At 63.0% G+C, this 51,454-nt stretch carries 50 protein-coding genes and 6 pseudogenes; 28 read left to right on the forward strand and 28 right to left on the reverse strand.

What is annotated here, in order from left to right; genetic code table 11:
* Together AB4Z10_RS27370 and AB4Z10_RS27375 are read left to right on the forward strand one after the other, a co-directional pair.
* Positions 1-611 (forward strand): annotated as a pseudogene (locus AB4Z10_RS27370) (AI-2E family transporter); the annotation flags it as partial.
* Positions 612-701: 90 nt separating this feature from the next.
* Positions 702-1,958, forward strand: a complete 1,257-nt coding sequence (locus AB4Z10_RS27375; protein WP_441473560.1) for a phospholipase D-like domain-containing protein — start codon at positions 702-704, stop codon at positions 1,956-1,958.
* A 143-nt stretch (positions 1,959-2,101) separates the two neighbouring features.
* Here AB4Z10_RS27375 and AB4Z10_RS27380 read toward each other — a convergent pair whose 3' ends face one another.
* Together AB4Z10_RS27380 and AB4Z10_RS27385 are read right to left on the reverse strand one after the other, a co-directional pair.
* Positions 2,102-2,437 (reverse strand): type II toxin-antitoxin system RelE/ParE family toxin, encoded by a 336-nt coding sequence (locus AB4Z10_RS27380; protein ID WP_441473561.1) that lies wholly within the window; start codon positions 2,435-2,437, stop codon positions 2,102-2,104.
* Positions 2,434-2,712 carry a type II toxin-antitoxin system Phd/YefM family antitoxin gene (locus tag AB4Z10_RS27385; RefSeq protein WP_441473605.1) on the reverse strand — a complete coding sequence of 93 codons (279 nt, stop codon included), beginning with the start codon at positions 2,710-2,712 and terminating at the stop codon, positions 2,434-2,436. The genes AB4Z10_RS27380 and AB4Z10_RS27385 overlap by 4 nt, the downstream gene beginning before the upstream one ends.
* A gap of 901 nt (positions 2,713-3,613) precedes the next feature.
* On the opposite strand from AB4Z10_RS27385, the gene AB4Z10_RS27390 reads away from it, so the two are divergent.
* Together AB4Z10_RS27390 and AB4Z10_RS27395 are read left to right on the forward strand one after the other, a co-directional pair.
* A complete protein-coding gene (locus AB4Z10_RS27390; protein WP_441473562.1) occupies positions 3,614-5,311 on the forward strand; it encodes an FAD-dependent oxidoreductase in 1,698 nt (565 codons plus the stop codon).
* Positions 5,311-5,610 (forward strand): annotated as a pseudogene (locus AB4Z10_RS27395) (UBP-type zinc finger domain-containing protein); the annotation flags it as partial. The gene AB4Z10_RS27390 and the pseudogene AB4Z10_RS27395, both read left to right, overlap by 1 nt.
* 260 nt (positions 5,611-5,870) lie before the next feature.
* Here AB4Z10_RS27395 and AB4Z10_RS27400 read toward each other — a convergent pair.
* A complete protein-coding gene (locus tag AB4Z10_RS27400) occupies positions 5,871-6,803 on the reverse strand; it encodes a helix-turn-helix domain-containing protein (protein ID WP_441473563.1) in 933 nt (310 codons plus the stop codon).
* A gap of 152 nt (positions 6,804-6,955) precedes the next feature.
* Here AB4Z10_RS27400 and glcF point away from each other — a divergent pair, with 152 nt between their 5' ends.
* The 3 genes from glcF to AB4Z10_RS27415 are packed head-to-tail and all read left to right on the forward strand — an operon-like array spanning position 6,956 to position 11,090.
* Positions 6,956-8,335 carry a glycolate oxidase subunit GlcF gene (glcF, locus tag AB4Z10_RS27405; protein ID WP_441473564.1) on the forward strand — a complete coding sequence of 460 codons (1,380 nt, stop codon included), beginning with the start codon at positions 6,956-6,958 and terminating at the stop codon, positions 8,333-8,335.
* Between the two features lie 38 nt (positions 8,336-8,373).
* Positions 8,374-9,882, forward strand: a complete 1,509-nt coding sequence (locus AB4Z10_RS27410) for an FAD-binding oxidoreductase (protein ID WP_441473565.1) — start codon at positions 8,374-8,376, stop codon at positions 9,880-9,882.
* Positions 9,883-9,911: 29 nt separating this feature from the next.
* Entirely contained in the window at positions 9,912-11,090 is a 1,179-nt protein-coding gene (locus AB4Z10_RS27415; RefSeq protein ID WP_441473566.1) for an ABC transporter substrate-binding protein, read from the forward strand.
* A gap of 65 nt (positions 11,091-11,155) precedes the next feature.
* Here AB4Z10_RS27415 and AB4Z10_RS27420 read toward each other — a convergent pair whose 3' ends face one another.
* The 3 genes from AB4Z10_RS27420 to AB4Z10_RS27430 are packed head-to-tail and all read right to left on the reverse strand — an operon-like array spanning position 11,156 to position 12,974.
* Positions 11,156-11,770: an NADPH-dependent F420 reductase gene (locus AB4Z10_RS27420; RefSeq protein WP_441473606.1), complete on the reverse strand. Its 615-nt coding sequence runs from the start codon at positions 11,768-11,770 to the stop codon at positions 11,156-11,158.
* A 53-nt stretch (positions 11,771-11,823) separates the two neighbouring features.
* Positions 11,824-12,255 (reverse strand): ester cyclase, encoded by a 432-nt coding sequence (locus AB4Z10_RS27425; protein ID WP_441473567.1) that lies wholly within the window; start codon positions 12,253-12,255, stop codon positions 11,824-11,826.
* 53 nt (positions 12,256-12,308) lie between these two features.
* Positions 12,309-12,974, reverse strand: coding sequence for a hydrolase (locus AB4Z10_RS27430; protein ID WP_441473568.1), 666 nt, complete (start codon positions 12,972-12,974; stop codon positions 12,309-12,311).
* 116 nt (positions 12,975-13,090) lie between these two features.
* Between AB4Z10_RS27430 and AB4Z10_RS27435 the strand changes: the two genes are divergently transcribed.
* Entirely contained in the window at positions 13,091-14,020 is a 930-nt protein-coding gene (locus AB4Z10_RS27435) for a LysR family transcriptional regulator (RefSeq protein ID WP_441473569.1), read from the forward strand.
* A gap of 133 nt (positions 14,021-14,153) precedes the next feature.
* Here the strand turns inward: AB4Z10_RS27435 and AB4Z10_RS27440 are convergent, their stop codons facing one another.
* Positions 14,154-14,669, reverse strand: coding sequence for a MarR family winged helix-turn-helix transcriptional regulator (locus tag AB4Z10_RS27440; protein ID WP_441473570.1), 516 nt, complete (start codon positions 14,667-14,669; stop codon positions 14,154-14,156).
* 146 nt (positions 14,670-14,815) lie between these two features.
* Between AB4Z10_RS27440 and AB4Z10_RS27445 the strand changes: the two genes are divergently transcribed.
* Positions 14,816-15,574: an alpha/beta hydrolase gene (locus tag AB4Z10_RS27445; protein ID WP_441473571.1), complete on the forward strand. Its 759-nt coding sequence runs from the start codon at positions 14,816-14,818 to the stop codon at positions 15,572-15,574.
* Between the two features lie 99 nt (positions 15,575-15,673).
* On the opposite strand, the gene AB4Z10_RS27450 is transcribed toward AB4Z10_RS27445, so the two are convergent.
* Together AB4Z10_RS27450 and AB4Z10_RS27455 are read right to left on the reverse strand one after the other, a co-directional pair.
* The gene (locus AB4Z10_RS27450; RefSeq protein ID WP_441473572.1) at positions 15,674-16,876 is read right to left on the reverse strand and encodes a CynX/NimT family MFS transporter; all 1,203 of its coding nucleotides are present in this window, start codon (positions 16,874-16,876) and stop codon (positions 15,674-15,676) included.
* The gene (locus tag AB4Z10_RS27455) at positions 16,873-17,550 is read right to left on the reverse strand and encodes a FadR/GntR family transcriptional regulator (protein WP_441473573.1); all 678 of its coding nucleotides are present in this window, start codon (positions 17,548-17,550) and stop codon (positions 16,873-16,875) included. The genes AB4Z10_RS27450 and AB4Z10_RS27455 overlap by 4 nt, the downstream gene beginning before the upstream one ends.
* Positions 17,551-18,012: 462 nt before the next feature.
* Between AB4Z10_RS27455 and AB4Z10_RS27460 the strand changes: the two genes are divergently transcribed.
* Both AB4Z10_RS27460 and AB4Z10_RS27465 read left to right on the forward strand, forming a co-directional pair.
* Positions 18,013-18,618, forward strand: a complete 606-nt coding sequence (locus AB4Z10_RS27460; protein ID WP_441473574.1) for a peptidase S14 — start codon at positions 18,013-18,015, stop codon at positions 18,616-18,618.
* Between the two features lie 403 nt (positions 18,619-19,021).
* Entirely contained in the window at positions 19,022-19,231 is a 210-nt protein-coding gene (locus AB4Z10_RS27465; protein WP_441473575.1) for a hypothetical protein, read from the forward strand.
* Between the two features lie 836 nt (positions 19,232-20,067).
* Here AB4Z10_RS27465 and AB4Z10_RS27470 read toward each other — a convergent pair.
* The 5 genes and pseudogenes from AB4Z10_RS27470 to AB4Z10_RS27490 form a co-directional block, all read right to left on the reverse strand.
* A complete protein-coding gene (locus AB4Z10_RS27470) occupies positions 20,068-20,274 on the reverse strand; it encodes a hypothetical protein (protein WP_441473576.1) in 207 nt (68 codons plus the stop codon).
* Between the two features lie 686 nt (positions 20,275-20,960).
* Entirely contained in the window at positions 20,961-22,442 is a 1,482-nt protein-coding gene (locus AB4Z10_RS27475) for a sensor histidine kinase (RefSeq protein WP_441473577.1), read from the reverse strand.
* Between the two features lie 668 nt (positions 22,443-23,110).
* Positions 23,111-23,308, reverse strand: a complete 198-nt coding sequence (locus AB4Z10_RS27480; protein WP_441473607.1) for a LuxR C-terminal-related transcriptional regulator — start codon at positions 23,306-23,308, stop codon at positions 23,111-23,113.
* A 2-nt stretch (positions 23,309-23,310) separates the two neighbouring features.
* Positions 23,311-23,583: pseudogene (locus AB4Z10_RS27485) on the reverse strand (integrase core domain-containing protein); the annotation flags it as partial.
* Between the two features lie 200 nt (positions 23,584-23,783).
* Positions 23,784-24,278, reverse strand: coding sequence for a YciE/YciF ferroxidase family protein (locus tag AB4Z10_RS27490; RefSeq protein ID WP_441473578.1), 495 nt, complete (start codon positions 24,276-24,278; stop codon positions 23,784-23,786).
* 178 nt (positions 24,279-24,456) lie between these two features.
* Here AB4Z10_RS27490 and AB4Z10_RS27495 point away from each other — a divergent pair.
* Positions 24,457-24,573: pseudogene (locus AB4Z10_RS27495) on the forward strand (IS3 family transposase); the annotation flags it as partial.
* Between the two features lie 391 nt (positions 24,574-24,964).
* On the opposite strand, the gene AB4Z10_RS27500 reads toward AB4Z10_RS27495, so the two are convergent.
* Complete coding sequence (locus AB4Z10_RS27500) at positions 24,965-26,278, reverse strand: NRAMP family divalent metal transporter (RefSeq protein WP_441473579.1); 1,314 nt, start codon at positions 26,276-26,278, stop codon at positions 24,965-24,967.
* Positions 26,279-26,437: 159 nt separating this feature from the next.
* Between AB4Z10_RS27500 and AB4Z10_RS27505 the strand changes: the two genes are divergently transcribed.
* The gene (locus tag AB4Z10_RS27505) at positions 26,438-26,725 is read left to right on the forward strand and encodes a PepSY domain-containing protein (protein WP_441473580.1); all 288 of its coding nucleotides are present in this window, start codon (positions 26,438-26,440) and stop codon (positions 26,723-26,725) included.
* A gap of 17 nt (positions 26,726-26,742) precedes the next feature.
* Positions 26,743-27,279: a hypothetical protein gene (locus AB4Z10_RS27510; protein ID WP_441473581.1), complete on the forward strand. Its 537-nt coding sequence runs from the start codon at positions 26,743-26,745 to the stop codon at positions 27,277-27,279.
* Positions 27,280-27,698: 419 nt separating this feature from the next.
* Here the strand turns inward: AB4Z10_RS27510 and AB4Z10_RS27515 are convergent, their stop codons facing one another.
* The 4 genes from AB4Z10_RS27515 to AB4Z10_RS27530 form a co-directional block, all read right to left on the reverse strand.
* Entirely contained in the window at positions 27,699-28,367 is a 669-nt protein-coding gene (locus AB4Z10_RS27515) for a trimeric intracellular cation channel family protein (protein ID WP_441473582.1), read from the reverse strand.
* A gap of 94 nt (positions 28,368-28,461) precedes the next feature.
* Positions 28,462-29,742: a M20 family metallopeptidase gene (locus tag AB4Z10_RS27520; protein ID WP_441473583.1), complete on the reverse strand. Its 1,281-nt coding sequence runs from the start codon at positions 29,740-29,742 to the stop codon at positions 28,462-28,464.
* 36 nt (positions 29,743-29,778) lie between these two features.
* Positions 29,779-30,384, reverse strand: coding sequence for a lipocalin-like domain-containing protein (locus AB4Z10_RS27525; RefSeq protein WP_441473584.1), 606 nt, complete (start codon positions 30,382-30,384; stop codon positions 29,779-29,781).
* Positions 30,385-30,458: 74 nt separating this feature from the next.
* Positions 30,459-31,214 carry an SDR family oxidoreductase gene (locus tag AB4Z10_RS27530; RefSeq protein WP_441473585.1) on the reverse strand — a complete coding sequence of 252 codons (756 nt, stop codon included), beginning with the start codon at positions 31,212-31,214 and terminating at the stop codon, positions 30,459-30,461.
* Between the two features lie 177 nt (positions 31,215-31,391).
* Between AB4Z10_RS27530 and AB4Z10_RS27535 the strand changes: the two genes are divergently transcribed.
* Both AB4Z10_RS27535 and AB4Z10_RS27540 read left to right on the forward strand, forming a co-directional pair.
* Positions 31,392-32,141, forward strand: a complete 750-nt coding sequence (locus tag AB4Z10_RS27535) for a helix-turn-helix transcriptional regulator (RefSeq protein ID WP_441473586.1) — start codon at positions 31,392-31,394, stop codon at positions 32,139-32,141.
* 330 nt (positions 32,142-32,471) lie between these two features.
* Positions 32,472-34,001 carry a PAS domain-containing protein gene (locus AB4Z10_RS27540; RefSeq protein WP_441473587.1) on the forward strand — a complete coding sequence of 510 codons (1,530 nt, stop codon included), beginning with the start codon at positions 32,472-32,474 and terminating at the stop codon, positions 33,999-34,001.
* Here AB4Z10_RS27540 and AB4Z10_RS27545 read toward each other — a convergent pair.
* Together AB4Z10_RS27545 and AB4Z10_RS27550 are read right to left on the reverse strand one after the other, a co-directional pair.
* A complete protein-coding gene (locus tag AB4Z10_RS27545; RefSeq protein WP_441473588.1) occupies positions 33,998-34,354 on the reverse strand; it encodes a response regulator in 357 nt (118 codons plus the stop codon). The genes AB4Z10_RS27540 and AB4Z10_RS27545 overlap by 4 nt on opposite strands.
* 20 nt (positions 34,355-34,374) lie before the next feature.
* Positions 34,375-34,725, reverse strand: coding sequence for a DUF6894 family protein (locus tag AB4Z10_RS27550; RefSeq protein ID WP_441473589.1), 351 nt, complete (start codon positions 34,723-34,725; stop codon positions 34,375-34,377).
* A gap of 823 nt (positions 34,726-35,548) precedes the next feature.
* Here AB4Z10_RS27550 and paoA point away from each other — a divergent pair.
* Genes paoA through paoC form a run of 3 tightly spaced genes read left to right on the forward strand, consistent with a single transcriptional unit; the run spans position 35,549 to position 39,343 of the window.
* A complete protein-coding gene (gene paoA / locus AB4Z10_RS27555; RefSeq protein WP_441473608.1) occupies positions 35,549-36,184 on the forward strand; it encodes an aldehyde dehydrogenase iron-sulfur subunit PaoA in 636 nt (211 codons plus the stop codon).
* Positions 36,181-37,131, forward strand: a complete 951-nt coding sequence (locus tag AB4Z10_RS27560; RefSeq protein ID WP_441473590.1) for an FAD binding domain-containing protein — start codon at positions 36,181-36,183, stop codon at positions 37,129-37,131. The genes paoA and AB4Z10_RS27560 overlap by 4 nt, the downstream gene beginning before the upstream one ends.
* A 4-nt stretch (positions 37,132-37,135) precedes the next feature.
* A complete protein-coding gene (gene paoC / locus AB4Z10_RS27565; RefSeq protein ID WP_441473591.1) occupies positions 37,136-39,343 on the forward strand; it encodes an aldehyde oxidoreductase molybdenum-binding subunit PaoC in 2,208 nt (735 codons plus the stop codon).
* Positions 39,344-39,510: 167 nt separating this feature from the next.
* Here the strand turns inward: paoC and AB4Z10_RS27570 are convergent, their stop codons facing one another.
* Both AB4Z10_RS27570 and AB4Z10_RS27575 read right to left on the reverse strand, forming a co-directional pair.
* Positions 39,511-40,056, reverse strand: coding sequence for a putative immunity protein (locus AB4Z10_RS27570; protein WP_441473592.1), 546 nt, complete (start codon positions 40,054-40,056; stop codon positions 39,511-39,513).
* Positions 40,057-40,181: 125 nt separating this feature from the next.
* Positions 40,182-41,108 carry a LysR family transcriptional regulator gene (locus AB4Z10_RS27575; protein ID WP_441473593.1) on the reverse strand — a complete coding sequence of 309 codons (927 nt, stop codon included), beginning with the start codon at positions 41,106-41,108 and terminating at the stop codon, positions 40,182-40,184.
* 131 nt (positions 41,109-41,239) lie between these two features.
* Between AB4Z10_RS27575 and AB4Z10_RS27580 the strand changes: the two genes are divergently transcribed.
* The 3 genes from AB4Z10_RS27580 (at position 41,240) to AB4Z10_RS27590 (ending at position 44,081) form a co-directional block, all read left to right on the forward strand.
* The gene (locus AB4Z10_RS27580) at positions 41,240-42,427 is read left to right on the forward strand and encodes an MFS transporter (RefSeq protein WP_441473594.1); all 1,188 of its coding nucleotides are present in this window, start codon (positions 41,240-41,242) and stop codon (positions 42,425-42,427) included.
* Between the two features lie 23 nt (positions 42,428-42,450).
* Complete coding sequence (locus tag AB4Z10_RS27585) at positions 42,451-43,542, forward strand: alpha/beta hydrolase (protein ID WP_441473595.1); 1,092 nt, start codon at positions 42,451-42,453, stop codon at positions 43,540-43,542.
* Between the two features lie 125 nt (positions 43,543-43,667).
* Positions 43,668-44,081, forward strand: coding sequence for a cyclophilin-like fold protein (locus tag AB4Z10_RS27590; protein ID WP_441473596.1), 414 nt, complete (start codon positions 43,668-43,670; stop codon positions 44,079-44,081).
* A 325-nt stretch (positions 44,082-44,406) separates the two neighbouring features.
* On the opposite strand, the gene AB4Z10_RS27595 is transcribed toward AB4Z10_RS27590, so the two are convergent.
* Positions 44,407-45,111: an IS6 family transposase gene (locus AB4Z10_RS27595; protein ID WP_441473597.1), complete on the reverse strand. Its 705-nt coding sequence runs from the start codon at positions 45,109-45,111 to the stop codon at positions 44,407-44,409.
* Positions 45,112-45,609: 498 nt separating this feature from the next.
* Here AB4Z10_RS27595 and AB4Z10_RS27600 point away from each other — a divergent pair.
* Positions 45,610-45,810 (forward strand): annotated as a pseudogene (locus AB4Z10_RS27600) (P-loop NTPase fold protein); the annotation flags it as partial.
* Positions 45,811-45,942: 132 nt separating this feature from the next.
* On the forward strand, positions 45,943-46,152 hold the full coding sequence (locus AB4Z10_RS27605) for a cold-shock protein (RefSeq protein WP_441473609.1): 210 nt from the start codon (positions 45,943-45,945) through the stop codon (positions 46,150-46,152).
* A gap of 30 nt (positions 46,153-46,182) precedes the next feature.
* Here the strand turns inward: AB4Z10_RS27605 and AB4Z10_RS27610 are convergent.
* Both AB4Z10_RS27610 and AB4Z10_RS27615 read right to left on the reverse strand, forming a co-directional pair.
* Positions 46,183-46,407, reverse strand: a pseudogene (locus AB4Z10_RS27610) (SMC-Scp complex subunit ScpB); the annotation flags it as partial.
* Between the two features lie 48 nt (positions 46,408-46,455).
* The gene (locus AB4Z10_RS27615; protein ID WP_441473598.1) at positions 46,456-47,025 is read right to left on the reverse strand and encodes an inorganic diphosphatase; all 570 of its coding nucleotides are present in this window, start codon (positions 47,023-47,025) and stop codon (positions 46,456-46,458) included.
* A 744-nt stretch (positions 47,026-47,769) separates the two neighbouring features.
* Here AB4Z10_RS27615 and AB4Z10_RS27620 point away from each other — a divergent pair.
* Complete coding sequence (locus tag AB4Z10_RS27620) at positions 47,770-48,162, forward strand: hypothetical protein (protein ID WP_441473599.1); 393 nt, start codon at positions 47,770-47,772, stop codon at positions 48,160-48,162.
* Positions 48,163-48,420: 258 nt separating this feature from the next.
* Here the strand turns inward: AB4Z10_RS27620 and AB4Z10_RS27625 are convergent, their stop codons facing one another.
* Positions 48,421-48,708 carry a PRC-barrel domain containing protein gene (locus AB4Z10_RS27625; RefSeq protein ID WP_441473600.1) on the reverse strand — a complete coding sequence of 96 codons (288 nt, stop codon included), beginning with the start codon at positions 48,706-48,708 and terminating at the stop codon, positions 48,421-48,423.
* A gap of 84 nt (positions 48,709-48,792) precedes the next feature.
* Between AB4Z10_RS27625 and AB4Z10_RS27630 the strand changes: the two genes are divergently transcribed.
* Positions 48,793-48,960: a hypothetical protein gene (locus tag AB4Z10_RS27630; protein WP_441473601.1), complete on the forward strand. Its 168-nt coding sequence runs from the start codon at positions 48,793-48,795 to the stop codon at positions 48,958-48,960.
* Positions 48,961-49,568: 608 nt separating this feature from the next.
* Here AB4Z10_RS27630 and AB4Z10_RS27635 read toward each other — a convergent pair.
* On the reverse strand, positions 49,569-49,697 hold the full coding sequence (locus AB4Z10_RS27635; protein ID WP_441473602.1) for a MucR family transcriptional regulator: 129 nt from the start codon (positions 49,695-49,697) through the stop codon (positions 49,569-49,571).
* Between the two features lie 184 nt (positions 49,698-49,881).
* On the opposite strand from AB4Z10_RS27635, the gene AB4Z10_RS27640 reads away from it, so the two are divergent.
* On the forward strand, positions 49,882-50,811 hold the full coding sequence (locus AB4Z10_RS27640) for a helix-turn-helix transcriptional regulator (protein WP_441473603.1): 930 nt from the start codon (positions 49,882-49,884) through the stop codon (positions 50,809-50,811).
* Between the two features lie 445 nt (positions 50,812-51,256).
* A partial coding sequence (locus AB4Z10_RS27645; RefSeq protein WP_441473604.1) for a hypothetical protein occupies positions 51,257-51,454 on the forward strand: 198 nt, incomplete at its 3' end.

Below are 51,454 nucleotides of genomic sequence, written 5' to 3' on the forward strand. Positions count from 1 at the left end.
GTTCTCGAGTTCTCGATGCACCTCGGCGAAACCAAATCCTCGCGACGATCCGCGAGGTCGTCGAGGATTTGTCCGACCGTGACGACGGCCGCCCCTCGCTCGGCGCAGCAACGACGGATCCCGAGTCCGAGGCTGCCGTTGAACAGACCAACGAAAGTGAAGGCACCTCCGATCTGCCGGTGCTCGCCGAGGCTGAGCTGAGCGAGAGGTTTCGGGGCCGAGATCGCGTGGTCTGCATAGGCGCGCGATCGCAGCTCGATGAGGCGGCCGCGCTGATGCTGAGCCAGATCTTGGAAAAGCATGGATTGGCGGCGGATGCGTTACCGCCGACCACGCTGTCGACCACCGGAATGGAGCGCCTTGCCGAGCGAGGCCCGGCTCTGATCTGTCTTTGCTATATCGGCCCGCACAATGCTGCTCACGTGAAGTATGCCCTGAGGCGCCTTCGTCGCCGCGTGCCGATGGCGATCCTCGTCTTTGGGCAGCTGTCGGAAGTCTCCAGTTCCCTGGCGGATATCCAGGGCCCCTTGCTTGCTGACGAAGTGGAAACTTGTTTTCGCAGCATCTGCCGGGTCTGTCTGAAATTTGCGGAGAAAGGGGACTCGGCATGATCGGAGACCGAAGATACTCGCGCCGGATCCTCTCCACAGCCGCAAGCCCCTATTTCTAAGTTGGCAATGAACCTCCAACGACATCCCTTCATGATCGGATTAATCTCGGCCGCCCTTGGCGTCGCAGGCTGCCTCCTGGTAGGCAACCTGCTGCCGGAGCCGCAGGAGCTAAGGCAACCGCTTCCGCATAATCTGGCCTCGTCGGATCGCCAGCTCAAGACGTCCATGGGCGCGCTTTTCGGGTCGAACTATGTGCCCGGAAACCGAGTGGAGACGCTCGTAAACGGCGTACAGATTTTCCCTTCGATGCTGCGCGCCATCCGCGAGGCGCGGCAGACGATCAGTTTCGAGACCTACATCTATTGGCGCGGCGCCATCGCCGAGGAGTTCGCCAATGCGCTCTCGATCAAGTCCCAAGAGGGGCTGAGCGTGAAGGTGCTGCTCGACTGGGCGGGCAGCCTCCCGATGGACGAGCGGCTGATCAAGCGGATGCAGGATGCGGGCGTCGAGGTCGTGCGGTTCCGTCCGGTCGCCTGGTACACGATCGATCGGGTGAACAACCGAACCCATCGGAAACTGCTAATCGTCGATGGGCGCGTGGGCTTCACCGGTGGTGTCGGCATCGCCGATGAGTGGAAGGGCGATGCGCGCTCGCCAAACGAATGGCGTGACAATCACTACCGCGTGGAAGGGCCGGCTGCAGCGGAGTTCCAGGCGGCGTTCGCGGAGCACTGGATCGAGGCGACCGGCGAACTGCTGCTCGGCGATCGTTTCTTCCCCGAGATTGGGCCGGCGGGTGATCGCGCCACTCAGGTCGTGATCAGTTCGAACCTCCAGCGCAATGTCATGCATCTGATGCTGATGACCGCGCTCGCCGCCGCGCAGAAAAACATCCGCATCGCTACACCCTACTTCGTTCCCGACGAACTGACGCGCCAGCAACTTCTTGAGGCTCGCAAGCGTGGCGTCGACATTCAGATCATTGTCCCCGGCCCCCAGACCGACGCGCGCATTGTCAGAAAGGCGTCCCGGCATCTGTGGGGGGAGCTGCTTCAGGCAGGCGTGAAGATCAGCGAGTATCAGCCCACGTTCTTCCACTGCAAGCTGGTGATCGTAGACGATATCTGGACCTCGGTGGGCTCGACGAACATCGACGACCGCGCCTTACGACTTAACGACGAAGCCAACATCAATCTGTTCGATCAGAAATTTGCCAGCACCCAAATGGCCCTGTTCGAGAAGGATGCGGCAGCCTCTCGGCCCTACAGTTTTTCGGATTGGCAAAACCGCTCAGCCAGCGAAAAGGTCTCGGACTGGGTATCCAGTCTCGCTCGGTCGCAGATTTGACCACCGAACAAAAAAGGCGAGATACTGCACCGCCCCCGCTCCAACTCGTCCGTCGCTTCGGCGGACGACGTCAGCGCACTTAAAGGTTCGTCCGTTCGCGCTCAGCGCAACAGCGGTCGAGAACCTGCGGAGCAGGCCTGTGATCACCGGCCAAGTAGCCGGCGTTCAAGCAAAGCCTGCATGTCGCGGCGGCCATCGGCGATGACGAAGATGACGACTCTACTGCCAATGACGCGGTAGATTAGGCGATACGGATCGAGCAGAATCTGCCGGAATTCCCGAACACCTAACGCCTCAAGCTCCTTGGGAAAGCTGCCCCGTTCCGGGTAACGCTCCAGTGTGGAGATCTTCTCGATGAATGCATCGAGCAAAGACTCGGCCGCTTTCATCGAACGGTGCTGCGCAAGGTAGGCGTGAATGGCTTCGAGATCGTCCTCCGCGCCTTGCGTCAGCTCGACCTCAAAGCGGCCCTCCTTCACCGGCGATCGGCCGCTTTTCCGCGCAGTCTTTCGACGACAGCGCGAGCTGGCTTGGTCTTGCCTGCCTCGACGTCCTGATTTCCGAGGGCCAGCAGCTTCAACAGCGCGAGCATCTCTTGCGTCTGCTCAAAGGAGGCAACATCCTGCAGCACCGCCTTGGCCTCGCCATTCTGCGTGATCACCAGAGGCTCTCGCCTTTCGGCGAGGTTGAGGAGGATTTCCGCTGCGTTGGCCTTCAGATAACTGATCGGCTTGACTTGGGCAGAATACCGCAAAGCGACCTCCCGAACTAAATTCGGCCCTAATATAGTCCAGGCGTCAGCGCGGTGCAAACTGCCTAGGCAGCAGCCTCTAACGAAGCCGACCATTGAGCGAGACGAACGTATCGGATACCCGCCATGAAGGGCGAGGCTCGGCGGATGAGATCCAGCGCGCGCTCGCGTTGAGCTCTGTGCTTGGCCGGTTCCGATACGTCACTGTCAGTGAAAGACCGCCATCGACGCTGCCGCGATGCCATTACCAGCGTTGCACTCCAGCCCAGGAGGCGCACGAACCTGTTCGTCACGAAGCGGCCCATATTGTCGCACTGAGACCCAACCCACATCATCGCAGCCATCACCGGCACGGCCACGAAGCCATTCACGACTGCGCTAATTCCCAGCTTGCTCGTGCTGCCAAGCGAAGCCGAGGACATACTCTCGATCTCCTCCCGCGAGCGGCAAAAGTGGATAGGCGACGGTCGACTCCAAAGCGCCGGAACGAGAACAGTGAAGCTTCGTGGGCGCTCCAAGCCAGTGACCTTCCAAGTATTCGGACCACGACATATCGAACGGACAGCAATCTGCCCGAAATCTGGCGCGCGGAGGTGTTGCCACTTCCGCCGAGCTTCGCCGGCGCGCCGCGAGCAAGGCCGCCCTGAGGCGTGCGGGAAATCGGCGGGCAAAATCGACAGCCGATCCTGCCGCCCGGAATGAGATATCCGAAGCCCAACTCGAAGATTGTGAGGAATACGCCGCGGAAGGGCTGCTGAGTGAGCGGCGCCCCGACGGTTTTCGGCACGACCAATAACCTTATCCGGCTGGCTCGCCTCCTGTGCTTGCATGCGGCCAGATAGATGGCGGCGCGACGATCAACGAACCACTTCAAACCTCTGGTTGACGGGGATACGATCAACCGATGGCTCCGATCGTCAGCTCGACCCTGACCGCACGCCGCGATCAGATGTTTCCGATCCTCGCAGAGACGGATATCGAGCGCATGCGGCGCTTCGGCGAAGAGCGCGACTATGCCGCCGGCGACCTGATCGTCCAGGCCGGCGAGATCTCGCCGGGCCTAGTCGTCATCCTCTCGGGTGAGGTCGACATCACGCAGTCCGGCGTTCTCGGCCAAAGGGAAGCGATCACCACTCACGGCCCCGGACATTTCATCGGCGAGCTGGCGCAACTGTCGAGCAGGCCTTCCCTGGTCAATGCGGAGGCGATCGAGCCGGTGCGGGCGATCATCGTCGCCTCGCCGCGGCTCCGGGACCTGATGGTGCAGGAGGCAAACCTCGGCGAGCGCGTGATGCGCGCCCTGATCCTGCGGCGCGTCGGCCTCCTGGAAAGCGGCGTAAGCGGGCCGATCATCATCGGCCCCTCCGGCAACGGCGACGTCCTGCGGCTGCAGGGGCTCCTCGCCCGAAACGGCATCCCGCACCGCGCGCTCGATTCCGATACAGACCCTTGCGCCAAAACCCTGATCGGGCGCTTCCAGATCGATCCGCACCACCTGCCGATCGTCCTGTGCCCGAGCGGCAAGTTGTTGCACAATCCCGGAGATAGCGAGGTCGCGCGCTGCGTCGGCCTGCTGCGGCCCGTCGACGGCGATAAGATCTATGATGTGGCGATCGTTGGCGCCGGTCCGGCGGGGCTGGCTGCGGCGGTCTATGCGGCATCGGAGGGGCTTTCGACGATCGTGCTCGATTGCCGGGCCTTCGGCGGGCAGGCCGGGGCCTCCTCGCGCATCGAGAACTATCTCGGCTTCCCGACCGGCATTTCGGGAATGGCGCTGATGGCGAGAGCCTATAATCAGGCGCAGAAGTTCGGCGTCGACATGGCAATCCCCGACGAAGTAAAGCTGCTTGCCGCCGCCGACGACGGATCCGATGCCCGCTACGCGCTGGCCGTCGGCGACGGCGAGACCGTGCGGACGCGCACGGTCGTGATCGCCAGCGGTGCACGCTATCGTCGCCTTGATCTCGCGAACCTCGCGGAATTCGAGGGGACATCGGTGCATTACTGGGCCTCCCCGATCGAGGCGCGGCTGTGCCAGGATCAGGAGGTGGCGCTGGTCGGCGCCGGCAATTCGGCCGGCCAGGCGGCAGTCTACCTGGCCACGCAGGTGAAGAAGGTCACGCTGCTGGCGCGACGCGACAGTCTCGATGCGACGATGTCACGTTATCTGGTCGAGCGCATCAAGGCCCAGCCGAACATCGAGGTGCTGACCGAAACCGAGATCACGGCGCTGGAAGGCAACGACGGCAAGCTCGAACAGGTCCGCTGGTGTAACCGTTCGACCGATGCCGAAACCCGGCGTCCCATCCGGCACGTCTTCCTGTTCATCGGTGCCGACCCCAATACGGACTGGCTTGCGAATTGCGACATCGCGCTCGACGGCAAGGGCTTCGTGCGCACCGGGCCGGATCTCGCGCCGAACCGTGGCTTGTTGGAAACCAACCACAGCGGGGTCTTTGCGATCGGCGATGTTCGCCGCGGCTCGGTCAAGCGTGTCGCCGCCGCCGTCGGCGAAGGTGCTCAGGTGGTGGCGGCGCTGCATGCCTGCCTGGCTGAGAATAGCGACCACGCCGCCACCTCCGAACCGGCGAGGAGACCGTGATGGACGAATGCCGGCACACCAGGGGCATCCGCGACGTCACGCCGAGCGCGCTCGGCTGCGAGGAATGCCTGAAGACCGGATCGCCGTGGGTGCATCTTCGGCTTGGCCGGACCTGCGGCCATGTCGGCTGCTGCGACGATTCACCCAATCGCCACGCCACTAGGCATTTTCATGCGACCGGCCATCCGATCATCGAGGGCTACGACCCGCCGGAAGGCTGGGGATGGTGCTATGTCGACGAGGTATTCATCGATCTCGGCGACCGCACGACGCCGCAGAACGGACCGATCCCACGCTTCGTCGAATTTGACCGGCAGGTACGAAGCGGAGCACCTCATTTGCTCTTACCGCCCCGTTCAAACGAGACATGGCATTTCCTCAAACCAAGGGGGCGAGCCCCCCGTAAATCGCCAAGGGGCGGCCGCCATTGCCCTATCGTTGGTGGGTTCAGCGGTGTGGTGTACACTGAGCACCTGCTCGGATCCTGATTGCAGACATTCGCCGATCCCGCTCCCACGTACGGAGGAAGCCAGCGATCTGTGGTTCGGATTTGAATTGCCTAAGTGTCGCATCTACCCCGATGCTGGCGCGGGGCGGCACCGAACCGATTGCGAAAGGCCCGGTTGAATACCGACAGGTCGCCGAACCCGACTGAGTAGGCGATGGAGGCGATGCTCTCGCCGGTGCGGCGGGGATCGAGCAGTGCGCGCCGGCTCTCCTCCAGCCGCGTGGCCAAGAGCCAGCGGCCGAAGCTCTGACCGGTTGCGGCGAAGCGCGCATGCAACGTACGCAGCGAGATGTTGAAATGCGCCGCGACGGTGCCTGGCGAGAGCGTCTCGTCGCCGAGGCGCCCGCGACAGAAAGCGAGGATCGCCTCATGGAGGTTGTCTCGGCTGTGGCCGGCGGCGTCGCTGGAAAGCCCAATTAGATTGCACAGATTGTCGGTAAGCAGGCTCGCCGACATGTCGTCGAGGACCTCGCCGTGCCGGGCCAGTTCCAGGATGTGCTGCCGCGCGAGCGAGATGAACCGGGATGCGAGCGGAATTCGGTGCGGGCGGCCGCGCACAAGCCAGGGCGCCTTGAGCAAAAGCGTCCGACGCGGCAGCACGGCAACGACGCGCCGAACTTCCTCCGAGAATGACAAGCGAAATGGCCGCGCGCCGTCTACAAGTCCGATCTCGCCGGGCTGGAGCAGCAGCCGCTCGTCGCCCTGAGAGAGCCGGCATTCGCCACATTCCTGCAGGCTGACCAGAACGCTGTCATCGCCTTGGGCAACATGGCGCGGGGTGCGCACGACGTCGTGCCGCGAGGAGCGGAAGCTCGCGATCCTGACATCGCCGAAACTGCGCCCGACGAGGGAACCGTGGAATGCCTCCTGCGGGTCGGGCGCTTCGGTCGAAACGCCGAGCACAGCGCGGCACACGGTTTCGCGCCAGTAGTCGAAACCGGAATCGGGCTCCAGGCCTTCTGTGCGCCAGACGATGGTCCCCATGCCCCTCTCCACCCCGCAGCCGACAGAACATCCCGAGGCGCGGCCAGCTTTTCATAAGAATGGTTTGCACTCAAAGCCGGATTTTTCTGCACGCAGCGCCGAGACCTCGCGCGGCCTGGGTCCCTAGCTTTCCAGTCGGAGGGCAGACGGGAATGCAGACGAATTTCAGCGCCGACCAGTTGCGCGATCCAGCGATCCGGGAAGCCGCCGACATCCTCGGCACCTGCGTGCATTACGGCTTCTGCACCAATACCTGCCCGACCTATGTGCTCAGCCGCGACGAAAACGAATCCCCGCGCGGCCGCATCGACCTGATCCGCGAGATGCTGGAGAGCACGGCGCCGCCGAAGGCGCAGACCGTCGCGCATCTCGACAGCTGCCTCTCCTGCCTGTCCTGCATGACGACCTGCGCGGCGAAGGTCGATTACGCGCATCTGATCGACCGGGCCCGGATCCATGTCGAGCGCCATCATCGCCGGCCCGCCGCCGATCGCGCCCTGCGAGCCCTGCTCGCCTTCGTCCTGCCGCGCCCGCGATTGTTCCGTGCGGCGCTGGGGTTCGGTCGTCTCGGGCGATCGATGCAGCGGATGCTGCCGCAGCAGCTCCGGCCCCTGCTCGCGATGATCCCGGAGCGCACGCAGGCCGAGATCCTGACGCCGCAGGTCTTCCCCGCGCAGGGCGAAAGGCGCGCGCGCGTGGCGCTGCTCGCCGGCTGCGCCCAGCAGGCTCTCGACGGCAACATCAACGCCGCGACGATCCGCTTGCTGACCCGGCATGGCTGCGAGGTCGTCGTCGCCGCCGGAGCCGGCTGCTGCGGTTCGCTGACGCTGCATATGGGCCGCGAGGCGCAGGCCGCTAAGGCCGCTGCCGCCAATGTCCGGGCCTGGATGCGCGAGCGCCGCGGCGAGGGGCTCGACGCGGTGATCGTCAACGCTTCCGGTTGCGGCACCACGGTCAAGAATTACGGCCATCTCCTCGCCGGGGCCGAACGCGCGGCCGAAGCGAAGGAGATTGCCGGCATCGCGCGCGACGTCACCGAATTCATCGCCGGTATCGGGCTGCTGCCGCCGGCGGCCGAGCGTCCCCGCCTGCGTATCGCCTATCACGACGCCTGCTCGATGCAGCACGGCCAGCGCGTAACGCGGCCGCCGCGGGACCTGCTGCGCGCCGCCGGGTTCGAGGTCGCGGACGTGCCGGAGAAGCATTTCTGCTGTGGCTCCGCCGGAACCTACAACCTGCTCCAGCCCGCCACGGCCGAAATCTTGGGCCGGCGAAAGGCGGGTCATATCGATAGCACCGCGCCGGACGTCGTGGCGGCCGGTAATATCGGCTGCCTCACGCAGCTCAGGCGCTATGTCGCGGCGCCGATGGCGCACACCGCCGAGCTTCTGGACTGGGCGACGGGCGGTCCTCTGCCGCCGGCCGTGGCCGGTGCGGCGCTAACGAGCCGGCCCGCCCCGGAGCGGGAGGAGGCGCCGGCCAATCTCGTGTCGACCGCCCCACCGGCGAGCGACGATGCGGGCTTCTGGTGAGACGAATGCAGGAACGGATGGCAGAAGGGAGAGCCGGCATGGCGGAAGCATTCTTCAACGAGGTCGCGGCAGCGATCGGGGCCGAATGGATCAACCGCAGCGAGGAGACGCTACGCCGCTACGGAGAGAACACGATGCCGGGTGGCGATCGGCGCCCGCTCGGCGTGGTCTATCCCGGCAGCACGGCCGAATTGCAGGCGATCGTGAAGGCGGCGAACCGCCATGGCGTCGCGCTCTACCCGGTCAGCACCGGCAACAACATCGGCCTCGGCAGCCGCTCCGCGGTGCATGCGGGCCAGGTCGTCGTCGACCTCGGACGCAGGATGAACCGCATCCTCGACATTGACGAAACGCTGGCCTTCGCCGTGGTCGAGCCGGGCGTCAGCTATCAGGCGATGTATGACGAGCTCGTCCGGCGCGGCGACAAGCTCATGGTCGACGTCACCTCAGGTCCGCCCCAGGGCGGCATGCTCGGCAATGCGCTCGACAAGGGCGCCGGCTACGGCCCCTACTTCGACCATTTCGGCTTCTCCTGCGGCATGGAGATCGTGCTCGGCAATGGCGAGGTGCTGCGCACCGGCGACGGTGCCTTGCAAGGCTCCGAACTGCCGAACTGGCATGTCAGCAAATACAGCTTCGGCCCGATCCTCGACGGTCTGTTCGCCCAGTCGAATTTCGGCATCGTCACCCGCATGGGCATCTGGCTGCTGCCACGTCCACCGGCGATCCGCAGCTTCCACTTCACCTATCCGGACGAGGACGATCTTGCCGAGATCGTCGACATCTGCCGCGCGCTCAAGCTCTCGAACTTCGTGCCGACATTGCTGCGCGTCGCCAACGACACCTATCTGTGCGGCTCCGAGCATCCGAGCCCGGATTATCGCCCGGGCAGCCGCGCCTCGATCTCCGATGAGGCCCGACGCGCGTTGCGGGAGAAGGACGGGCTCGGCGCCTGGACGGTCTCGGGCGCCTTCTACGGCCCCAGCATGGCCGCGCTCGAACCGCAGATCGAGCGCGTGCGCGCCGCCTTCGGCGAGTCAGGCAAGGCGACCTACATCCCGCATGAGGAGGCATCGTCCTTCCACGCCCTACGAGTAGCCATGGACGCCTGCTCGGGCGTTCCCGGCGTCGGCGAGCTCGGCTTGCTGAAATGGCGCCCTGGCGGCGGCAATCTCTGGTTCCTGCCGGGCACGCCGATGGTCGGCAGCGTCGCCAATGACTGCCAGCGCATGGCGCGCCGCATCTATGCCGAGCACGGCATGGACTACATGATCATGAACGTCTGCAGCGCCCGCTTTGCGCGCGGGCTGCACGTCATCGCCTTCGATCGCGAGAACCCCGACGAGAACGCCCGTGCCAATGCCTGCTACGAGGCGCTGGCGCGTGCCTATGCCGAGCGGGGCATCTTCGTCGGCCGCGCGCCGCTCGATTATCACGCGCTGCATATGGGCCAGGCCATGCCGGCCTTTCGCGAGAGCTGCACGGCAATCAAGGCCACGCTCGATCCGGCCGGCGTCATCGCGCCCGGACGCTACGGCATCGGCTGATTTCGAACGAAGCAATGAGGGGAAGCAGCATGCACAGGACCACAAGGATTGCTCCGACGGCGCTTGCGCTGCTCGCAGCACTATCAGCCCCAGCCTCGGCCGAGCCGGTCAAATCAGTGAAAATCGGCCTGGTCAGCACCCTGACCGGCCCGCCCGCCGTACTCGGCCAGCACACCCGCGACGGCTTCCAGCTCGCGATCAAGCAGCTCGGCGGCAAGATCGGCGGCATTCCGGCAGAAGTCGTGGTTGTCGATGACGAACTGAAGCCCGAGATCGGCATCCAGCGCGTGGAATACCTGATCGAGCGCGAAAAGGTCGACGCCATCGTCGGCATTGTCTTCTCCAACATCCTGATGGCGACGGCCCGGCGCATGGTCGACAGCAAGACCGTCTTCATCGGCACCAATGCCGGCCCCTCGCCGCTGGCCGGCCGGAACTGCAGCCCGTATCTCTTCTCGGCCGCGTATCAGAACGACCAGAACGCTGAGGCGATGGGGCGCCACGCCACCAGCAGGGGCTACCGCAAGATCGTGGTCGTCGCCCCCAACTACCAGGCTGGCAAGGACGTCGTCGCAGGCTTCAAACGGGAATACAAAGGCGAGATCGTCGACGAGATCTTTGTGCCGCTGGCGCAGCCAGATTTTTCCAGCGACCTCGCCAAGGTCGTGTCGTCGGGCGCAGATGCCGCCTTCGTCTTCATGCCCGGCGGCCTCGGCGTCACCTTCGTCAAGCAGTGGAGGCAAGCGGGCGTCGCGCTGCCGATGCTGTCTGCCCACACCATCGACGAGACCAACCTACCCGCGCTGCAGGAAGCGGCGGTCGGAACTTCGGGCGTGACCAACTGGTCACCTGCGCTGGATGTGCCGGCAAGCCGCGCCTTCGTCGAGGCCTTCAGGGCCGAGTACAAATACACGCCCGCCAACTATGCAGCGCACGCCTACGATGCCGCGATGTGGCTGAACGCTGCGGTAACCGCATCGAGAGGCGAGATCGCCGACCGGGCGAAGCTGATCGACGCCCTGCGCAAGACAAAATTCGAATCCGTGCGCGGGCGCTTCGAGATCGGCACAAACCAGTTCCCGATCCAGGATTATTACCTCGTCGCGGTGACGAAGCGCGATGACGGCAGCTACGCCACCGAGATCGATCGCAAGATTGTCGAGGGCCTCCCCGACGCCTATGGCAAGGATTGTAAGATGCCGTTCTGACAGACTCCGTTGTGCACCGGCCCGGATCGGCACCACGTGCTCGGTGACGGCACTCGTCCTGGCTCTCACCCGACCTTGATGAGGTTCTGGTTCGGCAGAGGACCGCCGGGGAACTGCGCGAGCTTGCCGCCGACCGCGAGCGAACCGAGGTCGATTCCGGCGAACCCGAGGCGCTCGATCAGGGCAGCAACCTCGGATTTAGCTGCGGCGTCGTTGCCGGAGTAGAACAGCACGCGCCGCCCGCCATCCGAGCGGGGATCGGTGGCCAGCAGCTCCGCGCGAAGATGGTTGAAAGCCTTCACGACGCGGGCTTCCGGAACGAGATCGGCAACGACCTCGCTCGATGCACGGCCATCAAGGTCCACAGGCTTGAACAGCGGCGCTTCGATCGCATTGTTGGCGTCGATGACGATCCGCCCGTTCCAGGCAGGAAGTCTCGCCAGCGCGGCCGGAAGTTTTGTCCAGTTCACGGCAACGAAGACGATGTCGGCGCGCGCGGCTTCCTCGCGGCTGACCGCCGTGATGGATGGTCCGAGCTCGCGGACCAGATCTACGAGAGAATCCGGACCGCGGCTGTTCGAGATGCCGGCCTCGATACCTGCGCGTGCCAGCGTCCGGGCGAAGGCCGTGCCGATGGCGCCCGAGCCGATGATGCCAATGGTCATGTGATGTTCCTTCAGGGTCGGCGCCGGCGGCAGTCAGCGTGCCGGCGCGCTTGATGTCACGATCGGTGTCAGACGGCTGGTGCAGCTCCGAGTTGCTGCATCAGCGAGAAGAGGTTGGCGACGCCCCAGTGCTCCGCGATCTTCCCTTCACGGACGCGCATGACGTCGACGGTCTCGAACTGGATTTTTCGGCCCGTCGGCTTGATCCCGAAGAGCTCTCCCCGATGCGTGCCGTGATAGGTCTTGTAGGTCGTCACACGGTCGCCATCGGCGAGCTGCCAATGGATCTCGGCGTGGAAATCGGGAAAGGCGGTGCGAAGCACCTTGTACAATTCCCTCGCACCGGCCTTGTCCGGGGTGCGACCCGGCTGCGGCGTGTGGTCGAGGAAATCGTCGGCGAACAATTCCTCGAACACCGCGAAATTGCCTCCGCCCTGTACTTCTTCGGTATTGCGGCGAACGACCGCCTTGGCGGCTTCGCTTGGGTTGCTGCTGGTCATGACACGCTCCGATGAGTTGAGAGGTCTGGGCTACGGTTGCTCGCGAGGGCGGCTCACGCCTTGCCGCCGGCCGCCTGCCCCAGCAGTTGCAGTTCCCAGGCGAGCGCGATGCCGGTGCCGCCGCCATGCTCTATGAAGATCTCCCCGCCCTTCCCGGCCGTCTCTTCGCGAGCCCAGTCGCGCTGCAGCTCGCCGGCGACCGCCATCCAGGTGATCGGAACGACGCCCGCCATCACCATGCGGCGCACCGCCATGTCGTGCGCTTCTGCGCTCACGCCGCCCGACGCATCGGTGACCGCATAGACCTCGTAGCCTTCGCCCGCCGCCTGGATGGCCGGCATGGCCAGGCAGATCTCGGACCAGAGCGCCGCGATGATGAGCTTCTTGCGTCCCGTCTTCTTCACCGCATCGACGACGCGGGCATCCTCCCAGGTGTTGATGAAGGTGCGGTCGATCGGCTTCTGATCGGGGAAGACATCCTGCAGGCCCTTGATCAGCTTGCCGCCGCGGTCCTCGAGGACGGTGGTCAGGATCGTCGGCACGCCGAAGAGCTTGGCCGTCTTGGCCAACGCGATGACGTTGTTCACGATCATTGTGGGTTCGTGGCTGTGCAGATTGGCGAACTGGAAGGGCTGGTGGTCGATCAGCACCAGCACCGACTCTTCAGGGGTCAGCAGGGCGTTGAGGCCGTTCTTCGGGGCGGTGGACTGGGTAGCCATGGGCGTTTCTCCGATTGGTTCTGCGTTGTCCGCCCCACAGCAATCGCCCGTTTATTCGGCTATGATTAGTCGGTAATGGCTGATAATTCTTACAAGTATTGCTTGAAGGAAGGCGCTTGGAGACACTGGCCAACCTCGAATCCTTCACACGCAGCGCCGAAGCCAGCAGCTTCTCGGTCGCGGCGCGGAGGCTCTCCCTGACGCCGGCGGCGGTCAGCCGCAACGTCGCGACGCTCGAACGCAATCTCGGTGTCCGGCTGTTTCACCGCAGCACGCGAAAGCTGACGCTGACCGACGCAGGGGAGCGTTTCCTGCTGGAGATCAGGGACAACCTCGAAGGGCTCCAGCAGGCCATTGCGAGCGTGGCGACGAATAGCGGAGAACCGGCCGGCGTGCTCAAGGTCAGCATGGGCCTCAATTTCGGGGCCGACTACATTCTGCCGATGCTGCCCGCGTTCCTGGCCCGCTATCCCGGCATCCGGCCCGATTGGCAGTTCACGACGCGGCAGACCGACCTGATCGCCGAGGGTTTCGATGCCGCGATCGGCGGCGGCATCGAATGGGGGCCCGGCGTCGTCTCGCGCACGCTCGCACCGCTGCATCTGATCGCGGTCGCGTCGCCCGCATACATGAAGAAGCACAGGCCGCCGACCGATCCCACACAGCTTTCCGCGTTCGATGGGATCGCGTGGCGCTCATCAAGGACGGGCCGGATCCGGGAAYGCATCATGCGCGACGTCGAAGGCACCGCGATTCCGGTCAAGCTCAAGGAGACCATTGTCCTTGACGACCCCGAAGCGACCTGTCGCGCGGCGCTGCTCGGGCTCGGCGTGACACTGAACGCCGTGTGCCATGTGCTGCCGCATCTGGAGAGCGGCGCGCTCGTCCGCCTGCTGCCGCAGTGGTACATCGACGAAGGGCCGATCTCGATCTACTACGCAAGCCGCACCCTGCTCCCATCAAAGACCCGTGTCTTTGTCGATTTCGTCGCTGACGCGTTTCGGCGCCAGCGGCTCGCCGAGAAATTTGCCGGCAGTCTTGGCTAGCCATAGATATGCCTCAAGGAGCACATGATCCGAGCTTCTAGCGGCGTCATCATAGGCCTCGTACCAATGTCGAGACCATTGAAGACACCGTCATAACCAACAATGGCGGACTTCCATCGCGGCCAACCCGGTTTCACTCAGTAGCGTCGGCTTTTGTGGGGTCGTCCGGGCTCACGGCGTTCCGCATGCCCCGTCTCAGCGCCTGGACAAGCTGGTTGAGTTCGATCATCTGAGGCACTTCGAAACCGGAATGGCGCAATAGCGCGTCGGTGAGGCAGCCGGTTTGGGGATGGAGCTCCCTACCCTTCTCGGTAAGATGCACCTCGACCAGGCGCTCGTCCGTGGTACTGCGCCGGCGACTAAGAAATCCTGCCGCCTCCAGTCGCTTGACGGCGGGCGTGATCGTGCTCGGCTCCAGCGCGAGCCGTTCAGCGATGGCCCCGATCGTCAGCCCGTCCTTTTCCCAAAGCGTGCTTAGGGCGAGATACTGCGTATAGGTCACGCCGAGCCCGTCGAGCATCGGCTTGTAGACCCGCTGGATCGCCAGCGAGGCCGAATAGATTGAGAAACAGAGCTGGCCGTCGAGCGGCAAGGTCGGCCCCGCAGGCGCAGGCGCAGGCGCGGCGGAAGGCTTCTGGGCGTCGGTCATGTTGAACTCCGGAATCGGCTGGCGGGTCGATGTCGAGAAAAACGATATCGCGATAAAGAAAGCGCTTTACAAGCTCCGAGGGGGTGAGTATGAAGTACTTATCGCGATAATAATTGCCGCGAACATGTTAACCCAAGGAGCCCGCCATGACCAAGTCCATCCTCGCCGCTGCCGCCCTTGCCCTCTCCACCACCGTCTCGCTGACCTCCGCCCAAGCCGCCCCCGCCGTCAAGAACGTCGTCCTCGTCCATGGCGGCTTCGTCGACGGCTCGGGTTGGCAGGGTGTCTACAACGCCCTCAGGGCCAAGGGCTACCACGTCACCATCATCCAGAATCCGACCACCTCGCTCTCCGACGACGTCGCCTTCACCAAGCGCGCCATTGCGCAGCAGGACGGCCCGGTCGTGCTCGTCGGCCATTCCTATGGCGGCGTCGTGGTCAGCGAGGCCGGCACCGATCCTRAGGTGAAGTCGGTGGTCTACATCGCCGCCTTCGCGCCGGATGCCGGTGAATCGGTGATGTCGCTGATCGCCAACCCGCCTGCAGGCGCGCCCGTCCCGCCGATCCTGCCGCCAGTCGAGGGCTTCCTAGCGCTTGACAAGACCAAGTTCGCAGCTGCCTTCGCTGCCGATGTCGACGCGAAGACCGCCACCTTCATGGCCGACTCGCAGGTGCCCTGGGGCGTCGCGGCTGCCGGCGGCACCGTCACCAGCCCGGCCTGGAAGACAAAGCCGAGCTATTATCTCGTCGCCACCGACGACCACATGATTCCGCCCCCCGCCCAGCGCCAGATGGCCAAGCGCGCCGGTGCGACCGTAGCCGAGACCAAGGGCAGCCATGCCGTTTACGTCTCCAAGCCCAAGGTCGTCGCGGAATTCATCGAACAGGCCGCTCGCCAGAAGTGAACGGCGCGGCCGGCAAGCTCGCACCGCCGCATCGATCAGACAGGCCGGGTTCGATCAGAGCCCGGCTCTGGCACGAACGCTCCCATCAAAGCCGCGCCATTACGGTTCGACATGAACGGCCCGGCCGGCAAACCAGCCATTGACTGCGGTGCCCACCCCCAGAAGCACGAAGAGCACCGCGCTCCAGGCGAAGCTGCCGGTCCAGCTATGGATCAGGCCGACGACGAGCGGGCCGATGGCGGCCAGCAGATAACCGACGCATTGCGCCATGCTGGAAAGCTGGGCCGCGACATGCGCGTCGTGAGCGCGCAGGACGATCACCGTCAGTGCCACGGCGATCAGGCCGCCCTGCCCGATGCCTTGCAGCACCGCCCAGAACCAGATCGACCAGAGCGGCGCGAACAGGAGACCGAGGAGAGCCACGACGGCCAATCCGCTGAGCGCGACGTTGATGGCCCGCTGGTCCCGGCCGCGCACGGCGATATGCGGCGCGATCAGGCAGGCAGCTGCCTGCATCATCACCGACACGGAGACGATCGCCCCGGCTGTGAAGCCTTCCAGGCCGCGTTCGCGCAGGATCGGCACCAGCCAGCCGAAGACGCAATAGGCTAGCGCCGACTGCAGCCCCATGAACAAGGTGACGTGCCAGGCCAGCCTGTTCCGCCACAAGCCCTGCACGTTCGGCCGAGCCCCCGTGACCTGGAAGCGGCTCGAAAGCACCTGGGGCAGCCAGAGCAGGCCCGCCACCAAGGCAAGAAGCGCCCAGACCGCGAGCGCCCCGCCCAGCGACAACTGGAGCGACTGTTTGAGGGGCAAGGTCAGGCCGGCAGCACCGGCCGCCCCCGCACAGAGCGCCATCGTGTACCAGCCCGTCATCAGCGCCGCTCGATCGGGGAAGTCCCGCTTCACGACACCCGGAAGCAGCACGTTGCCGATGGCGATGCATGCTCCGGCAAGGGCCGTGCCCAGGAAAAGCAGCGGAATCGATCCAAAGCCGCGCAGTGCTGTGCCGCAAGCGAGCAGTAGCACGGCCACGAGCAGGGTCCGCTCCGTGCCGATCCAGCGCGACAGGCGCGGCGCCAAGGGCGAGAACAACCCGAGACAGACCACGGGAAGCGTCGTCAGGACGCTGGCTCCCAGCGAGGAAAGGCCCAGCGTGCTGCTGATCTCCGGCAGCAAGGTCGAAGCGCTGGAGAACACTGGCCGCAGATTGAACGCGATGAGCACCAGGCTCGCGCCGAGGAGAAATCGCGAAAGCGCGGTCGAGGTCGTGCCCGAGGCAATGGCGGCTGGCTGGCTCATGACAGCAGCGCCTTGTCGAGTGCAGCCAGAACGGGCGCCATGAAGCGACGCACGGCCGCGTCAGCTCGGTCGGGATCGCCGGCTTCGATGGCGTCCACGATTGCGCGATGCGCCGCCATGTCCGGCTCGGGCAGATCGTCTTCCAGCGTCGCCGCGATCGTTTCCGCGATCAGCCGCGAGGAGAAATCGTACAGTCCCGTCAGCACGCTGTTGCGGGATGCCGCGATCACCGCCCGGTGGAAGGCGAAGTCGCGGGCGACGAAAGCGGCCTTCTCACCACCGGCATACTCTCCGCGTTCCGCCAGGAGCGTACGAAGCCGCTCCACATCGACAGGGGAACAGCGCAATGCCGCCAGGCGCGCCGCCTCGACATCGAGCGCCAGCCGCGCCTCGAACTGCTCTCGAAGACCGGCTCGCTTCGCCGTGGCGAGCGACAGGCTCGTTCCGGTCGTCGACAGCACATAGGTGCCGGAACCCTGCCGGGTTTCGAGGATGCCCTGCGACGCGAGGACCCGCACGGCCTCGCGCACGGTGCCGCGGCTGACCGCAAGCGCGGTCGACAAGGCCGCCTCGTTCGGCAATTTCTCACCGATTTCCCATCGCCGAGCGAGGATTTCGCCACGGATCGCTTCGACGGCCGTTTCGGCCAGGCTCGGCCTGCTCAGCGCACGCATGCAAATTCACCAAATCATTAGATGACTTGGCGAATACCGCATCGTGCCTGCTACGTCAAAACTGGGCGGCTCGACGCAGCGCGAGTGCGAAGCCTGCTCCGGGAGACCCCACCGGCAATCGCGGGATAGCCCGACTACATTCGCGATGTGGGCGTTTTCGAAGCGGGTCGTGATGGCTGTTCGGGCGTATCGATCAGTGGCTCGGCTTTGACGCCGCAATCGGCTTGAATCCAGCGTCGAACGTTTTCCCGAACCAGCCGCTGCTCGCTAGGTTCCCCCGCTTGGGCTGCTCGGCGCGATCGATGCTGGGCAGCGGGATGGATGTGGCTCGCACTGTCGAGGGCCGCATCTCATCGAGAGCTAAGGACCGACCGCGAGACATCTCACGCGCGGTCCGCCGTTCAGGAACCGCCATATCGCCCGTGAGTTTTGCCGCCAGACCCACCCGACTGATGGATGCCCATGAACCTGCCCTCGCCCGCCGACGGCGCCCAGCCCGATCTTTTTCGCGCCTTGCAAGCCAGCGATTTCCTGAACCCGCCGATTCTGCTGGCAGGGGTTGTCGATAATATGATGTACGCCTTCTTCCGGGACCGCCTCATGACGGCTCCTCTGGAGGGCGTCGTCGTCATCGAGCTCAGCACCCTGGGAGGCGATCCCGAAGTGGCGCGGATGATGGGCGAGGACGTTCGGTTTCACAGCGAGCAGGAACCGGGCCGGCGCTTCGTCTTCCTCGGCAAGACCGCCATTTACTCCGCCGGCGCGACCTTCATGAGCTTCTTCGCTCGCCCGAACCGCTATCTGACGCGCGGTACGCGGCTCATGATCCACGAGCGCAAGCTCCAGGCCAATGTCATCCTCGATGGCCCCTTGACCATGTGCATCGCCAATCTGAAAGCCAAGCTGAACGAGATCGAGCATTCGATCCAGATCCAGAACGAGGGGTTCCAGAATCTTATCGCCGGCTCGGCGGTGACCATGGAGCAGGTGCTGAGGCTGGCGCCGGAAAATTGGTACATAGAAGCCAATGAGGCCCATAATCTCGGGCTTATCGAAGGCGTGATATAGCTCTGTCTGCCTTGACCGGCAGGCTGACTGGCAAAGCGTGCTGCCGGCGGCAACCAAGACGCAGCGCTGCTGTTCGCTTCGCTGCAGACGCCACCTCCGGCTTCATGAAACACGTCATCACGGTGTCCACAAAACCGGCAGCAGGACAGATGGCGAAAAACCTTGACCCAACTCCCTTTGAGCTGCGCAGATGTTAATTGGCGATGCATTTGAAACGGCAAACCCCGCCATGGGGTGGCGGGGTTCACTTGGGCCTCCAGCCCATTGCTCGACCTGAGATCGAGCACTTCTCTGAAATCCGGCCTGGAAACCCGACCTAGCGACATTAGTTCCGAAATGGAAAGCCTAGCCCCCGCCGAAGCGGGATCGGGCCTGATGGACAATACGCTGAGAGAGTCAAGTGATGTCCGAAAAGCCAACCATTGAGAACCCGGTGATTCAGCCGACAATGATCCAGTTGAGCAGCGACGTGCGCGGCGATGCCGCAGTGAAATTTGAGACGGCGGGCGATTCCGACGTGCTGCTCGTCCTTCCCATGACTGCGCTCGCCCAGCTTGAGGCGATGCTAGCCCGCGCCAGCCTGGAGCAGGCGAAACACCAGCCGAATCAGTGAAATGCAACTCCCTATAAAATTGACCGGCAGGCAAGCGCTGCTACGGTAGACCCCTCAAACGGCCTCGTGGCGGCCATCGCCCCGCGCGCGCCTAGCGAACTCGATGCTCGCAGCCTGCGAGATAGCGACAAATACTGAGCTCAAGCTCTGCCCTCTCGCGCCCTCTGGGAGAGTCTTCAGCCTCGCATTCTAGGAACCGCAAGCGCTCAAGAGCCTCGCGGAACTGTTCGGGAGTTTCGATAAGTTCTGCGGTCGGGAATGTGCGGCTTTTTGTCAGGTACGGCATCGTCATCCTCCAGCGAGGACTCGGCATTTGGCGGTCCGGCGAGCTTACGACTGCCCCAGGCCAAGAACTGGTTCTCGTTAAAGAAGTTCCAGCTTGCGACACGTTCGGCACTTCGAAAGCTAACCTCGGCTGATCCTGCTACCTGCACATGGCGAACTAGTCAGCGCCTCCACGAGGTCCCATGAACGCTAACTTTGACCGCGCCATCACAGCGCAGGGCGATGCGGTCAGAGTGGGGCCAGAACGTTGCGCTACCGCCGCAGATCAGCAAGGCTGGTCTGCGGGAGGGCTTGTTATGCGTGCGCCCAATACCTCAGAGGCCTCAATGGCCCGCATTCACGGCGTTTTGATCCGGACGGCTATCGTGGTTGCTCTAGCCGCGGTTGTGGTGCTGCCCCTGGCCCTTCGTTGAGAGCTATCTGCCGTCCGCGGCACACGAAAAAAGGCCCGCCCGCCGAAGCCAGCGGGCCTAAATCATTTGGCGGATGGTCGTCGGTATCGTTCGGCCGCGGGGCGTCCTTGTCTTCCGCGATGCAAGAGGCATAATGGTTCAGCGCGTCGCCCGCCGCGTCTCCCGCACGACCGTTGGCGCTGTAACAGCACCTGCTGCTCCGCCGACAACCGCGCCAACCGGGCCGCCCACTGCGGCGCCCGTGCCGGCTCCGACCGCGGCTCCGCCGACGCGCTGCTCGGTCGTGCTACAGGCTGTCGTGGCGATCGCGACTGCGAAGAGCAGAGCTAAAGTCAGTGCATTCATGGCGTATCCTCCTTGGGCCATGAACACACGCCGAGGGGCGCAGTTCCTCAAATGACAGATGGCCCGATCGCCTTCGGAGATCGGGCCGATCATCGTTGTCGCACGCAGGGGAACGGTCGCTTCCAAATTCGTTGGTCCCGGCCGATCGGCCGCCGCTGGCACATCCGCGGCGTGCTCCTGATCGGCGGTATAAGAAGGGAACCGGGCGGCTGGGGGGCTGCACCGGCTCCCTTCGATGGTCATCTTAGCAGAGTAACCATCGTCACTATCGCGGCTGACGGAGCGGTAGTGGCGCAGCGAGAACGTTCAGACCGTTGTTTGGTTCCGCTCCGTGCGCCTGTTACACATCAGCTTATTGTCGGTATCGATCGAGGGCCTTTTCCTTCAGGTCTACCTCATCTTCTGCGGCCGTGAACAAGGCCGCCACTAGGTAGGCCAACCTGGTCCTCTCCTTCTCAGCAATCGCATTGGGAATGGCCGATCTGACATCGTTCTACGCGGCATCCAAAGCCGCCTGTGCCCGAGCGAGGTCAATGGGTCATTCCACGAGGAGAATGGCATCGCTCCTTCCTTCGCCAGGATTCTGCGGTAAAAAATCTAGCTCGCTGGCGGGTCGCTTCAAGAGCCTTTGCATAACGAAAAAGGCCCCGCCAGCGGGAGCGACGGCTGGCATCGGCGCCCGAGTGTCAAGAGCCGGCTTCACTGGCTCCCCCGTCGAGCGAGTGGAGGGGCGCGTCGAGCGTGAAGATCAACCCAGCGGGCAGATAGACGCTGGCGGTGCCGGTCCGCACGGCCGGGAAGGAGCGTTCGATAAGCCGGGTGCCGAACCCCTTGCGCGATGGCGGTGTCACGGGCGGACCGCCGCTCTCCTGCCAGCGCAGCCGGAACTGCTTGACGCCCTCCATATCATCCACGCCCCAGTTGAGCGTGACGATGCCGGTCTGATTGGAGAGCGCGCCGTACTTCACGGCGTTCGTCGTCAGCTCGTGCAGGATCAGCGTCAGCGCGAGAGCGGCTTTCGGCCCGAGCACAACTTCGCCTCCCTGGATCCGGAAGCGCGCCGCATCGCCCTGAAGCGCTATGACGCTCCGCGCAATGTCGGCCACCCTCGCATCGGCGCGCCGGCCACCGACCAGGAGATCATGGGCGCGCGCAAGCGCCGCCAGGCGGGCGCCGAAGATCTCGCGCGCCGCTTCGAGCGAGTGCGCATCACGGAAGGTCTGGGAAGCCAGCGCCTGGATCATGGCCAGGGTATTCTTAACGCGATGCGCCAGCTCCTGCATGAGCAGGCGCTGCTCGGCCTCCGCCTCCTTGCGCTGGGTGACGTCGAGATGCGCTCCGACGAGACGTATCGCCTTGTCGTCTGCATCGCGCTCGATCTGCGCGGTCGCCGAGATCCAGCGCACCGCCCCATCGGAAGGCCGGATGATGCGATACTCCGCCTGATATTCGGTGTCTGTCCCTTGCACCGCCGCGCGGAAATGGCTTTCGACCGCCTGCCGTTCCTCGGGATGGATGCGCCGGACCCAATCTTCATGCGTTTCCTGGGCCGCCTCGGGCGGCAGGCCATGGATCAGCAGATATTCCGGCGAGCGGCGGTTGCGGAAGCCCGAGCGCAGATCCACCTCGAGCCCACCCACACGGCCGATTTTCTGGACCTGCGCCAGTTCCTGCTCGCGCCGCCGCAGCGCCTGCTCTGCGTGCACGCGCTCCGTCGTCTCGGTGACGAGCGCAAGCACGCCCGCGACCTTGCCTGTCTCATCCAGCACAGGGCTGTAATCGACGTTCAGCCACACTTCTTCGGCCGCGCCGGTCCTGTAGAATACAAAGGGCAGGTCGCGATAGGAGGACGATTGCCCGGCGAAAACCTCCGCCATCACTGCCCGGTTGAATGCCTCGACCTCGGGCCAGGCTTCGAAGACGCTCATCCCGAGCGTGGCCGGGTGCCTGGCACCGGCAATGACCGAATAGGCGTCATTGTAGAACATCAGCCCCCGCTCTCCCCAGAGCAGCGTTATCGCCGATGGCGACAGCAGGATCAGTTGCAGGGCATCGCGCAGATGAGGCGGCCAGCCGGATGGCGCCCCGAGCTCGGTTTCCTGGCCTGTCCAGCGCCGCAGCATTGCCACGATCTCGCCCTGTCCGACCGGCCAGGCTCGCTGCTCCATGGTCGTATCCCCCAACCGACCAGAAATGCGACGTCGCAAACCCTATCCGGCCCGCAGCCGGTTGTGGCGGACATTCCAAGCCGCCACAAGCGGCCTTCGAGCCCTCTCCAGAACGAGTAACAGGCACGACGGTTCCCGAGCGTGTCAAAAGACACTCCGGCCTGTCGATCTAGGGACCTCCGCGGCAAAAGCACTGGCGGCGACGGGCATCGAGGAGGTCGCTCGCTCGGCGCTGAGCAAGATCTGCGTCTGGTAGTCCCGGGCGAGCTCGGTTCGCTCGCGCCGGCCACACAACAGGTCATCGCGTGTAAACGTCTGCTTCCGGGCGATCATACAATGTCTGGAGTTGGCGCATTCACGCGGAAGCTAGCGAGCAGATTTCCCGGAACTTGCTCACATTAGTAAGGTTTTAAGGTCGGCCTACTGAGAGTCGTTCGCAATCCGGGGGACTATCTGTGTATGCACACTTCGCAGAAGGACGCTCTGCAGGGCCGGAATATGTCCGCACCGTCCCTGATGGATCACGACAGCCGCGTCTGATCGAGCTCCAGATGAAGATAGCCAATACGGCAATACGGGACGGGCACCTGAACCGGCCATCATTTCCAAACTAGGTCGCTATTCCGGTAGGGTGCGTATTGAGATCGACCTCACTCGGAGCTTCAGGCCTATAAATGGCCTGCCGAGGCAGCCAGCAGCGCAGCTTCCGATAGAGTCTCAGCGCCCAGCCGCTCCATGACATGTGCGCGGTGATTTTCCACTGTGCGGGGGCTAATGCCAAGCCGTCGTGCGATTTCCTTGTTCGTCTCGCCCGCGACCAGGCCAAGCAGGAACTGATCCGCCCCCGCCGAGAGGTCCGGCTTGATCGTTAGTGCACGGTTGGCCTCGGCGCTAGCGCGGGCGGCGTAGCCGGTCTGGTTTGCGCAGCCGCCCGCGCGGTCATGGCTGGGATGAAGACCTCTGGCGCGCGAGGCTTGTAGCCGAGCGAGCCGTGTGGGCGCAGCGTGTTGAAGTGGCGCCGCCAGCTTTCGACGACGGTCTTCGCCTCCGCGAGTGAGTAGAAGATCTCGCCGTCGAGGAGTTCGTCGCGCAACCGGGCATTGAACGACTCGATGAAGCCGTTCTCCCAGGGACTCGATGGCCCTTCTCGTCGGCTCGGCCATGTGAGTGACCGTGTCGCCGTCATCGAGCGCCCACTGCGCTCCCAAACGGCGAATTTCGAGCGCTGCTGTCATCTCCCGATCCTGGCGAGGTCCGCCCTGATTTCAGGGCGGACGATGATGTGAGGGGGATCGCTTGGCGTCGCCGGGGGAAAAGCCGCCGAGAGGCCGCGGGCGCGGCTCAAGCCGCTTTCTTGTTCGCCGCCGAGACGCCGATCTTCGAGAGAAGCTGATCCGTCTTGGTTTCCTCGCTTAGCGTCTGGTCGAGCAACGTCACTGCGTCCTTCAGTCCCAATTGAGCGGCCCAGGCTTTGAGCGTGCCATAGCGGGCGATCTCGTAATGCTCGACCGCTTGCGCTGCGGCAACCAGACCTGCGTCGAGGGCTGGGCTACCCTCGAACTCCTCGATGATGCTCTTGCCCTCGTCGATGATACCTAGGATGGCGTCGCAGGTCTTGCCGCGCGGGGCCTTGCCCAGGATTTCGAAGATTTCAGCGAGCCGCTCGACGTGGGTTTCGGTTTCGTCGCGGTGGGTCTCGAAGGCCTTCTTGACCTCGGAGGACGTCGCCGCGCGCGCCATCTTGGGCAACGCCTTCAGGATCTGCTTTTCGGCATAGAAAATGTCCCTAAGGGTATCGAGGAACAGATCGTCGAGCTTCTTGGGTTCGGTCGCCATTGGAGCCTCCTTAAGTGGGTGAGACTCTCTCAACAGAAGGAGGATGCGTAGGTTCCTCCATCGACACGAAGTCAAAACCGGAACGATCCTCTCGAAGAATTGCTCGCCAGCATTCTGATCCACCCCCGTTGAATTGGTCCACCCTGAAGTATGTCTTTTGGCAGACAGGAGGACCGAGATGCCGAAGAAGCGCCACAAGCCCGAAGAGATCGTCGCGAAGCTACGCCAGGTCGATGTGTTGGTCTCGCAGGGGCAATCCGTTGCCGACGCGATCCGCTCGATTGGCGTGACGGAGGTTTAGCCCTGGTGGGCGAGGCGATAGCGCCTACTGAGATCGGACGGATCAGGAGGCGTTTTGGCGGGGGCGTTTCGGTTCCCGCGGATCGAGCTCTTGCGGGCGGGCGACGCTACTAAAATCTGACTTCGCCGTACCTTTTTTTTTGGGAGGAAGACATGCCGTTTTCGACCCTGAGCGACTCGGCCGATCCGCTCGTGCCTATGCGGCGCTGGACGCGATTTGGAAAGAAATTAGAGATGCGCGTCCGGAAGAACAGCGGGATGCTGAGGGAACCAAGATTGCTTACCTGGTCGGAGCATTCGCTCCAATGGCCTTGGATTAAGAGGATCTGAAGCGAAACGTCCTGCTGCACTACCGACAATCGCGAACTGCATGATCGCGACCAACGTCAGTGAAAGACAGCCATCGATGCGGCGGCGGCAGCCATCACCAACGTGGCGCCCCACCCTAGGACGCGCACGAAACCGTTGGTGACGAAGCGTCCCATGCTGTCGCGTTGCGAGCCAACCCACATCATAGCTGCCATCACCGGAACGGCGACGTAGCCATTTACGACAGCGCTCCAGAACAGCGCCTTCATCGGATCGAAGGGGGTGAAGTCGAGACCAACGCCGAGGACAGTCGCGACCGCGATGACCGAATAAAACCCTACCGCTTCCCACGGCTTGTTTTCGAGACCGCATTTCCACCCTTGGGCCTCACCCAGCGCGTAAGCAGCCGATCCCGCGAGCACCGGGAGCGAGAGCAAGCCAGTTCCGATGATGCCGAGGCTGAACAGTTCGAAGGCAAAATCGCCCGCGACGGGGCGTAGCGCCTCGGCGGCATCCGATGCGCTTCCGATTTCGGTCTTGCCGCTGGCATGGAGCGTCGCCGCGGTACTGATGATGATCGCAATCGCGACCAGGTTGGAGACGGCCATTCCGACGAAGGTGTCCAGCCGGATCCGCTGCAGTTGCCGATCTGCTTGCTCCGGCGCCTTACGCAACGGTTCGTCTTCGTCCTTTCGCTCGATCTCCTCAACCTCCTGGCTGCTTTGCCAGAAAAGGAGATAGGGGCTGATGGTAGTGCCGAAGATCGCGACGATCATCGTGACCGTGTCTCCGGAGAGCGTCAGCTTTGGCGCGACGAAGCCGGAACCGACTGCGGCCCAGTCGATCTTCACGACGAAGACCACCGCGACATAGGCCAGCAGTACCAACGTCAGCCATTTGAGATAGTTGGCGTAGGTTTCATAGGAGATGAAGAGCTGCAGGGTCAGCGAAACGCCTGCCAGCGCGACGGTGTAGAGCAAGCTGGGCCCGCCGATTGCCAGCGAGCCGGCTGCGCCCATTGCTGCCAGGTTGGCGCCGATGTTGATGGTGTTGGCAATGAACAGCAGCCCGACTAAGCCGAGCAATGCCCACTTTGGCAGCACGTTCTTGAGATTCCGAGCCAGGCCGGAGCCGGTTACCCGGCCGATCTGGGCGCTGACAAGTTGTACCGCCGACATCAGGGGATAGGTCAGCGCCATAGACCAAAGCATGTTGTAGCCGAACTGGGCGCCGGCTTGCGAATAAGTCGCGATGCCGGACGGATCGTCGTCTGCGGCGCCAGTGATCAGCCCGGGGCCGAGCTGCTTAAAGACTGCGGCGCCGCGCCATCCTCTCCATGTGATCGGCCTCGGCGTCGGGGGCGAAGAAGTCAGGTCGGAGATATTTGACATTGCGACATTCCCGGAGGGCGCGGGAACAACGGCCCGCCGGGATCTTCGTTCCGCCGTAGGCTGACGACGGGAACAGAATCATCGTGCAAGCGGTTCGAGAGGCATTCCAGCGGCACATGCCGCGTCAAGTTAAGGGCCTCTCCGATGAGAAAACACCTGATGGTGCTCAGCGTCCTGGCGGCGATTACGTCGTTCGGCGCGCACGCTCAAACGTCGACCACCTCCCCCATGCCGGCGCCGAAGGCGGATGCCGACAGGAATGCGCCGCTCCCGGGCGCCAACAGCTTCACCGAAGGCCAGGCCAAGAGCCGCCTCGAGGCGAACGGCTACACGAACATCGGCGAGCTCAAGAAGGACAACAATGGCGTCTGGAAGGGCACTGCGACACACAGTGGCGCGACGGTCACCGTCTCTGTCGACTATCGCGGCAACATTACCCGTAACTGATCCGAGGAGCGACTATCATGACCCAGACCCTGACCCGTTCCTACGAAAGCTACGAGACCGCTCGCTCGGTTGTCGAAGCCCTTGAAGCCGGGGGCGTGAGTTCCGCGGACATCAGCGTAGTTGGCCGCCATGCCGAGGCCGATGACAGCAACGCGGGCGAAGGAGCTGGCATCGGTGCTGCCTTGGGTGGCGCGGCTGGCCTCTTAGCCGGCATCGGGCTGCTGGCCATTCCCGGCATAGGTCCCGTCGTCGCGGCCGGGTGGCTGGCGTCCACAGCCGCAGGTGCGGCCGCCGGCGGCGTCGCAGGGGGCATCGTTGGCGCCCTGACCAGCGCCGGCCATAGCGAGGAAGATGCAAACTACTACGCCGAAACCGTTCGCCGCGGCGGCACCGTGGTTTCGGTTCGCGTCGCCGACGACCAGGTGCCGGCCGTCGAGGCCATTCTCGACGGTGCCACGCCCATCAATCGCGATCAGCGCCTTGCCGAGTATCGTGCCGGCGGGTGGAACCGATTCGACGAAGCAGCGGATCCCTATCGCCACCCCGTGATCTGATTTTGGATTGATATCCTGACTTCGAGCAGGTCGGCTGGGTATCTGCCGGCCTGCTCCACCGTTCCGAGAGATTTTGCAACCGCGTGCGCCAGCGATGGCGGCGCCTCTGAATTCCATTGTGTTACGCATCCGCCGATGTCCTCGATGTCATCGAGGTTGAACCGGACGGCGCGCGGCTTGTTCGCGTCATGGGCTGAAAAGCACGATCTTCTCGCGCCCGACGTCGTTGCGTTAATCGGAAGCCGAAGGGAAGGTTCACGGGTCACGTCTGAAGTGAGCCCGGCTCCGCACAAGCGGACCGGGCCACATTTTCAGACCAATCATGGAGGCAACTCGCGGAAGTACCTATAGTGGCGGCCCGGTTGTGGGCGGGCAACTACCTGAAAATGGGAAGATGATTGTGCACTAAATTGGGGTGTTCATCGCCGTCGATCGTCGTCCGAATTATCTCTTTCGGCGCGCCGCTGCGCGGAGAGATGCGCGATCGGAAGATGCCAACCACGCGTGATCGCCATGAAGCGAAGGCCGAAGCACACGGCGGCTCCAGCCAGCGCTGAAACGCCATAGGAAAGGCCGAGCACATGGCCGGTAACAACGAAAGTCGCGGCGGTCAGCGCTGCGACGGCGTATAAATCGGAACGCAATACCTGTGGAATCTCCGCAAGCAGAACATCGCGCGTCATGCCGCCGCCGATTCCGGTCAGCATGCCCAGAAGCGCTGACATCACCGGGTTTAGTCCGAACACAAGCGCCTTCTGTGCACCGACCACCGCGAAAAACGAAAGGCCCACCGCGTCGAACAGGAGGACGGGGCTACGCAGCTTATCGACGCCGGCATACCAGAAGAAGGTGATGAGCCCGGCCAGGACTGAGACCAGCAGATACCGCCAATCCGTCAGAGCGGCAGGCGGGATGGCGCCGATGAGGACGTCACGAGTGATGCCGCCAAAATTGCCGGTAACGAACGATAGGACGAGGATACCGAAGATGTCGAGGCGGCGATTGACTGCGGCAACCGCCCCGCTGATCGCGAAAACGAAGGTGCCGCCCAGGTCGAGAATTCGCACAAAGGTTTCGATGGCGATCATGACGAATCCGCCCGCGAAATCCTAGCGCATCCGGACGAAAGGACCGAACAGCATTCAAATGAGACTGATCTCCGACGCAATCGGTTAGAGCAGTTCATTTTGTGTTCGCGCCCAGCCAAGCGAGCGCTCCGACGACCAGCGCCTCGACGCCCGTTTCCAGCGTGGGATGCAGAACCGGCGCGAATTGCGGGCTGTGATTGACTGGCAGTTCGTTCAACCTGCCGGCCGCTTTAGCCTCGGCATAGACCTTGGGATCGTTGCCACCCACGAACCAGAATACCGAAGGCGCCTGCCATGCGGTGCCGAAACAACCAAAATCCTCGCTCGCAGGGGCGGGACCAGTATACTTCACCCGATCGGGCGAAAAATAGCCGCGAAACGCTGCGGCGATGCGGTTGCTGGCGGTTTCGTCGTTGACGTTCAAAGGGTAGCGATCGAGCGGCGTGATCTCCGGTTTGCGCGGCGCGCCGGAGGCTTCGGCCTCAGCATTGACGATCCGCTCGATGGCGGCGAGCACATGCTTGCGCACGCCTTCGTCGAATGTGCGCACATTGAGCTTGATGACGGCGTCGTCAGGGATGACGTTTTCCTTGGTGCCAGCCTGTAGCACGCCCACAGTGACGACTGCCGCGTCGTTTGCGGCAACCTCGCGGGACACGATAGTCTGGAGCCGCAGGACCACGGATGCCGCCATGACGACGGGATCGATGCTGGCCTGCGGCATCGACCCGTGCGCGCCGCGCCCGAACAGGCGGATTTGCAGGCTGTCCGCAGCGGACGTGATCGGTCCAGCGCTTCCGGCAACGCTGCCGGCGGGGCCGACCATGACATGCTGGCCAAGTACGACATCGGGCGTTGGGAAACGTTGAAGCAGACCGTCATCGATCATCGCCTGAGCGCCTTGCGCGGTTTCCTCGCCCGGCTGGAAGACGGCCATCAAGGTGCCCTTCCAGGCATCGCGCTTCTGCGACAGCAACGTCGCCGCGCCAACGAGCCAGGCGACGTGCACGTCATGGCCGCACATATGGCCCACTGGGACGGTGCTGCCTTCGGCGTCCTTCCCTGTGACCTTGCTGGCATAGTCCAGGCCAGTGTTCTCGGCGATCGGCAACGCGTCCATGTCGGCGCGCAGCATGACCGTCGGCCCCTCGCCRTTGCGAAGCAATCCGACCACGCCCGTCTTTCCCACGCCAGTTGTCACCTCGAAACCGGCTTTCCTGAGCTTGTTCGCGGCGAGACTCGCCGTTCGCGTCTCCTGCATCGACAGTTCGGGGTGTGCGTGGACGTCCTTATAGAGCGCCTCGAGATCGGGCATCAGCTTGTTCAGATCCGTCAAGACAACGGATGCGGTTTCGGAAGAGGCGTGCTCAGCCATGATGATCTCCTTGCTGTGCTTTCCCTCGGCAGTCATTCAGACCCGGACGATCCCCGAAGTTTGGGCAGTGGTCATGAGAACGCGCTGAAGGCTCAAATCGATCCGGCGGAGATCAGGAGTGGGATGTTTGGTGCAGGTTCGGCTAATGCCGTGCAGGCTCGGTCTCCAGCTTGACATTTGCATGGTCGAGATATCGGCTCGCCGCCAGGCGAGGTACGAATTGACGGTCCTACCCACCGACGAGATCGGGCTCGCCGTGCTGAGAAACAATCGATCACCCTCGATCCGGACGAGGCGGGGCTGGGTCTGGCCGGCCCAGTTCGGTAACAGAGAAATGAACATCGAATGGGTGAGTTGCTCCCTTTCCTCATCGACCTGGAATGGGCCGGTATAGGCGATGTAGCTGGACGCCTCGTCCCTGAATTCAGTATCCGAGGCCTGGAACCAGTCGCCGGAGGAGAACGGCTTGCGGTCGGGCTTCGACAATTGCGCCGACATGAAGCCATCCGGCGTGTACATGATGATCCCCTTCGGCGAAGTGCCCATGGGATAAAACGATGGCGAACCGTCGACCGGCCGTTCTTCGTAGGATACCAGGCTCCAGGCGCCGATCAGGCGCTCGCGCAGACTTCTGCTCCGCATGGTCATTCTCCTTACGCCAATGGAGCGCATCCGCTTCAAGGTGAGTGATTGCGCCGATAGAGGCGGCGCCGAGTTCAGTTTCGTTGCATGTCGCCGTCGATCGGCACGATCTGGCCGGAGATCGACCTGGCGGCGTCCGAGGCAAGAAAGACAGCCAAAGCCGCAATGTCCTTCGGATCCACCAGATATTGGAGCGACTGGTTGGACATGGCTTCTGCCTTGATTGTGTCGAGCGATTTTCCGGTTGCCTCAGCCCGGCCCTGGAATACCTTTTGGATCCGCTCGCCATCGACAGCGCCAGGCAGGATGGCGTTCACCCGGATACTGTGGACACCGAGTTCCATCGAAAGCGTTTTCATAAAGCCGATCAGGCCCCACTTGACCGTCGAGTACGGGCTTCGGTTGGGATATCCGAAACGTCCGGCCGCCGACGACATGATCAAGATGACGCCATCCCTCGACGCGATCAGATGCGGAATTGCGGCCTTTGTGACGAGGAATGTTCCCGTCAGATCGACCTTCAGGACCGCTTCCCACTGGTCGGGATCGACATCCTGTACCCGCGCGGTCGGCCCGGCGATCCCGGCATTGTTGATGAGGATATCTATGCCGCCGAGTTGCGAGACCGCGTCCGCCACCATCGCTCCGATTTGGTTGCGGTCGCCCACATCGCATAACCCGTGCTTTAGACCCGGTAGCTCGCGTACCGCAGCTTCCAGCACGGTCCGGTTGATGTCACAGGTGTAGACGCTGTCGCCGGCCGACAGGAAGGCCGCGGCTATCTCCTTGCCGATGCCCGAGGCACCCGCCGTGACCAAAACCCTGCGCATGACGTGTTCTCCAAATCCTGCGGACGCAGAGTATCGGAGCCAGCCGGTCGACAGGCCACCGACCTGATCAGAGGAGAAACAGACGGAGAAGCGGCGGCAGGACAATGTCGGGCTCAAATTCGCTCTTTTCGACTGCCTTAGATGGGGATGATTGACGCTTTTACGGGGAAATGACCGATGTTAGCGTCTCCCGCACTTCCGCTAGATGCGTTCAAGGTCGCGGCGCAAGGAATCGCGTCCGCGCTGTCCGAAGCCGGGAACTGTGCCGAACTCGACCTCATTTTCGCGGGCCGGATCGAGAGGCTGGGGTACCATAGCGCCGGGTATCTTAGAGTCTTCGGCGAGGGCCAGTTCCACGGGGCCGGGTATCTATTTGGGCAGACGACGCCCGGTTGGGCCGAGCGATACCAGAGTCAGCACTACTCGCTCGACGATCCCATCGTAATGGCAGCGTGCCATATGAGCGCAGCCTTCACGCTCAATGAAGTTGCCGCTCCCTCGCGCAACGGCGCTTCCATCCTTGCGGATAGTCGCAAGCACGGGCTGGTGGACGGGCTTTGCTCGCCAATCCGCGCCGGGTACGACGAAGTGGGCCTTGTTCTCCTGGGAGCTGACCACCTGCTGGAGCTCGCCGACTATCAGCGCTTCCTTTTGCAGGGCATGTGCGAAGCCTATGCTCGTGCCGGTCTAGCGCTTCTTCCCATGCGCGCCGAACCGCCGTCGCTGACCCAGCGCGAAGTTGAATGCCTCAGGTGGGTCGCGGCAGGTCGCAGCGACCCACAGATCGGCATGATCCTCGGCCTGTCGCCGAACACTGTGCACGCTCATGTCGAGGCGGCGAAGTCGAAGCTCGGCGCCAATTCTCGTGCGCAACTCGTCCTGCGCGCCGTGATGGCGGGCATCCTGAGGTCGGGCCCTTCACGATAGCCAGCGGGGCTGCGCCCGCTTCCGGGGAGCGAACTCACCCGATCAAGGGACTACTGCCTCATTGTCTTACGACCGAAACTAGGAGCGTCGTTTAAACGCGGCGCATTTCACCCAACGCGGTTCGCAGCCGCAGCACATTTTACCGCTCTATTGGGCGAAGCGGGAACCGTCCGCGTCCTGCCCGATTTTATTCCCTCAAACTCACTGAGGCATCACGGGGCCGCTCCGCTTTGAGACGCTCCATACAGGTACGAGGCAGGACAGCAAAAGACATGTAGCCTCGCTAACAGCTCGGATAAAAAGGCAATGCATGAGGAGATCACGCGATCAATGAGCGCCGAGACCGAACACGATCGTATCGACGCAGAGATCATGAGGGTCACAAACTCGTCCGATCCCTTCGCCGCGGCGGTCCGTGCCACGCGAATGCCAATGCTGATTACGGATCCCAACCAGCCGGATAATCCGATCGTCTTCGCCAACGACGCGTTCCTGCGCCTCACAGGCTATACAAGAGAGGAGGTCGTCGGCCGAAACTGTCGGTTTCTTCAGGGGCCTGACACCGATCCGGCCGACGTCAAGCGGCTGCGTGATGCGATAGCCCGGCGATCGCAGATCGAGACGGAGATCATCAACCACCGCAAGGACGGCTCGCGTTTTCACAACCGCGTGCTGGTCTCTCCGGTGTTTGATGAGGATGGGCATCTCACCTATTTCTTTGCGTCGCAGTTCGATGTGACGTTGGAGCGCGACCGGTTGGTTCGCCTGCAGGAGGAACACGATAAGCTCGAAAAGGACGTCGATAGGCACAGCCACGAGCTTCGCCTGTCGGAAGAACGTCTCCGCTTCACCATGCAGGCGGCACGGCTCGGGTCCTGGACACTGGACCTGGCAGAAATGCGTTTGAGCTGTTCGGATATCTGCAAGCGCAATTTCGGCAGGGAGCCTAGCGACCCCTTCACCTACGAACAGCTGATCGAGTCAATCGTGCCCGCCGAGCGCGAGCGGATGCAGCTCTCAATCAGGGAGGCCGTCGAGAACCACTCGGACTACGAACACGAATTTCGCATTGTAACACCGGCTGGCGAGAGCCGCTGGATGTTGGCCCGAGGGCGGGTTCACTACGGTTTCGATGACAAGCCGATCAGCATGTCGGGCGTCACGCTCGATATGACGGAAAATCGTCGAAACGAGGAACAGCGCCTTTTGCTGACGGCGGAACTGAAGCACCGGGTCAAGAATTCGATGGCGACGATCCAGTCCATCGCGACGCAGACGCTGCGCAACGCCTCGTCGCTGAAGGAGGCATCCGAGGTTCTCACCGCGCGCATGCAATCGCTGGCGTCGGCACACGATCTTCTGACGCGGGAGGAGTGGCAGAGCGCCACGATCGCCGAGAGCGTGGCCATCGCCCTGCAGTCCTTCGAAGTGCCCGGAGCTAACAGGTTCCGTGTCGGCGGCCCGAACGTCAGCTTGGGCCCTCGCGCCGCCATGGCGATGGTGCTCGCCTTACACGAGCTCAGCACGAACGCCGTAAAATATGGAGCGCTCTCTGTTCCAGAAGGGCACGTGAATGTGGATTGGCACGTCACCAGGCATGGCGCGCAGGAGATGATCGAGTTCCGTTGGCAAGAAGTCGCCGGGCCGTCAGTCAAGGGGAAGCCTTCGCGCAACGGCTTCGGCACGCGACTGATTGAAAAGGTCCTGGCGGCAGAACTGAACGGCAAGGGAGAGATTCGCTATCTACCCTCAGGTCTCGTCTTCACCATCATCGCGCCGATGCCTGAGCAGGACAAGATCAGCGGCACCCCCGACGACGAGGAGCTGTTCCGGCGCAACATTGGGTCCTTCATGGATTAGCCAATGAGGGCGAGCGCGTCGTGCATCTGCTTGTCGCTATAAGGCTTCGACAGGAATGCGATGTCGTCGGGTAGGTCGCCCTTCTTTGGCTTCACTTGTCCGGAGACCACGATGATGAGCACGGGAGGCCATCGGTCTCGAACGGCTCTTGCGAGCTTCAGCCCGTCCATAGACCCGGGCATCTGCACATCAGTGACCACAACCCGAATGTCGTCTCGCCTTTGGAGGATGGAGATCGCTTCGTCGGCGTTCCGGGCTTCAAGGACTTCAAACCCCGCGTCCTCGATCACGGTTACCGCCTGGATCATGAGGATCGGCTCGTCCTCGACGACCAATGCAATAGGCGGTGCCATTGAGCATACTCCGCTCGCGCTTACTCGCGAGGTCTCGATCTTTGTTGACAGGAGACATCGGTCTTCGCCGAATCGGGTTCTGTCGGTTCTTTATTTTCCGACAAATCCAATGAACCCTTGTAGATGCGCCGCCCCGCTTCGTTCTCGACTTCCACGCTGAAATGTGTGTCTCGGTCCAGCGGCATCCTGTCCCTGGCCATCTCAGCGAGCGCTTTTTGCGCGTCTTCGCGAGCGGCCTTCTCATGCGGGAATTCGATCGAGTCGCCGGTGTCATCCGGACCGTCGCCATTGTCCGTACGGATCTTGAATCTTGGCATGAGCTCTGGACCGGTTGTCCCCCGATGAGGACCGAACGGGCTGGAGACCCTCATGTTCCGTCATCGTGCGGGTGCCGCCAAGAAAAACGCTTGTTATCTTGCTTCTTCAATCCTTTTTGGCAGCGCCGGGCGATCTAGGACTGGCGGTCCGCGGAGCGCCAGTCCTGCAGCCATCTTGGCCGGATCGGCCTGACCAAGAAAAAGGCCCCGGTGAACCCAGGGCCGTCTCTTAATTGCAGTCGATCATACCGCTGGTAAGGCACGGCGTTCTCGTCGAAGCGTTCCCACCACCGGCGCGGTACTCTGACTCTCGGGTCGTACGATCGATGGGAGTCGCGCCGTCGAGAATAGCCTCGACGGTGCCTCGTGCTCCGGCTCGGGGCGCACCGAAAAGACCGAACCGCCGCGGCGAACAGTCTCGGCGTAGTACGCGGCCTCGTCTTTGTCGTGGCCTTCCTTCGCAAAGGAGCCGACCAGTCCGCCAGCAGCACCCGCGACCGCACCTGTGGTGGTCGAGGCAAGCCAGTCCGCGGCGACGACGAGGCCGATGCCAGGGATGGCCAGCATGCGGAGGCCGGCGAGCTTGCCCGCGCGCCGCCGATGCCTGCGCCTTCAGCTGCGTTGGTCTCGTCTGTGTTACCATCGCGGCCGACGATGCTGACATCGCTGCTGGAGACCCCACGGCACTCTTGGGCTGGGTAGGAAGCCGGACCGCGATCGGCGCCCGAGCAGCGCTACAGACCCAGCGACCTGACGATCACGTGAGCGGAACATCTTAGAACGATAATGAACTAGTCGCTCTTTCGGTTGTTCTCTTTCGCGACGCGGCGTGCGGGAGGCCAGCCTTGGCCGCGGTTTGCCAAAATCAGAGGCTGRTATGCCAACTCCCGGAGAACTGGACATGAAACGGCGTGACTTGATGGTTGTCGCTGGCGCTTGTGCCGCCTTTCCCGCCACGGCGACGGGCACGCGGGCGCAGCCGGCGCCGAGCGGAAAACCAGTGCTGAGCGAGGTCTCGTTTAGCGTAAATGGACAAAGCCACCAGCTTGAACTTGATACGCGCACGACGCTGCTGGATGCGCTGCGCGAGCATCTTCACCTAACGGGCACCAAGAAGGGCTGCGACCACGGTCAATGCGGCGCTTGCACTGTGCTGGTCGATGGGCAGCGGATCAATTCCTGCCTGACGCTGGCGATCATGAACCCTGGAGCCGAGGTCACGACCATCGAAGGACTGGGCGGCGTCGACGACCTGCACCCGATGCAGGCGGCGTTCGTGAAGCATGACGGCTTCCAATGCGGCTACTGCACCCCTGGGCAGATCTGCTCAGGCGTTGCCGTGCTCGACGAGATCAAGGCCGGCATCCCGAGCCATGTGAGCGCCGATCTCACCGGCGCGATGGCTGTCACCGAAGCCGAGATCCGCGAGCGCATGAGCGGCAACATCTGCCGCTGCGGCGCCTATTCCAACATCGTCGAGGCGATGATCGAAGTCGCCGGGAGGCGCGCGTGAGAGCTTTTTCCTACGAGAACGCGGCTTCGCCCGCCGATGCCGCAGCGGCTGCTGCCAAGCACCCGGCAGCGAAGTTCATTGCCGGCGGCACAAATCTGCTCGACTTGATGAAGCTGCAGATCGAGACGCCCGCGCATCTGATCGATGTTAACGGGCTCGGCCTGGACAAGATCGAGCCGACCTCGGAAGGCGGTTTGCGTATCGGCGCGCTGGTGCGCAACACCGCTCTGGCGGCCGATGACCGGGTGCGGCGCGATTACGCCGTGCTGTCGCGGGCTTTGCTGGCAGGCGCATCCGGCCAGTTGCGCAATCGCGCGACGACCGCCGGCAACCTGCTGCAGCGGACGCGCTGCCCTTATTTCTACGACACGGCGCAGCCCTGCAACAAACGCCAGCCGGGCAGCGGCTGCTCGGCGATCGGTGGGTTCTCGCGCCAACTTGCCGTCGTCGGCGTCAGTGATGCGTGCATCGCGACGCATCCCTCCGACATGGCCGTCGCGATGCGGGTGCTCGACGCCACCGTCGAGACGGTCAAGGCGGATCGATCGACGCGTTCCATCCCGGTCGCGGAACTGCACCGTCTGCCGGGCAAGGCCCCCAATCTCGAAACTATTCTGGATAAGGGCGAACTCATCACGGCGGTAAAGCTGCCGAAGCCCGTTGGCGGCACGCAGATCTATCGCAAGGTGCGCGACCGGGCCTCCTACGCTTTCGCGCTGATCTCTGTCGCGGCGATCGTACAGCGCGACGGCAGTGTGCGGATCGCGCTTGGCGGTGTCGCGCCCAAACCCTGGCGTGTCGGAGAGGCCGAGGCCGAGATCAGCCGCGGGGCGAAAGCGGCGACGGACGCGCTTCTGGCCGATGCAAGGCCGACCCATGACAACGCATTCAAACTGCCGCTGGTCGAGCGCACGCTCGGCGCGGTGCTGGCTCAGGCGAGGGGCTGAACTTATGAAATTCGACAAGCCCGCAACTGACAACCCGATCGACCGACAGCAGGTGGTCGGCCGGCCGTATGACCGGATCGACGGTCCGCGCAAGGTCACCGGCACGGCGCGCTATGCCTATGAGCAGCACGATGTCGTTCCGAACCAGGCCTATGGCTATGTCGTGGGCGCCGGCATCGCCAAGGGCCGGATCGCTTCGATCGACTACGAGGCCGCGCGCAAGGCGCCGGGCGTGCTCGCTATCGTGACGGCGAAAGAGGCGGGCAACCTGAAGAAAGGCAAGCGCAACACGGCCCGCCTTCTGGCGGGGCCGGAGGTGGAACATTATCATCAGGCCGTCGCGCTGGTCGTGGCCGAGAGCTTCGAGCAGGCCCGCGCTGCGGCCTGCCTGATCAAGATCGACTATGCGGCCGCCAAAGGCGCCTTCGATCTCAAGGCTGCAAAAGATAAAGCTGCCAAGCCCGAGGGCGACGATCCCAGCCTCGACGACACCCATGTGGGGGATTTCGCGGGGGCTTTCGCGAGGGCGGGGGTGAAGCTCGACGAGACCTATACGACGCCTGATGAGAGCCATGCGATGATGGAGCCGCATGCCACGCTCGCTGCCTGGGAAGGCGAGAAGCTAACGCTATGGACCTCCAACCAGATGGTTGCCTGGGGCGTCACCGACATGGCGACGATGCTAGGCATTCCGAAGGAGAACATCCGCATCGTGTCGCCCTTCATCGGCGGCGGCTTCGGCGGCAAGCTTTTCCTGCGCGCCGACGCGCTGCTGGCGGCACTCGGAGCGCGCCTCGCCAAGCGGCCGGTCAAGGTGGCCCTGACGCGTCCGTTGATAATCAACAACACGACCCATCGACCGGCCACGATTCAGCGGATCAGGTTGGGTGCGACGAAGGAGGGAAAGCTCACCGCGATTGGCCATGAGAGCTGGTCGGGTGACCTTAAGGGAGGTGGGCCGGAGCTCGCGGTGCAGCAGACGCGGCTGCTCTATGCCGGTGCCAACCGGATGACGGCGATGCGCCTTGCCGAGTTGGACCTGCCTGAAGGCAATGCCATGCGCGCTCCGGGCGAGGCTCCGGGCCTGATGGCGCTGGAAACGGCGATGGACGAGATGGCCGAGAAGCTGGCGCTGGATCCGATCGCCTTCCGCCTGCTCAACGAGACGCAGGTCGATCCCGAGAAGCCGGAGCGACCCTTCTCGATGCGGCGGCTCGACGAGTGCTTGGGGATCGGGGCCGAGCGCTTCGGTTGGTCGCGCCGCCCCCCGCGCCCGGGGCAGATGCGCGAGGGCAACTGGCTGGTTGGCTTCGGTGTCGCGGCCGCTTTCCGCAACAATCTGGTGATGAAATCCGGAGCGCGGGTCAGCCTCGACGCTGGGGGCGTCGTCACGGTCGAGACCGATATGACTGATATTGGGACCGGCAGCTACACCATCATCGGCCAGACCGCCGCGGAGATGCTGGGTGTCGAGCTGGACAAGGTTGTCGTGAAGCTCGGCGACTCAGCCTTTCCTGTTTCGGCCGGATCCGGTGGTCAATGGGGTGGCAACAGCTCGACGGCAGGCGTCTACGCGGCCTGCGTCAAACTGCGCGAGGCCGTGGCGCGGAAGCTCGGGGTCAATTCGGACGAGGCGGTGTTCGCCGATGGCGAGGTCAGAGCCGGCAACCGCAGCCTGCCTCTGGCAAGCGCGGCCGAGGGCGTGCCGCTGACCGGGGAGGATACGATCGAATACGGGGATCTCGACGAGACCCACCAGCAGTCGACTTTCGGTGCCCATTTCGTCGAGGTCGGCGTGGATGTGGCAACGGCCGAGACGCGCATCCGGCGGATGCTCGCCGTCTGCGCAGCCGGGCGCATTCTCAATCCGAAGACGGCGCGCAGCCAGGTTATCGGCGCGATGTCGATGGGTGCTGGCGCGGCGCTGATGGAGGAACTGGCGGTCGACAAGCGCCGCGGATTTTTCGTGAACCATGACCTCGCCGGCTACGAGGTACCGGTGCATGCCGATATCCCGCATCAGGAGGTCGTGTTCCTGGACGAGACCGATCCGATGTCCTCGCCGATGAAGGCCAAGGGCGTTGGCGAACTCGGCATTTGCGGGGTTGGGGCGGCGGTTGCGAACGCCATCTACAACGCGACCGGTGTGCGCGTGCGCGATTACCCAATCACGCTCGACAAGCTGCTAGCCCGCATGCCCGACGCCGCCTAAGTGCCGCTGCGCCAGCGTCTGCAGCGGTCGGGTGGCACCTGCCCATAGGGACTGCGCAACAGCCGATTAGGCATGTTGCGCCACATTCGGACATTGAAGTTTCGCCCGGAAGCGGACGTACCGGACCGGATTAGGTGAGCCCTTTCGACCCAGTTCGGACCTGCCTACTATCGCTCCCGGAGTAGCCGATCCAGCTCACGTATCAGCTCTCCAACCCTGCCGCCGCCGGGTGGTGGTGCGGGGTAGCGTCGCAGTACGGTAATGGTCGCGGGTGATGCCAAGGTACAGGCGGTGCGGATCGCCTCAAATCCGGCCGCCGGATTTCCGCCAGACGACATCTCGAATGCGTGTGCGGCATATGAGGCGGCACCCAGGATATGCTTCACCTGCGTCGACATCGGCAAAGGATGGAGAAACGCCGCGCCCGCGGCGGCCATCGCGCCCCTGGCCGCACTTGTAGCCGCCAACAGTCCATCTTGTCGGGCTCGGTTAGCTGCGCGCTGGGCTCCCCAAGCGCTATTGCGCAGCGCAGCGCTCCGTTTTGCGCCGTCCACAAACTCCGCCGCCGCCTCAATAGCCAGACGCGGTCGTTTATCGTTCGAGTAGGCGTGCTCGAAGATCTCCAACGCGGGGAGCGCGCAGGAAATCGCGTAACCCGTGACCTCTCGAAGGTCCAACAAGCTGAGTTCCACGGCGGAGAGATTCGGGATCACCGCGGAACAATAGCATTCGTCGAGAGCTTCCGCCCCCGATCCATAGCGGTCGCCTCGAGCCCCGGAAGCTGCGGGGCAGCTCCGCGCCAACTCCGGACATTCGAGGCCTGCCGGAAAGCGGACTTTCAGCCCAGGCCGGAAGACCGTCCTGATCCTGCCTGGCTTCGGTAGCGCAAAGCGTCGACAACGACCTTGAAGGCGGGAAGGTTCTGGCGGCGGCTGGGATAGTAAAGGAAATAGCCGTCGAAAAAGGGCGACCAGTCGTCCAGCACCAGGACCAGTTCGCCCGACGCGATCTGCCGCTCCACTATGTCGTCGGGGACGTAGGCGATGCCATAGCCGTTCACCGCCGCATCGATCATGGCGTAGGAGTTGTTGAAGGTGAGCTGGCCGCTCACCCGGACACGCAATTCCTTTCCGGCTTTTTCAAACTCCCAAGCATAAAGCCCGCCGGCTGTTTCGTGGCGCATGTTGATGCAGACATGCCCGACTAGGTCCTGAGGATGGTCCGGCACTCCGTGCGCAGCGAGATATCCGGGCGAAGCGACTGCTACCAGCCGCCAGTCCCGGCCGATGCGGACCGCGATCATGTCCTTCTCGACGCTCTCACCCAGACGGACCCCTGCGTCGAAACCCTCCTCAACGATGTTGCGGAAGGTGCTGTCGAGGATGAGTTCGACGTGGATGTCGGGATAATCCCGCAGGACCGGCCTGAGCTTCGGCCAGACCACGCTTTCAAGCGCATGGTCGGATAGTGTCAGCCTGACCGAGCCCGACGGCTTGTCGCGCAACGCCGTCAGCTCCGCGATCTCGTCCTCTATCTCCGCGATCCGCGGCGCAATCGTCTGGAGCAGACGCTCGCCCGCGGTCGTGGTCGCGACATTGCGCGTGGTCCGGGTCAGAAGGCGAACGCCCATGCGATCTTCGAGCTGCTTGATCGCGTAGCTGAGAGTCGATTGCGCGACGCCGATCTTCGCCGCCGCCCGGGTGAAGCTGTGCTCCTCGGCCACGATCTGAAACCACCGGAGCTGGTTGAGATCGGTCTTGTCCATGAGAACCCTCGGTGCCTGCGCGCCGAGATTAATCGATCGCATCGATCAGTGCATTCCAATTTCGGCGAGTAATCGTTCCGAGCCTGAACCGCTATTTTGCACCGCATCAACAGATGCAGGAGCGACCCAACATGGCGGCTATCGCCGTATCTGAGGAAAGAACCAAGTCGACCGCCGCCTGGGGCGCCGTCCTCTCAATGGCGCTTTGCGTGGCGATGCTGATCGCTTCCGAGTTCATGCCGGTCAGCCTGCTGACGCCGATGGCCGAGGGGTTGCGCGCGACCGAGGGCCAGACGGGTCAAGCGATCTCGATCAGCGGTCTCTTCGCGGTGGTGGCGAGCATGGTCATCACCACGGCCGCCGGGACGCTGAACCGGAAATGGGTCCTGGTTGCGATGACGGCCTTCATGCTGGTCTCGCTGGTCCTGGTCGCGGCCGCCCCGAACTTCGCGGTGCTGATGCTCGGTCGCGCCCTGCTCGGGATCTGCATCGGTGGATTCTGGGCGCTTGCAACGGCCGTGATCATGCGCCTGGTTCCTGAAAGCGAGGTGCCTCGCGCGCTGGCCCTGATGTATGGCGGGCAAGCGATCGCGGCAGCCTTCGCCGCGCCCGTCGGCAGCTATCTCGGCGGTCTGTCCGGCTGGCGCGCGGTGTTCTGGGCGCTGACGCCGATCGTCGCCGTCAACCTCGTCTGGCATGTGATCGCCCTGCCGCCGCTGCCCGCGCGCCAGCCGCAGGATTTCCGGACCATGTTCGGCCTGCTGAAGCGCCCGTATTTCCTGCGCGGCCTGATCGCGTCGATGCTGTCCTGGGGCTCGGCCTTCACGATGTTCACCTACCTGCGCCCGTTCCTCGAACAGGTGACGGGAGCCGACGTGACGACGCTGTCGATCCTGCTGCTGGTTCTCGGCTGCGCTGGCTTCGTTGGAACCTGGGGCTCCAGCCGCTTGCTGCATGGCAACGTCGCTCCTCTCCTGAAGCTGCCCGCGCTGCTGATGGGCGGCTGCACGATTGGTCTCCTGCTGCTCGGCGGCTCGGTAGCCGCAGTGGGCCTCTTCCTGGCTGTCTGGGGTGCGATGAACACCGCCATGCCGGTGATCTGGATGACCTGGATGTCGCAGAACGTCGACGATGCGCCGGAGGCCGCCGGAAGCCTGATGGTGGCCGCGATCCAAGCCTCGATCCTGCTCGGGGCCGTGGTCGGCGGGATGCTGCTCGATGGCCTGTCGATCTTCGCGACCCTCCTGGGGAGCGTCGCTCTGGCCGCCATCGGCATCGCGCTGATCGGCAACGGAAAACGTCTGCTGAAGCCCGAATAGTCACAGAGAACGGGGAGATAACGATGGACACCTCCAACACGATCACAGCGTCGTCCGCACGACTGGACCGTCGCGACTTGATGAAGCTGACCGGTGCGGGCGTTGCCGCCTTGGCACCCGCATCACTCTTCAACCTCTCCAAAGCAAAGGCTCAAGGCATGGCAGCGGACTGGGACAAGATTTTCCCGAAGAGCGAGAAGGTCGATCATCGGAAGGTCACCTTCAAGAACCGATACGGCATCACCCTGGCGGGTGATCTCTATTTGCCCCAGGGCCAAGGCGATCGGCGGCTGGCGGCGCTGGCCGTTGGCGGGCCGTTCGGAGCGGTGAAGGAACAGTCGTCAGGCCTCTACGCGCAGACGATGGCGGAGCGCGGATTCGTCACGCTGGCCTTCGACGCCTCCTTCACGGGTGAAAGCGGTGGCGAGCCCCGCAACGTCGCCTCGCCGGATATCAACACGGAGGATTTCAGCGCAGCCGTCGACTATCTCGGCCTTCACCCGTCGGTCGACCGCGAGCGGATCGGCGTCATCGGCATTTGCGGCTGGGGCGGCATGGCCTTGAACGCCGTCGCCGTGGACAAGCGGGTCAAGGCTGTCGTCGCCAGCACCATGTATGACATGACCCGCGTCATGTCGAAGGGCTACAACGACAGCGTGACGCTTGAACAGCGCACGCAGACGCTGGAGCAACTGAGCCGGCAGCGCTGGGTGGACGCCGCGAACGGAACCCCGGCTTACCAGCCGCCCTACAATGATCTGAAAGGCGGCGAGGCGCAGTTCCTGGTCGACTACCACGACTATTACCGGACGCCGCGCGGCTACCATCCGCGCGCGGTCAACTCGGGCAATTCCTGGACCCGGACGACGCCGCTCTCGTTCATGAACATGCCGCTCCTGACCTACATCAAGGAGATCTCGCCGCGCCCGGTTCTGCTGATCCACGGCGAGAAAGCCCATTCGCGCTACTTCAGCGAAATCGCCTATGCGGCGGCCGCGGAGCCGAAGGAACTGATGATCATTCCGGGAGCCAGCCACGTCGATCTCTACGACAAGGTCGACGTGATCCCGTTCGACAAGCTGGCCAGCTTCTTCGGCCGGCATCTCTTCGCCTAATCTCGACCGGACACGAAGCGATGGGGCCGCCGCCCTCGGTGGGCGGCCAAAGGCTCGCAGGCCGAGCTCCCGCCGCTGGACCGGCGGGAGCTCGGTGAACGACAATCACTACGGAGGATCGGACAATGCCGCTCAAAGCCACTCGGATCGCCGGCGCCATACTCCTCGCAACGATCGGAACAGCAATGGCTCAGGAACGCATCAAGATCTCGTCGGAGTGGGGTTCCGTTACGGCGGAGCTCGCCGATAACGCCGCGACCAAAGCGCTGCTTGGCATGCTGCCCCTGACCATTCCGATGACGGACCACCTTCGTCAGGAAAAAACGGGAAGCTTGCCGTCGGGTCTGCCCGCCGCAGCGCGGCAGCGCGCCTTCAAGAGCGGGACGATCGGGCTTTGGGGCCCGGACCACTTCGTCGTCTACTATCGTGATGGCGAGGTCCCTCAGCCCGGTATCATCATCCTCGGCGAAGTGAAGGGCGGGGCTTCGATCTTCGACCGACCCGGCTCTATCTCGATGCGGGTCGAGGGGGCGGATTAGATGGCTGGGAGGCGGCAGTGACCAGACTGATGGCTTGAGCTAGAGTTGCGGACAACCTTAGGCCACTCCGTAGCGCATCATCGAACGATATCGGCGGCCGAGCGCCAGAAGCGGACTCAGGCTCTTTGCCCGGGAGGGGACCTTGAGTAGCGCGCTGCGGCGGTATGACCGAAGGCGATCTGAGTCCGACATAGATAAACGGCAGTTCCAGGCGGACGCCCTCCGCAGCGGGGACGCCATCCGCGTTTACTTGACTGGTGAAAGGCGGCGTTGTCACGTTAACTGTCGGCCGGCGCCACGAGGTGCCTTCGGCCTGGTGGCAGGTTCAGGCGGTGAGGCCGGCGACGGCTTTCCAGTGCGCCATGGCGCGCAGACGATGCCGATGGGTGGCGAGGGCGGAGCGACGGGACCGGGGCGAGACGAACAGATTGCGGACGGCGGAGAAGACGGCGACGAACCGCTGCAGGCCTCCCGGGGAGCGAAAGCCTTGCATCATGCGCTCGCGCTTTCGGAGCGGCACGTGTGAGTTCTCGGCGCGGTTGTTGAGGCCCTTGTGCGCGCGATGCTCGATCGCCGGCATGATCTGGCGCCGGGCGGCGGCATAGGAACCGAGCTTGTCCGTGATCATGCGCCGGGGCGGGCAGCCTTGCTTCTTGAGAAGGCGTATCAACAGTCGCCGCGCTGCCTTGGTGTCACGCCGGGTCTGGACGATCTCATCGAGGATATAGCCGTCCTGATCCACTGCGCGCCACAGCCAGTGCTTCTTCCCGGCGATCGTGACCAAGACCTCGTCGAGATGCCAGATGTCGCGCGGGCGCGGCCTCTTGCGCCGGAGCCGGCGTGCGTAATCCCGCCCGAACTTCAGGGCCCAGCGCCGCACCGTCTCGTAGGAGACGACGATACCGCGCTCCAGCAGCATCTCCTCCACCAGGCGAAGGCTCAGGGGAAAGCGGAAATACAGCCACACCGCATGGGCGATGATCGCCGGTGGGAACCTATGGCGCTTGTAGCTGATGAGCGGAAGGATCATGCCAGCCCATCTACACGGCTCCACGCCACGCCGAAGTTAACGTGACAACGCCGGTCGACCACTATGAGAACATGATCAATTTCTACAAAAACGTAAGCATCATGGGTGGTTTCTTCCTGCTATACGTTACGGGAGCAGGTAAATACTCGATCGACGCGAGGTTGGGCGGCTTGGTTGGTGCGCCGCCGCTGCGGCCTCGATCTCCCTGAACGCGACCGGATTTGGCCAGCTTTGTCGATGCGCTGGCCGACACTATGCGCGCGCCGCCTCGGACCGGCTAATCAGACAGGGATTTCGATGCTGGGTCCCTGGGGAAGGACAACCTATGCCAAGACCCGGCTAACGCATGATGCAAGTTCTCTACGAACATGTGTCGTAAATCGTCGACGTGTCTCTTTTTCTTTGATGACGCTGGCCATAAGCTGACCCAGAACTGAATTTCGCCGATTCAGCCAAATTCGGTATAGTGATAAGCCTATCAGCCATCCCGCTGATGACATGCTGGGGCGTTCGGAATTCGCCCGTATTCTCGCTCGATCAATTGATCAGCTGCAAATATCCGGAGACGGGTTTGTTATCGGTCTAGTCGGCGAGTGGGGATCCGGAAAATCCAGCGTGATCGAGCTGACAGCGCGGTTTTTGCGCCATGAAGAGATGCTCAGAGTGGATCAAAGCGGGGAGCCGAGGACCCTGCAGGATCTGGACGACATGTCCGACGTCTTCACAGTGGCCGAGGCGAAGATCAAGCTGTTTAAGCGGCTCAGGCTTTGGGGATGGCTGTCAGCACGGCTGATGATGACGGCCCTTGCGCTGTTTTCAGGAGACGCGACTATGGCGACCGGTACCGTGAAGTGGTTCAACGCGACCAAGGGCTTTGGTTTTATCCAGCCCGACGAAGGGGGACAGGACGTCTTCGTGCATATCAGCGCGGTGGAGCGAGCGGGCCTGCGTGAGCTTCGCGACGGCCAGAAGGTTTCCTACGAGCTCGTTCAGGATAAGCGGTCCGGCAAAACCTCAGCCGATCGACTTCAAACCTTGTAATCTTGCCGCAAGGCGCCGTTGCGCCATTTATCACGCGTCGTCGCCGAGATCGGGCGGCGACGGATCGGTATCCAAGCTGCCAAACGCAATCGGAATATCGCCAGCGAGCAGCCTGTCCTTGCTAAGCAGTCCGGCATCCTCGAGCCTCTCGAAATCCGGCAGATCGCGCAGGGTCTCGAAACCGAACTGCGACAGGAACGCTGGCGTCGTCACATAGGTATAGGGCGCGCCGGGCTGCGGGCTGCGCGCAGCAGACCTCCCGACGTGAGGCCGACCGCGCTGTCATGAGTTGGGCGCGCCGTGCTACGGGCGCGCGCTTGGCTTCCGGCTCGCTTTGCGAATTAGCGCGAGGGCTCGTTTTGCTTTTCTCACTCCAAGAACTCGCAATTGCTTATGCTCAAGCTGAGCCTTGTTTTCCCAGAAAGATTCCAGATTCTTGATGAAGGTCGATTCGATGTCGCTCAGTTTGCGAATATTTTCATAGAGATACGACTCTGTCGCGACCCCTACGATGCGATCGTTGCGCTCGACGATACCGTTTTCAATCTCTTCGATCTCGAGAACCCCAAGTACCCTGATCTCCACCACGCCGCCGACGATGCCGGGTTCATCCATGAGGATCATCACATCCATCGGATCGCCATCGTCGCAATGAGTAGAGGGAATGAACCCGAAATCGAGTGGAAAACTTTGACCTTCAGGCAGCAATTTCTTCAACGAGAAGACGCCTGTCTTCCGATCGTAGTCGTATTTGCTTCGCCGTCCCTTTGGGGTCTCGATGACTGCGCGACAGGTGCGATGGGCCTTATCCAGAAGCTTCGGCAGTCGAGTCAAATCGTGTTTCATCGCAGCTTCTCCCGTCAGGCTTTGCATGGCTGCTCGAGTTTTGCCGGCTCGCTCGAGTGGGCAACCGGATTGTTCTGCTTGGCCTATTCGGTGCGAGACGCCTCAGCGGTATCTTGGATTAGGGCCTGCTCGTTGTTCGCCCTCGACGTCGAGGTGCCTGGGGCGAGGCTCTGTGTTAAGCCCCCCGCGCCGACGAGCGTCCGTCACCAACTGGGGTTTTTCTTAATTCCAACTCGTGGACTTCGGCGACCGGAAAGGCCCGCTCGATTGCTTCCGGAATGCCTTCTCTGACGTTCGAAAATTCCCAGACCCAAGGGGCTGATTACCGAGCTGTCGTGAGAGGCATATGAGTGTCCTCCGAAGCGTTGCTCGCATAATTCCCACCGCAGTCGGTCGGTTCGGCAGACAACTGAGGACGAAATTCTGGTGCACGTATTCAACGTAGTTCGCAACAGGCGGTTCCGTTGTCTGCCCCCGGTCTTGCAGCATGGCAGGAGCCGAGGTGCACAGTTGGCCGCGAACACATCCACGGCAAGGGCCCGCATCCACGGCGTTTTGATCCGGGCGGCTATCGTGTTTGTTCTAGCCGCGGTTGTGGTGCTGCCCTTGGCTCTTCGGTGACAGCTATCTGACACGCCGCGCCACGAGAAATTTGCCCGACCCGCCTGAGCGAGACCGGGCCGACCCTGTTTTCCAGATTGAGATTGCTGGATGACACGAACTCGCGTGGAACCCATCTTCGTCGACAGAAAGACCGCAGCGGCTAGGATCATGATCAGCGTCGACACGTTCGACACGTGGCTGCGCGCGGGGTTCATCCCTAGACCGCAGATCGATCGAGGACAGATCGTCCGCTGGCACTGGCCCTCTTTGGAAGGGAAGCTTGCGGGCCTCAATCAGGAGCCCACACAGCCAGACCCGTTTATGGAGGGCGTCGCGCGTGTCTTCGGGAAGAGAGACAAGGCCGGGCGCAGCGATCAAGCCCCGCCCCCCGCCGACGACTATGCTGAGATGGCGCGGCGTTACGCTGCGGCACAAGAACAGTGGAAGGCCGATCTGCCGAAAAGCCCGCTATCGAAACGAGAGCGTTACTGCCTAAGCCAGTTCGAAGGCGTGAAAGCGGGAGAGCAGGTCGGCTTCAAAGACATTAGAGGATCAGCCTAGGTACTGCAGAACACCTAGAGCTTCGTCGCTTCATCGAGCGCCGCCGCGATCTGGACCGGCCCGGCGAACTCGGTTGGATACTTACTCCCGCGGGAGAGTGGGCTGTCGAAGCCGTCCTCGCCGGCCGCGAGCCTGACCCAGCTCCTTGAATAGACGCGAGAGCCTTAGTCAGATTTCCGCGATACGATGGCCACAGCCAAGGCGCGGGGAGAGTGAGGCAGGAAACAAGCCCGCACGCGTCATCCTGTCTCAACGACCTTAGCGGTCGATATGCTCAGGCATCTCTTTCAACTGCTCCTTGGTCCAGGTGGTGACGGCATGGACGTTGCCATCTTCGTCGCGCATGAACTCGAGATCGCTGATAGGTACCACGACGGGCTTGGCGCCAATGCCAAGGAAGCCGCCAACATCGATCACGACCTGGCTCCCGTGGAGATGTGACACGGAGCCGATCTTTTCATCGCCCGGCCCGTAGATCGTTGCCCCTTCGAGGATAACCGCGGTCAACTCGCTGCTGGCGAGACGGATATGGCTGGAGTGGTCCATTGTGTGCTCCTCGCGTTCGAGACTAATCGAACGTGCGGAGGCTCAGCGCGTTCCCCGCCGAAATCGGTTCCTAGGAGGTCAGGATTGATCGCCCTGATCCTTCACACACCACTCTTTCTCCGTACCGACGGACTGGCAGAGCATCTGCCGGCCGTCGCGCATCTCCGTGCTGAGATCGACCGCTATGCGGCGCTAAAGGCGAAGGGCTGGGTCACTCAAAGACGATATCTGCCAATTGTCTTTTCAGATTAGCTTGACCTGGCCATCGACGCTCCTCGCCATGACGCAAGAGCAAAAATCTGGACTAGCCCGACTGATTTGCCGGTTGCCTCAGCGGCGACGCGAACTTGAGAACGCCGCGGACGAATGGATTTTCGAAGTCTACGGTGATTACGAGCGAGCGACACGCGCCTACCTCCACTGGACTCAACGACTGGGGCCGAGTGCAGACGCTCTGGCTGATGCTTTTCGGCGCATTGTCGTCGAGCTCGAGGAAGAAATCTCCGCCGCTGTCGCCGAGTAGATTTCGGAAAAGACGCCGAGCCACACACGCCATGGGAGGGGAAAGACGGCAGCTCGGCGCCACGCCGCATCGAAGGCGCTTCAACAGCTTGGCTGCAAATGATGAACGATGGGCAAATGTCGGCGTTCACCCAAAACAGCAAACCCCGCCATGGCGGTGGCGGGGTTCACTTGGGCCTCCAGCCCCTGCTCGATGAGCTCGAGCACTTCTCTGAAATCCAGCTTCGAAACGCGGCCTAGCGCAGTCCAAAATGCAAAAGCCCGGCCCCGCGCGAGCGGAACCGGGCCAAGCTTCAACAGGGAAGCACCAAAGCCGAATTGCTCAACAGCCCCGAAGCCTATCCTTGACCGATCCTCAGCAGCACCTGATGAACTGATTGGATCAGCGCAGGGAGTTGCGAGCTGGGGATGCGATTTTTGGCGACGTAGGCCGCCACGACCCGGGCTGACAGGCGTTTGGTCTTCACTTCCGTCCTCCACGCGAGCAAGCCGGATAGTTTCGTCGATGGATGGCGGTGCTGTAAAGCCGGCCGGCGGTTCAATTCCCGCAATAGCCGCTGGTTCTCCTTTTGCAGTCGGCGGTGCCTTGTCCCGCGGGCCTCATAGGAATAGACCGAATATTGCGAGATAGTTGGCTAGCGGAGGATATTGATGGCTAGCAATCAAATCAGTAATTCTGCGAGAGAATTTTATACTACCCGGCACCTGCCTATTCGCGATCAGATGGACGGATGGCGCCAACTGTATCGCAACACGTTCGACATTTCTTTAGGCGATGGGGTGCAGGCGCCGTTTCCGGCCGATCATACAACATGGCATATTTCCCTGGGCCTGAGGCTGACACGGGCAGCAATGCCAGAGGGGCTTTTGCGTCATTGGAAGCACTTCTCACCAACGCGGCTCGATGATTGGTTAGTCGTGGTTGTGCCTGAGAAAGCCGAGCGCCCCGTGCAGTTTCGATCTTTAACCAGCGCATTCGAGGGTGTCGGGCGAGATGGCGAAGTCCTGACTTTGTATCTTTCGCGGGATTCGTTTCGGCGCCATACGCGCGAGTTTGAAGCACTGCCCCAAGGAATTGAACGAAATGGCATGCTCGGTCTTTTCGCGGATTACCTCATAGCACTGGAGCGCATGTTCCCTACAATTCCCGCTGCCTCTCTTCCCTTAATAGAGCAAGCGACAAGGGATCTAATTCTGGCGAGCCTCGCGCCAACGAAGGATCGAATCACGCGCGCGGAGCGCCCCTTGGATCGGCTATTGCTCGATCGAGCGCGCGATCTCGCCCGATCGAATATCGGGGCATCGAGATTCGGACCAGACAAGCTAGGCGAAGCGCTCGGCGTTTCTCGCTCCCGCTTGTACCGAATGTTTGAACCGTTTGGGGGAGTGGCCAAGTTTCTGGCCGATTACCGGCTCGCCGAGGCGCGCCGGCGACTGTTGTCCTCGGATGCCCACGTGGCAATTCAGCAGATTGCTTTCGATGTCGGTTTCACCGATTACTCGACATTCAGCCGGGCCTTCAAAAGGAAATACGGCTATGCGCCACGCGATACACGTGAACAGGGCGATGCGGCCGATTGAGATCGAGAACCGTAAAGCCGCCTTCAGGTTTCGTCGTTGGATGTCCATCACCTACGGTGAAAGCAACCACTTGACCGTTATCGCGCCGCCCAACAAGCCGGCTGCACGCCGCTTCACTACGAGGATGATCAGCACGACTTCGGGTCAAACGCAAAAGGCCCCGCCAGCCGAAGCCAGCGGGGCCGAAATCAGGGAGCGGGCCTGGACGGCCCCCCCTGCCGCTTCGAGAGGGGACCAGAATCGCCTTTGAGGGAAATCATCGGCGCTCGAAAGCGGCAGAATAGAAACGGGATGGAACCGGAAGGGTTCCGTGTCGATCAGCTACCCGCTCAGTGGAACACGAAATGCGACTTGCCGCGGCCCGGCAACAGGCGCGTACTGCTGGGTTGTTGACCCCGTGGGGACGACGTCGGGAGGCCGGCGCCGTTGAGGTGGGAGGCGGGCGATGCACACCGGGAAAGGCCTGCTTGTCCTGCGGGACGGCCGGACGCTCCCGCTCACGTACCAATTCGGCAGCGACTGCGACGACACGCGCGCCGGATACCTCTTCTGCGATATTTCAGAGATCGATCCCGCCGAGCTCTTCTACCGGCTGCGCGTGATATGCGATGACGGCAAGCAGATACTTGTCGCCGTGATGCAT

Source organism: Allobosea sp. RAF48 (assembly GCF_052114025.1).
Classification (GTDB): domain Bacteria; phylum Pseudomonadota; class Alphaproteobacteria; order Rhizobiales; family Beijerinckiaceae; genus Allobosea.

Coding starts and splice junctions, on each gene's coding strand:
- AB4Z10_RS27400 (WP_441473563.1), bottom strand. CDS start 6,803: ATGGGGACCATCGTCTGGCGCACAGAAGGCCTGGAGCCCGATTCCGGT.
- AB4Z10_RS27535 (WP_441473586.1), top strand. CDS start 31,392: ATGTTAGCGTCTCCCGCACTTCCGCTAGATGCGTTCAAGGTCGCGGCG.
- paoA (WP_441473608.1), top strand. CDS start 35,549: ATGCCAACTCCCGGAGAACTGGACATGAAACGGCGTGACTTGATGGTT.
- AB4Z10_RS27585 (WP_441473595.1), top strand. CDS start 42,451: ATGGACACCTCCAACACGATCACAGCGTCGTCCGCACGACTGGACCGT.
- AB4Z10_RS27460 (WP_441473574.1), top strand. CDS start 18,013: ATGAACCTGCCCTCGCCCGCCGACGGCGCCCAGCCCGATCTTTTTCGC.
- AB4Z10_RS27525 (WP_441473584.1), bottom strand. CDS start 30,384: ATGCGGAGCAGAAGTCTGCGCGAGCGCCTGATCGGCGCCTGGAGCCTG.
- AB4Z10_RS27510 (WP_441473581.1), top strand. CDS start 26,743: ATGACCCAGACCCTGACCCGTTCCTACGAAAGCTACGAGACCGCTCGC.
- glcF (WP_441473564.1), top strand. CDS start 6,956: ATGCAGACGAATTTCAGCGCCGACCAGTTGCGCGATCCAGCGATCCGG.
- AB4Z10_RS27590 (WP_441473596.1), top strand. CDS start 43,668: ATGCCGCTCAAAGCCACTCGGATCGCCGGCGCCATACTCCTCGCAACG.
- AB4Z10_RS27545 (WP_441473588.1), bottom strand. CDS start 34,354: ATGGCACCGCCTATTGCATTGGTCGTCGAGGACGAGCCGATCCTCATG.
- AB4Z10_RS27640 (WP_441473603.1), top strand. CDS start 49,882: ATGGCTAGCAATCAAATCAGTAATTCTGCGAGAGAATTTTATACTACC.
- AB4Z10_RS27410 (WP_441473565.1), top strand. CDS start 8,374: ATGGCGGAAGCATTCTTCAACGAGGTCGCGGCAGCGATCGGGGCCGAA.
- AB4Z10_RS27530 (WP_441473585.1), bottom strand. CDS start 31,214: ATGCGCAGGGTTTTGGTCACGGCGGGTGCCTCGGGCATCGGCAAGGAG.
- AB4Z10_RS27430 (WP_441473568.1), bottom strand. CDS start 12,974: ATGGCTACCCAGTCCACCGCCCCGAAGAACGGCCTCAACGCCCTGCTG.
- AB4Z10_RS27490 (WP_441473578.1), bottom strand. CDS start 24,278: ATGGCGACCGAACCCAAGAAGCTCGACGATCTGTTCCTCGATACCCTT.
- AB4Z10_RS27615 (WP_441473598.1), bottom strand. CDS start 47,025: ATGCAAAGCCTGACGGGAGAAGCTGCGATGAAACACGATTTGACTCGA.
- AB4Z10_RS27620 (WP_441473599.1), top strand. CDS start 47,770: ATGATCAGCGTCGACACGTTCGACACGTGGCTGCGCGCGGGGTTCATC.
- paoC (WP_441473591.1), top strand. CDS start 37,136: ATGAAATTCGACAAGCCCGCAACTGACAACCCGATCGACCGACAGCAG.
- AB4Z10_RS27575 (WP_441473593.1), bottom strand. CDS start 41,108: ATGGACAAGACCGATCTCAACCAGCTCCGGTGGTTTCAGATCGTGGCC.
- AB4Z10_RS27440 (WP_441473570.1), bottom strand. CDS start 14,669: ATGACCGACGCCCAGAAGCCTTCCGCCGCGCCTGCGCCTGCGCCTGCG.
- AB4Z10_RS27375 (WP_441473560.1), top strand. CDS start 702: ATGATCGGATTAATCTCGGCCGCCCTTGGCGTCGCAGGCTGCCTCCTG.
- AB4Z10_RS27605 (WP_441473609.1), top strand. CDS start 45,943: ATGGCGACCGGTACCGTGAAGTGGTTCAACGCGACCAAGGGCTTTGGT.
- AB4Z10_RS27470 (WP_441473576.1), bottom strand. CDS start 20,274: ATGAATGCACTGACTTTAGCTCTGCTCTTCGCAGTCGCGATCGCCACG.
- AB4Z10_RS27505 (WP_441473580.1), top strand. CDS start 26,438: ATGGTGCTCAGCGTCCTGGCGGCGATTACGTCGTTCGGCGCGCACGCT.
- AB4Z10_RS27475 (WP_441473577.1), bottom strand. CDS start 22,442: ATGGAGCAGCGAGCCTGGCCGGTCGGACAGGGCGAGATCGTGGCAATG.
- AB4Z10_RS27465 (WP_441473575.1), top strand. CDS start 19,022: ATGTCCGAAAAGCCAACCATTGAGAACCCGGTGATTCAGCCGACAATG.
- AB4Z10_RS27450 (WP_441473572.1), bottom strand. CDS start 16,876: ATGAGCCAGCCAGCCGCCATTGCCTCGGGCACGACCTCGACCGCGCTT.
- AB4Z10_RS27625 (WP_441473600.1), bottom strand. CDS start 48,708: ATGGACCACTCCAGCCATATCCGTCTCGCCAGCAGCGAGTTGACCGCG.
- AB4Z10_RS27455 (WP_441473573.1), bottom strand. CDS start 17,550: ATGCGTGCGCTGAGCAGGCCGAGCCTGGCCGAAACGGCCGTCGAAGCG.
- AB4Z10_RS27390 (WP_441473562.1), top strand. CDS start 3,614: ATGGCTCCGATCGTCAGCTCGACCCTGACCGCACGCCGCGATCAGATG.
- AB4Z10_RS27425 (WP_441473567.1), bottom strand. CDS start 12,255: ATGACCAGCAGCAACCCAAGCGAAGCCGCCAAGGCGGTCGTTCGCCGC.
- AB4Z10_RS27580 (WP_441473594.1), top strand. CDS start 41,240: ATGGCGGCTATCGCCGTATCTGAGGAAAGAACCAAGTCGACCGCCGCC.
- AB4Z10_RS27500 (WP_441473579.1), bottom strand. CDS start 26,278: ATGTCAAATATCTCCGACCTGACTTCTTCGCCCCCGACGCCGAGGCCG.
- AB4Z10_RS27595 (WP_441473597.1), bottom strand. CDS start 45,111: ATGATCCTTCCGCTCATCAGCTACAAGCGCCATAGGTTCCCACCGGCG.
- AB4Z10_RS27415 (WP_441473566.1), top strand. CDS start 9,912: ATGCACAGGACCACAAGGATTGCTCCGACGGCGCTTGCGCTGCTCGCA.
- AB4Z10_RS27540 (WP_441473587.1), top strand. CDS start 32,472: ATGAGCGCCGAGACCGAACACGATCGTATCGACGCAGAGATCATGAGG.
- AB4Z10_RS27550 (WP_441473589.1), bottom strand. CDS start 34,725: ATGAGGGTCTCCAGCCCGTTCGGTCCTCATCGGGGGACAACCGGTCCA.
- AB4Z10_RS27515 (WP_441473582.1), bottom strand. CDS start 28,367: ATGATCGCCATCGAAACCTTTGTGCGAATTCTCGACCTGGGCGGCACC.